This window comes from Leifsonia sp. HAY1-4F (assembly GCF_056755275.1).
Map to the genome: position 1 here is coordinate 1 of NZ_JBNDHX010000012.1, position 56312 is coordinate 56312.

General features: G+C 68.4%; 52 protein-coding genes, 4 tRNA genes and 1 pseudogene. 16 read left to right on the forward strand and 41 right to left on the reverse strand.

The window, feature by feature from the left end; all coding sequences use genetic code 11:
• Nucleotides 1-139: 139 nt before the first annotated feature.
• Nucleotides 140-1948 carry a flavin-containing monooxygenase gene (locus ACPYOG_RS04155; RefSeq protein WP_481292995.1) on the forward strand — a complete coding sequence of 603 codons (1809 nt, stop codon included), beginning with the start codon at nt 140-142 and terminating at the stop codon, nt 1946-1948.
• Here the strand turns inward: ACPYOG_RS04155 and ACPYOG_RS04160 are convergent.
• Together ACPYOG_RS04160 and ACPYOG_RS04165 are read right to left on the reverse strand one after the other, a co-directional pair.
• Complete coding sequence (locus tag ACPYOG_RS04160; RefSeq protein ID WP_481292996.1) at nt 1924-2574, reverse strand: response regulator transcription factor; 651 nt, start codon at nt 2572-2574, stop codon at nt 1924-1926. The genes ACPYOG_RS04155 and ACPYOG_RS04160 overlap by 25 nt on opposite strands.
• Nucleotides 2575-2579: 5 nt before the next feature.
• A complete protein-coding gene (locus ACPYOG_RS04165) occupies nt 2580-3746 on the reverse strand; it encodes a sensor histidine kinase (protein ID WP_481292997.1) in 1167 nt (388 codons plus the stop codon).
• A 588-nt stretch (nt 3747-4334) separates the two neighbouring features.
• Between ACPYOG_RS04165 and ACPYOG_RS04170 the strand changes: the two genes are divergently transcribed.
• A complete protein-coding gene (locus ACPYOG_RS04170) occupies nt 4335-7049 on the forward strand; it encodes an AAA family ATPase (RefSeq protein WP_481292998.1) in 2715 nt (904 codons plus the stop codon).
• Between the two features lie 14 nt (nt 7050-7063).
• Here ACPYOG_RS04170 and ACPYOG_RS04175 read toward each other — a convergent pair whose 3' ends face one another.
• Nucleotides 7064-7462: a hypothetical protein gene (locus tag ACPYOG_RS04175; protein WP_481292999.1), complete on the reverse strand. Its 399-nt coding sequence runs from the start codon at nt 7460-7462 to the stop codon at nt 7064-7066.
• A gap of 138 nt (nt 7463-7600) precedes the next feature.
• Between ACPYOG_RS04175 and ACPYOG_RS04180 the strand changes: the two genes are divergently transcribed.
• The gene (locus ACPYOG_RS04180; RefSeq protein WP_481293000.1) at nt 7601-8713 is read left to right on the forward strand and encodes a tyrosine-type recombinase/integrase; all 1113 of its coding nucleotides are present in this window, start codon (nt 7601-7603) and stop codon (nt 8711-8713) included.
• 73 nt (nt 8714-8786) lie between these two features.
• On the opposite strand, the gene ACPYOG_RS04185 is transcribed toward ACPYOG_RS04180, so the two are convergent.
• Nucleotides 8787-8876 (reverse strand) — tRNA-Ser (locus ACPYOG_RS04185).
• 133 nt (nt 8877-9009) lie between these two features.
• Here ACPYOG_RS04185 and ACPYOG_RS04190 point away from each other — a divergent pair.
• Nucleotides 9010-9813, forward strand: coding sequence for an SGNH/GDSL hydrolase family protein (locus ACPYOG_RS04190; protein ID WP_481293001.1), 804 nt, complete (start codon nt 9010-9012; stop codon nt 9811-9813).
• Here the strand turns inward: ACPYOG_RS04190 and ACPYOG_RS04195 are convergent.
• The gene (locus ACPYOG_RS04195) at nt 9803-10729 is read right to left on the reverse strand and encodes an alpha/beta fold hydrolase (RefSeq protein WP_481293002.1); all 927 of its coding nucleotides are present in this window, start codon (nt 10727-10729) and stop codon (nt 9803-9805) included. The two genes, ACPYOG_RS04190 and ACPYOG_RS04195, sit on opposite strands and share 11 nt — an antisense overlap.
• A 194-nt stretch (nt 10730-10923) precedes the next feature.
• On the opposite strand from ACPYOG_RS04195, the gene radA reads away from it, so the two are divergent.
• Entirely contained in the window at nt 10924-12285 is a 1362-nt protein-coding gene (radA, locus tag ACPYOG_RS04200) for a DNA repair protein RadA (RefSeq protein ID WP_481293003.1), read from the forward strand.
• Between the two features lie 70 nt (nt 12286-12355).
• Entirely contained in the window at nt 12356-12703 is a 348-nt protein-coding gene (locus tag ACPYOG_RS04205; RefSeq protein WP_481293004.1) for a YciI family protein, read from the forward strand.
• Here ACPYOG_RS04205 and ACPYOG_RS04210 read toward each other — a convergent pair.
• The 4 genes from ACPYOG_RS04210 to ACPYOG_RS04225 all read right to left on the reverse strand — a co-directional run bounded on the left by ACPYOG_RS04210 (nt 12690) and on the right by ACPYOG_RS04225 (nt 17160).
• Entirely contained in the window at nt 12690-13349 is a 660-nt protein-coding gene (locus ACPYOG_RS04210; RefSeq protein WP_481293005.1) for a hypothetical protein, read from the reverse strand. The two genes, ACPYOG_RS04205 and ACPYOG_RS04210, sit on opposite strands and share 14 nt — an antisense overlap.
• A 52-nt stretch (nt 13350-13401) precedes the next feature.
• Nucleotides 13402-13929 carry an amino-acid N-acetyltransferase gene (locus ACPYOG_RS04215; RefSeq protein WP_481293006.1) on the reverse strand — a complete coding sequence of 176 codons (528 nt, stop codon included), beginning with the start codon at nt 13927-13929 and terminating at the stop codon, nt 13402-13404.
• 138 nt (nt 13930-14067) lie between these two features.
• The gene (locus ACPYOG_RS04220; RefSeq protein WP_481293007.1) at nt 14068-16590 is read right to left on the reverse strand and encodes an ATP-dependent Clp protease ATP-binding subunit; all 2523 of its coding nucleotides are present in this window, start codon (nt 16588-16590) and stop codon (nt 14068-14070) included.
• Between the two features lie 147 nt (nt 16591-16737).
• A complete protein-coding gene (locus tag ACPYOG_RS04225) occupies nt 16738-17160 on the reverse strand; it encodes a hypothetical protein (RefSeq protein WP_481293008.1) in 423 nt (140 codons plus the stop codon).
• A gap of 57 nt (nt 17161-17217) precedes the next feature.
• Between ACPYOG_RS04225 and ACPYOG_RS04230 the strand changes: the two genes are divergently transcribed.
• The 4 genes from ACPYOG_RS04230 to ACPYOG_RS04245 all read left to right on the forward strand — a co-directional run bounded on the left by ACPYOG_RS04230 (nt 17218) and on the right by ACPYOG_RS04245 (nt 20640).
• The gene (locus ACPYOG_RS04230; RefSeq protein WP_481293009.1) at nt 17218-18192 is read left to right on the forward strand and encodes a pirin family protein; all 975 of its coding nucleotides are present in this window, start codon (nt 17218-17220) and stop codon (nt 18190-18192) included.
• Between the two features lie 144 nt (nt 18193-18336).
• Nucleotides 18337-19710, forward strand: a complete 1374-nt coding sequence (locus tag ACPYOG_RS04235) for a collagen-binding domain-containing protein (RefSeq protein ID WP_481293010.1) — start codon at nt 18337-18339, stop codon at nt 19708-19710.
• Between the two features lie 238 nt (nt 19711-19948).
• Nucleotides 19949-20230 carry a FitA-like ribbon-helix-helix domain-containing protein gene (locus ACPYOG_RS04240; RefSeq protein WP_481293011.1) on the forward strand — a complete coding sequence of 94 codons (282 nt, stop codon included), beginning with the start codon at nt 19949-19951 and terminating at the stop codon, nt 20228-20230.
• Nucleotides 20231-20241: 11 nt separating this feature from the next.
• Nucleotides 20242-20640 carry a type II toxin-antitoxin system VapC family toxin gene (locus ACPYOG_RS04245; RefSeq protein WP_481293042.1) on the forward strand — a complete coding sequence of 133 codons (399 nt, stop codon included), beginning with the start codon at nt 20242-20244 and terminating at the stop codon, nt 20638-20640.
• A gap of 61 nt (nt 20641-20701) precedes the next feature.
• Here the strand turns inward: ACPYOG_RS04245 and ACPYOG_RS04250 are convergent, their stop codons facing one another.
• From ACPYOG_RS04250 to tilS, 16 genes are all read right to left on the reverse strand, one after another.
• Entirely contained in the window at nt 20702-22516 is a 1815-nt protein-coding gene (locus ACPYOG_RS04250; protein ID WP_481293012.1) for an RICIN domain-containing protein, read from the reverse strand.
• Nucleotides 22517-22669: 153 nt separating this feature from the next.
• Nucleotides 22670-24133 carry a cardiolipin synthase gene (gene cls / locus ACPYOG_RS04255; RefSeq protein WP_481293013.1) on the reverse strand — a complete coding sequence of 488 codons (1464 nt, stop codon included), beginning with the start codon at nt 24131-24133 and terminating at the stop codon, nt 22670-22672.
• Nucleotides 24134-24223: 90 nt separating this feature from the next.
• On the reverse strand, nt 24224-24397 hold the full coding sequence (locus tag ACPYOG_RS04260) for a hypothetical protein (protein ID WP_170857583.1): 174 nt from the start codon (nt 24395-24397) through the stop codon (nt 24224-24226).
• 85 nt (nt 24398-24482) lie between these two features.
• A complete protein-coding gene (gene lysS / locus ACPYOG_RS04265) occupies nt 24483-26027 on the reverse strand; it encodes a lysine--tRNA ligase (protein ID WP_481293014.1) in 1545 nt (514 codons plus the stop codon).
• A gap of 68 nt (nt 26028-26095) precedes the next feature.
• Nucleotides 26096-26974, reverse strand: a complete 879-nt coding sequence (gene panC, locus ACPYOG_RS04270; protein WP_481293015.1) for a pantoate--beta-alanine ligase — start codon at nt 26972-26974, stop codon at nt 26096-26098.
• 31 nt (nt 26975-27005) lie between these two features.
• Entirely contained in the window at nt 27006-27839 is an 834-nt protein-coding gene (locus ACPYOG_RS04275) for a Rossmann-like and DUF2520 domain-containing protein (RefSeq protein ID WP_481293016.1), read from the reverse strand.
• Complete coding sequence (locus ACPYOG_RS04280) at nt 27839-29527, reverse strand: PH domain-containing protein (RefSeq protein WP_481293017.1); 1689 nt, start codon at nt 29525-29527, stop codon at nt 27839-27841. The genes ACPYOG_RS04275 and ACPYOG_RS04280 overlap by 1 nt, the downstream gene beginning before the upstream one ends.
• Nucleotides 29524-30009 (reverse strand): PH domain-containing protein, encoded by a 486-nt coding sequence (locus ACPYOG_RS04285; RefSeq protein ID WP_481293018.1) that lies wholly within the window; start codon nt 30007-30009, stop codon nt 29524-29526. Before ACPYOG_RS04285 ends, ACPYOG_RS04280 begins: the two co-directional genes overlap by 4 nt.
• On the reverse strand, nt 29993-30472 hold the full coding sequence (locus ACPYOG_RS04290; RefSeq protein WP_192628670.1) for a DUF3180 domain-containing protein: 480 nt from the start codon (nt 30470-30472) through the stop codon (nt 29993-29995). The genes ACPYOG_RS04285 and ACPYOG_RS04290 overlap by 17 nt, the downstream gene beginning before the upstream one ends.
• On the reverse strand, nt 30469-31011 hold the full coding sequence (gene folK / locus ACPYOG_RS04295) for a 2-amino-4-hydroxy-6-hydroxymethyldihydropteridine diphosphokinase (RefSeq protein WP_481293019.1): 543 nt from the start codon (nt 31009-31011) through the stop codon (nt 30469-30471). Before folK ends, ACPYOG_RS04290 begins: the two co-directional genes overlap by 4 nt.
• Nucleotides 31008-31391: a dihydroneopterin aldolase gene (gene folB / locus ACPYOG_RS04300; RefSeq protein WP_481293020.1), complete on the reverse strand. Its 384-nt coding sequence runs from the start codon at nt 31389-31391 to the stop codon at nt 31008-31010. Before folB ends, folK begins: the two co-directional genes overlap by 4 nt.
• Nucleotides 31384-32187, reverse strand: a complete 804-nt coding sequence (gene folP / locus ACPYOG_RS04305) for a dihydropteroate synthase (protein WP_481293021.1) — start codon at nt 32185-32187, stop codon at nt 31384-31386. The genes folB and folP overlap by 8 nt, the downstream gene beginning before the upstream one ends.
• Nucleotides 32184-32762 carry a GTP cyclohydrolase I FolE gene (gene folE, locus ACPYOG_RS04310; protein WP_481293022.1) on the reverse strand — a complete coding sequence of 193 codons (579 nt, stop codon included), beginning with the start codon at nt 32760-32762 and terminating at the stop codon, nt 32184-32186. The genes folP and folE overlap by 4 nt, the downstream gene beginning before the upstream one ends.
• Nucleotides 32763-32775: 13 nt before the next feature.
• Nucleotides 32776-34779 carry an ATP-dependent zinc metalloprotease FtsH gene (ftsH, locus tag ACPYOG_RS04315; RefSeq protein ID WP_481293023.1) on the reverse strand — a complete coding sequence of 668 codons (2004 nt, stop codon included), beginning with the start codon at nt 34777-34779 and terminating at the stop codon, nt 32776-32778.
• Nucleotides 34780-34858: 79 nt separating this feature from the next.
• Nucleotides 34859-35410, reverse strand: a complete 552-nt coding sequence (gene hpt, locus ACPYOG_RS04320) for a hypoxanthine phosphoribosyltransferase (protein ID WP_481293024.1) — start codon at nt 35408-35410, stop codon at nt 34859-34861.
• Between the two features lie 16 nt (nt 35411-35426).
• Nucleotides 35427-36500 (reverse strand): tRNA lysidine(34) synthetase TilS, encoded by a 1074-nt coding sequence (gene tilS / locus ACPYOG_RS04325; protein WP_481293025.1) that lies wholly within the window; start codon nt 36498-36500, stop codon nt 35427-35429.
• Between the two features lie 44 nt (nt 36501-36544).
• Between tilS and ACPYOG_RS04330 the strand changes: the two genes are divergently transcribed.
• Entirely contained in the window at nt 36545-37036 is a 492-nt protein-coding gene (locus ACPYOG_RS04330; RefSeq protein WP_481293026.1) for an inorganic diphosphatase, read from the forward strand.
• A 105-nt stretch (nt 37037-37141) separates the two neighbouring features.
• On the opposite strand, the gene ACPYOG_RS04335 is transcribed toward ACPYOG_RS04330, so the two are convergent.
• Both ACPYOG_RS04335 and ACPYOG_RS04340 read right to left on the reverse strand, forming a co-directional pair.
• Nucleotides 37142-38434: a C40 family peptidase gene (locus tag ACPYOG_RS04335; RefSeq protein ID WP_481293027.1), complete on the reverse strand. Its 1293-nt coding sequence runs from the start codon at nt 38432-38434 to the stop codon at nt 37142-37144.
• Nucleotides 38427-39611, reverse strand: coding sequence for a peptidoglycan DD-metalloendopeptidase family protein (locus ACPYOG_RS04340; protein WP_481293028.1), 1185 nt, complete (start codon nt 39609-39611; stop codon nt 38427-38429). Before ACPYOG_RS04340 ends, ACPYOG_RS04335 begins: the two co-directional genes overlap by 8 nt.
• Nucleotides 39612-40052: 441 nt before the next feature.
• On the opposite strand from ACPYOG_RS04340, the gene ACPYOG_RS04345 reads away from it, so the two are divergent.
• From ACPYOG_RS04345 to ACPYOG_RS04355, 3 genes are all read left to right on the forward strand, one after another.
• Nucleotides 40053-40125 (forward strand) — tRNA-Glu (locus ACPYOG_RS04345).
• 41 nt (nt 40126-40166) lie between these two features.
• Nucleotides 40167-40243 (forward strand) — tRNA-Asp (locus ACPYOG_RS04350).
• Between the two features lie 92 nt (nt 40244-40335).
• Nucleotides 40336-40408 (forward strand) — tRNA-Phe (locus tag ACPYOG_RS04355).
• 51 nt (nt 40409-40459) lie between these two features.
• Here the strand turns inward: ACPYOG_RS04355 and ACPYOG_RS04360 are convergent.
• The 7 genes and pseudogenes from ACPYOG_RS04360 to ACPYOG_RS04390 all read right to left on the reverse strand — a co-directional run.
• Nucleotides 40460-40583, reverse strand: a pseudogene (locus ACPYOG_RS04360) (tyrosine-type recombinase/integrase); the annotation flags it as partial.
• Nucleotides 40584-40961: 378 nt separating this feature from the next.
• Nucleotides 40962-42161: an alpha/beta hydrolase family protein gene (locus tag ACPYOG_RS04365; protein WP_481293043.1), complete on the reverse strand. Its 1200-nt coding sequence runs from the start codon at nt 42159-42161 to the stop codon at nt 40962-40964.
• A gap of 17 nt (nt 42162-42178) precedes the next feature.
• Nucleotides 42179-42814 carry an SDR family NAD(P)-dependent oxidoreductase gene (locus ACPYOG_RS04370; RefSeq protein ID WP_481293029.1) on the reverse strand — a complete coding sequence of 212 codons (636 nt, stop codon included), beginning with the start codon at nt 42812-42814 and terminating at the stop codon, nt 42179-42181.
• Entirely contained in the window at nt 42811-43800 is a 990-nt protein-coding gene (locus ACPYOG_RS04375; protein ID WP_481293030.1) for a fumarylacetoacetate hydrolase family protein, read from the reverse strand. Before ACPYOG_RS04375 ends, ACPYOG_RS04370 begins: the two co-directional genes overlap by 4 nt.
• Nucleotides 43797-44930 (reverse strand): FAD-dependent monooxygenase, encoded by a 1134-nt coding sequence (locus ACPYOG_RS04380; RefSeq protein WP_481293031.1) that lies wholly within the window; start codon nt 44928-44930, stop codon nt 43797-43799. Before ACPYOG_RS04380 ends, ACPYOG_RS04375 begins: the two co-directional genes overlap by 4 nt.
• A 68-nt stretch (nt 44931-44998) precedes the next feature.
• On the reverse strand, nt 44999-45997 hold the full coding sequence (locus ACPYOG_RS04385; RefSeq protein ID WP_481293032.1) for a cyclase family protein: 999 nt from the start codon (nt 45995-45997) through the stop codon (nt 44999-45001).
• Nucleotides 45998-45999: 2 nt separating this feature from the next.
• Nucleotides 46000-47019, reverse strand: coding sequence for a VOC family protein (locus tag ACPYOG_RS04390; protein WP_481293033.1), 1020 nt, complete (start codon nt 47017-47019; stop codon nt 46000-46002).
• 224 nt (nt 47020-47243) lie between these two features.
• Between ACPYOG_RS04390 and ACPYOG_RS04395 the strand changes: the two genes are divergently transcribed.
• Nucleotides 47244-48512, forward strand: a complete 1269-nt coding sequence (locus ACPYOG_RS04395; RefSeq protein WP_481293034.1) for an ROK family protein — start codon at nt 47244-47246, stop codon at nt 48510-48512.
• Complete coding sequence (locus tag ACPYOG_RS04400; protein WP_481293035.1) at nt 48509-49828, forward strand: restriction endonuclease subunit R; 1320 nt, start codon at nt 48509-48511, stop codon at nt 49826-49828. Before ACPYOG_RS04395 ends, ACPYOG_RS04400 begins: the two co-directional genes overlap by 4 nt.
• On the opposite strand, the gene ACPYOG_RS04405 is transcribed toward ACPYOG_RS04400, so the two are convergent.
• The 7 genes from ACPYOG_RS04405 to ACPYOG_RS04435 are packed head-to-tail and all read right to left on the reverse strand — an operon-like array spanning nt 49810 to nt 56286.
• Nucleotides 49810-50679, reverse strand: coding sequence for a ThuA domain-containing protein (locus tag ACPYOG_RS04405; protein WP_481293036.1), 870 nt, complete (start codon nt 50677-50679; stop codon nt 49810-49812). The genes ACPYOG_RS04400 and ACPYOG_RS04405 overlap by 19 nt on opposite strands.
• Nucleotides 50679-51686 (reverse strand): sugar phosphate isomerase/epimerase family protein, encoded by a 1008-nt coding sequence (locus ACPYOG_RS04410; RefSeq protein ID WP_481293037.1) that lies wholly within the window; start codon nt 51684-51686, stop codon nt 50679-50681. Before ACPYOG_RS04410 ends, ACPYOG_RS04405 begins: the two co-directional genes overlap by 1 nt.
• Nucleotides 51687-51718: 32 nt before the next feature.
• Complete coding sequence (locus ACPYOG_RS04415; protein ID WP_481293038.1) at nt 51719-52903, reverse strand: Gfo/Idh/MocA family protein; 1185 nt, start codon at nt 52901-52903, stop codon at nt 51719-51721.
• Nucleotides 52900-53316 (reverse strand): C-glycoside deglycosidase beta subunit domain-containing protein, encoded by a 417-nt coding sequence (locus tag ACPYOG_RS04420; protein WP_481293039.1) that lies wholly within the window; start codon nt 53314-53316, stop codon nt 52900-52902. Before ACPYOG_RS04420 ends, ACPYOG_RS04415 begins: the two co-directional genes overlap by 4 nt.
• Before the next feature lie 12 nt (nt 53317-53328).
• Complete coding sequence (locus tag ACPYOG_RS04425; RefSeq protein ID WP_481293040.1) at nt 53329-54108, reverse strand: nuclear transport factor 2 family protein; 780 nt, start codon at nt 54106-54108, stop codon at nt 53329-53331.
• A gap of 16 nt (nt 54109-54124) precedes the next feature.
• Entirely contained in the window at nt 54125-55180 is a 1056-nt protein-coding gene (locus tag ACPYOG_RS04430) for a sugar phosphate isomerase/epimerase family protein (RefSeq protein ID WP_481293041.1), read from the reverse strand.
• Nucleotides 55177-56286, reverse strand: coding sequence for a sugar phosphate isomerase/epimerase family protein (locus ACPYOG_RS04435; RefSeq protein WP_481293044.1), 1110 nt, complete (start codon nt 56284-56286; stop codon nt 55177-55179). Before ACPYOG_RS04435 ends, ACPYOG_RS04430 begins: the two co-directional genes overlap by 4 nt.
• Nucleotides 56287-56312 lie beyond the last annotated feature (26 nt).

Sequence of the window (56312 nt, forward strand, 5' to 3'; positions counted from 1 at the left end):
CTCGCCAGCAGCGCTGCTCTCTCGTCGTCGGCCACAAAGATCACGCTATCGGCCCCAGGCGACGCACGGTCATGTAATTAGCTTAACGCTAAGGTTTTGATTAGCCCAAAGCTAAGTTTCGTGCTGGAGAGGAACCACGATGACCACACCACAGACGATTGATCTGGACGCCCTGCGCGCGAAGTATGCGGCCGAACGGAACCGCCGGATCCGCCCCGACGGCGCGCGCCAATACCGTCGCGCGGCGGGCGCTTTCGGCTATTACGCCAAGGATCCTTACACCGAAGGGGTGGAACGCGCGCCGGTCGAAGACCGAGCCGAAGTGCTCGTCATCGGCGCCGGCTTCGGCGGGCTGCTCACCGCGGCAAACCTGCGGAAGGCCGGTGTCGACTCCATCCGGCTCATGGACGAGGCGGGTGATGTGGGCGGCACCTGGTACTGGAACCGCTACCCGGGCATCCATTGCGACATCGAGTCGTACGTCTACATGCCGCTCTTGGAGGAGGTCGGGACCGTTCCAAGCTGGCGGTATGCCCCCGGGGAGGAGATCCGCCAACATGCGGTGGCCATCGCCGAGAAGTTCGGCCTCTATTGCGACATCTTGTTCCAGACCCGTGCCACCTCGCTGGATTGGGACGAGGAGGCCGGCGAGTGGCTGGTGAGCACCGACCGTGGTGACCGTTTCCGTGCTCGCTTCGTGATCACCTCCTCCGGCACCCTGACCCAGCCGAAGCTTCCGGGTATCCCCGGCATCGAGGACTTCACCGGTCACACCTTCCACACCAGCCGGTGGGACTACGAGTACACCGGCGGCGACCAGAACGGCGGGCTCGCCGGCCTAGCCGACAAGCGCGTCGCCGTGATCGGCACCGGTGCCACCGGCCTCCAGGTCGTGCCGCACCTTGCCGCCGACGCTGGCCACTTGTTCGTGTTCCAGCGCACCCCGTCGACCGTGGACGTGCGCGACAACCACCCGACCGATCCCCGGTGGGCGGCATCCCTTCAACCCGGGTGGCAGCGGAAAAGGATGGAGAACTTCCTCGAAGTCCTGGCCGGCGAGCGCGTCGAGGAGTCGCTCGTGCAGGACGGCTGGACCCAGACCGTCCGGTTGCAGCGCAAGATGCTGTCTGGCGCCGTCGGTACCAGCATCCCAGAGGAGCAGCGCGAGCTGGAGGACGAACTGGCCGACGCCGCGACCATGAATCGGATCCGGCAACGCGTCGAGAGCATCGTCGAGAACACCGCGACCGCTGAGGCGCTCAAGCCGTGGTACCGCTACATGTGCAAACGTCCTGGCTTCAGCGACACCTACCTCCGGGCGTTCAACCGCCCCAATGTGACTCTGGTCGACACCGCCGACACGGGCGGCATCACCCGTATGACCATAACCGGCATCGTCGTCGGTGACACGGAGTTCGACGTCGACTGCGTTATCTTCGCAACCGGCTTCGAGACCGGTGTCTCCGGAGTTCTCTCGGGCACCCTCCCGGTGACGGGACGGGACGGTGTCCAGTTGCTTGAGGCCTGGGCCCGCGGCCCGCGTACTCTCCACGGCTTCTACAGCCATGGGTTCCCGAACCTCTTCCAGCTCGGCGCGCTGCAGAACGCGAACAGCGTCAACTTCGTCCACATCCTCACCGAACAAGCCGAGCACATCGCTGCCGTCATCGCCCGCGCATACGACGTGTGCGCGGCGCGCATCGAGCCCACCGCCCAGGCTGAAGAGGAGTGGGTGCAGACGGTGCACAGCACCTCCGCAGACATGCGGAGGTTCGCCGCGGAATGCACCCCTGGCTATTACAACGGCGAGGGCACTGCGTCAGCCACCGGAATGACCTTCAGCCCTGGTCCCGTGGTCTTTCACCGCATCCTGCGTGAGTGGCGCGCCGGTGACATGAGCGACGTTCTCGTCGGTGCCGACCTCTATTCACCGATCCCTGCACGGTGAGCGAACACAACGAGCTGTGCCCGATCCCGTGCACCAACCTTGGCCATCGCCCGGTTGGCGTGGGTCTTGACCGTGAACGGGGAGACGAACAAGTCGGCAGCGATCTCCTCGTTCGTGCGGCCCGAAGTGACTGCGACCACAACATCGTGCTCACGTGGGGTGAGGTGGGAGAACCGCTCCGCCAGCTGTGGATCGATGTCCCGCGCGCGCGGCTCGCTCATGCGTCCGATGAGGACGGCCGCAGCGGCAGCGGAGAGAGCACCCGCACCGCGGGCGACCTCGGCGATCCCGGCCGCGAGCTGGGCCGGACCCACGCTCTTACCTAAGAAACCATTCGCCCCCGCCCGGACTGCCGCGACCACGTTCTCATCGTGCTCGAATGTCGTCAGGACGATGACCTTGACCTGCGCGGGCGAGTATTGCTCGCGAATACGCCGGGTGGTCTCGACTCCGTCGATCCCCGGCATCCGGATGTCCATCAGAACGACATCGACTTCGTTTGAAGCGAGCGCGTCCAGGGCCAGAAATCCATCCCCGACGTCGGCGACGACCTCGAGTCCCGGCTGCGCCTGAAGTATCGTCCGCAGGCCGGCTCGAATCATTTCCTGGTCATCGACGATCAACACTCGGATCATGTGTCGTGTCCTTTCGCAATCGGCAACTCCGCGCGGACTCGGAATCGAGCCGGCTCGGCCTCGACCGTCAGTCCCCCGCCGATCGACTCGATGCGCTCGCGCATTCCTACGAGACCGAATCCCCGCCGAGCGGGTGGGTCCGCGTCCTGCGCGCAGTCATTCTCCACCTCGATACGGAGTACGCCGTTCGTTTCACGAAGCGACAGAGCGACGCTCCCCGTGCCGTGCTTCTCTGCGTTGGTGAGGGCTTCCTGGACGAACCGATAGGCAGCGACGTCGGAAGGCTGATCGAGTTTCACGTCGTCAGCCGATATCCGATCGTCGATTCTCATCCCCGCGTCGCGGAAGGCTGAAATCAGGGCGGGCAGACGAGTGATCCCGACCACCGGCTCGTCTGTTTGCCACCCCTCGTCTCCACGACGGAGGATCTCGAGAATCTGCTGGATCTCCTGGAGAACTCGTTGCACGCTTCCCCGTGCCGCATTGAGCGCACTCCGAGCGCCATCTAAATCCGAGCCGAGGCTGACCTCCGCGGCACCGAGGTTCATGCTGATGAGGGCCACCTCATGACCGACCGCATCGTGTAGATCGCGGGCGATGCGCAAACGCTCCTCGGCGACGCGTCGCTCCGCTTCGAGCTCGCGGGTTTCCACCGCGTCTGCCGCCTGCCGCCTGAGGGCATACCAATATGCTCGGTTCGCACGGAGAGCCGATCCGGCGGCGCCGGCCGCAACGCACAGCGTGGTCGCGACGAGCGCCGGAGCGGCGTCCCACGCACCTTCCCGATGCGCGAGCGAGAGGTATACAACAACGGCAGCGAAGGCCGTGGCTAGAAGCGGATTGACACCTCGGATCGTCACAGAGAACAGGGTGATCACAACGATCGACCACGCACCGACATCTTGTACGCCGACCAGGGAAGCCACCAGGGTAGCGGCCACGACGAGCACAAGGCCGACGACGGGGTACCTGCGCGCCAGCAGAGCGCCGGCCGCACTGAGGGTGATGCTCGCATAGCCGACTGCCGGTCCCCCCGTGAACGCCGACACGCCAGCCGATGTCGCCGCAGCTGCCAGGCTGACAATGAGGGCACCTCGCTCCAGCAGAGAAGCGCGCACGAACCAGGCGGGTCGAAACCAATCCGCGGGTGGCGTCGTCGTCATTGATCTATTCTCCGCGGACCGTGGGTCTTACGCCTACTGCGTTCGGATGAGGTAGGGCAGTTCAATCGGCCGACGACGGCGGCGGACCGTCTATCAACACCGGAGCGTAACCAACAATCCGACAAGAAGAGTCGTTGAAACGACGAGAAGCATGCGCCCCGTTATCCGCGCATCGACGATGAATCGGATCAGCATCCGCAGGGCACCCGCACAGGCGTTCAGCGTGGCTCAACTCGTGGTCGCCGTTCCGCTTTGCGTCGGGGGCACCCTCCTTCAGACAGCCGGAGCGTCGGCCGCGCCTATCGGACATCAGTACAAGGGCCCGGATTCAGGAACGAGCGGCGGAAAGGCGTGCCTGAGACGGACCAAAGGAGCAAGAGACGGAGGAGGGAGCACGGGGGAAGAAGCAAGAGAAGAAGGAGCGCGATACGGCAAGAGACGATGACCCAACGTGAAAACACATATGAGGAGTCGCAATCCAATTCGAAACGCAATAAACGTAATGCACGTAGGCACTCTTCGAGATGTGCGCGCCGAATGCGCGCCGGATGGAGCGCGTGACCGGAAGTTCTAAGTGTGAGAGGTGGAGTGGCGCGCTGGAAGCGCGGTCAGGCGGCCCAGGGGGTCAAGCAGGCGGTGCATTACGCCTTCGGCGGCGTCTGTGACGCGACCTTGACGGCCAAGACTGCCGAAGGTGCGCTGGCCGCGGCCGACTACGCGGACGCGGTGATGACCCGATACATCGTCGAGAATGGTGCCATCCGTGACGACCTGGTCACGCGTTCGCAGTTGAAGGATTGGGTCGATGGCGTCGACCCGCTGACCGGAGAGCGACGGGGTCGGAATCTTGAGTCGCCGGCCGCCGATCTGATCCTGGATGCGACCATCAACGCGCCGAAGTCGTTCTCGATTGCGGCGATGCTGGACCCGGAGTTGGCGGCCGCGTACGAGGATCTGCAGGACCGGCTCCGGGATCGGATCATCAAGCTGTGGCAGACCGAGCTCAACGCGCGCCGCGGGAAACAGGGCGCCATCCGTGAGAACCTCGCCCGCATCGAGGTCGCCGAGTTGCGGCACGAACGGTCCCGCTCGCTGGACCCGCACAAGCACCGGCACCTATGGCTGAACGTCAAGGTCCAAGGGCTCGACGGGAAATGGTCGAACGTCGACACCCGGGTTGCACTGCGGTTCCAGAACGTCGTCAATGCCGAGGGCGATCTCGCCTCCCGGACCGACCCCGCCTGGATCCGAGCTCTCGCTTCCAAAGGGTTCACCCTCAACGAAGACGGGGAAATCACCCAACTCCAGCACCTCGTTCGGCCGCTGTCAAAGCGGTCCGCACAGATCGAAGCCAACAAGGTCACCCGCACCGCCTGGTGGAAGCGACAGCACCCCGAGCAGGAGCCCTCCCACGATGTGCTGAACCAGATCGATCACTGGGCGTGGGCGGTTGGCCGGCCCAACAAGCCCGGTGCGCTGAACGAGGACGACTGGGCCGCGCTCGTCCGTGCAGAGCTCGTCACTGCTGACCCGACCCTCGGCATGCAGCGTTCTCCAGCGCAGCTGCCTTCTGTCGCCGTCCGGGATCTCGACCTCGAATTGCTAGCAGCGAAGGCCGTCGTCGACGCGGACGCCCGATCAACCGGCAACGGCGGTCGGTTCAGCGTCATGGACGTTCGGGCCGGCGCGCTCCGTGCGATCGCCGCAACCGGCGTTGTCGCCGACCGAGACGAACTCGCCGGCATCGCTGATGCGGTCGTTGCGCACTCGAATACCGTGACGCTGATCGCCGAACCGCACGCCCCGAAGCACGTCAAACACCTTATGGCGGTCTCGACCGCCACACTGAAGGCCACCCTCGCCCAAAAGGTCGAGGCGCTCTCCGCGCCCGGGCAGGTGCTCGACATCGAAGAGGTCGCCGCGATCGGCCGCGCGATCGAACCCGATCGCACACTGGATGACGGGCAGCTCGCCGGCGCGGCCGCGATCGCCGGCACGTCGCGCAACGTCGTCATCTCCGGCCCGGCCGGCACCGGCAAGACGACAATGCTCAAGGTCGCTGGCGCCGCTCTGCGGCGACGCGGCCACAACATGATCATTGTTGCGCCAACCAAGAAAGCTTCCGCTGTAGCCGGGCGCGAGACGATGAGCTCGTCGTCATCCCTCCACCAACTCCTCCATGACTACGGATGGCGGTGGGGGACTGCCGCGTCTGGAGCAACCGAGTGGAAGCGGCTCTCCATCGGCGAGAAGGACGCGGCGTCGGACGAGCCTTATCGAGGCCCACGGACGAGAATCAACCCCGCTGATCGCATCGTCGTGGACGAGGCCGGCATGCTGGATCTCGAGGCCGCGTCCGCACTACTCGATGTCATACATTCCACCCGTGCAAGTGTCGCCTTGATCGGGGATCAGCGACAGGCGTTACCAGTCGGGCACTCGGGCGCTATGGCACTTTTCTGGCGCCGTTCGCTCCGGCACGTGGAACTCACGACTACTCATCGTTTCGACGATCCGGATTGGGCGGATCTTGCGATGCGACTTAGAGAGCCGCGGAGCGAAGACGAAATGCGCGATGTGGCTGATGATCTGATTCGGACCAACCACGTCGTGATGACAACCAGCGACGTCACAGCGCGAGAGGCGATGGTCGAAGGATGGTTCGCCGCGGTACAACGCTGCGAGACGATATCACTGGTGACAGCTACTTATGAGGAAGCCCAGGAGATCAGCGAAGCCATCCAGAGCCGACGAATCGCCTCCGGGGGAATATCCACCGCGGTCGCTATGACCGGGCAACTAGGTCAAGCGATCTTCGTTGGGGACGTAGTCCAGACCCGACGCAACGACAGCTCTGCTGATGTTCAGAACCGCCAGAACTGGGTCGTGAAGACAATCCGCAAGGATCACGTGATCCTTGCGGCGAGCGCCGACACGACCGACCTGCGGAAGGTTAGCCTCGCTTACGCCGAATCCCACATCCACCTTGCATACGCGACGACCGTCTACGGAGTCCAAGGCGAGACGACGGACCGATCGCTCGTGGGACCTGGCGTCGATGCTGCTGGCTTGTATGTCGGTCTCACCCGCGGCAAGGCGCACAATGCAGCGGTCCTCGTGGCTCCGACAGCGAACTCTGCAAAGTTGCAACTGATCGAGATGATGCAACGCGAATCCGTGGAGGAGACCATGGAAAAGTCGCGTGCAGCTGCGCAGACCGAACTCCGACGGGCTGCGCAGTCCGCCACCGGAGCGATCGTCACTCCGAGCGATCGCCTGATGACTTCGGCTGACATGAAATGACCAGGCCTGTGGCTCTATCGGGCGAGACCAGTCGAATACAGCTCGCGCCCGAGCAGATTGCCTCCATCCAGAGTTCCACCCTGTGGGTCGAATCCGAAGATGGCGACTCCGAGTTCGTCGGCCCTGTCGACGGCCTGCGGGAGCACGCCGTACCGAGCGAAGATCAACCCGCGTCGTCCGTCGGCCACCGAAACCGACGCCGCTCTGTTCACCTTGGCGATGTCGAGATTCCCACGTTGATTGTCAACCCACGCCAAGTAGCGTCCACTGTAAAGGTCGCACGCCAGAACCGCGGCTCCAGAAGCCACGACGGTATCCACAGCGCCGAGGTAGATCATCCACTCGCGGCACAGGTCGATTGCTTCATCGTCGGAAGCACCCCAAGGCTTCGACTCCGGAGGCTGCAGTTGCACAAGACCAGTTTGCCCGAGACTGCCGACCGCGCCACTTGTGGTCCTTCTCGCGAGGAAGTGATGTCAGCACTAAGGCATAGCGTGGCTCCACTCGCCTCATCGGAGGGCAAAGTCTCGATCGGCGATTGGAGCTGAGGCATGGGAAGCATTCACGCCTACGAAACGGCCAACGGCAAGCGATACCGCGTCCAATACAGAACACCCGAGCGCGACCTCACGGGTAAACGCGGCTTCCGAACGAAACGAGATGCCGAGCTATTCCTGGCTTCCGTTGAAGTAGCGAAAGCTCGGGGCGAGTTCCTCGACGCTCGGGCCTCACGATCCACAATCAGCACCCTCGGCGCCGAATGGCTCGCCAACCAACACCATCTGAAGCCCTCATCGCTTAGGCCTGTCGAGATCGCGTGGCGGCTCCACGTCGAGCCGAAATGGGGAAGTCGCCCAGTGGGCGAAATCCGTCACTCGGAGGTACAGAACTGGATAACAGCGTTCACCAAAGGCGACGGCAAACCGCGCTCGGCGACAACCGTCCTTCGCGCCTACGGCGTCCTCGCGGGGATCCTCGATACCGCCGTCATGGATCGTCGGATTCCCTCGAATCCAGCGCGCGGCGTCAACCTGCCCCGAAAGCTCAAGGGGAAGCACAAGTACCTCAGCCATTCCCAGGTTGATCTCCTCGCCGAAAGCGCAAAGAAGCACCGGACCATGGTTCTGTTCCTCGCCTACACGGGCCTGCGATGGGGCGAAGCGACCGCCCTGCATGTGAGCGATGTGGATCTGAGTCGCCGGCGCGTCGATGTACACGAGAACGCGGTAGAGGTGTCGGGCACGATCCATGTCGGTACGCCCAAAACGGGCGAAGCTCGCAGCGTCCCGTTTCCGCCGTTCCTCGCACCCCTCCTTAGGGCACTCACCGAGAATAAGACCTCAACGCAATTAGTCTTTGGCGACGGGGACAACTACCTGCACCAACCAGATCGTCGCCGGGGTTGGTATGTCTCTGCGATCGCGCGATCACAGACCCTGGACAAGAACTTCCCACGTGTCACGATCCATGACCTGCGGCACACCGCCGCGAGCCTGGCAATCAGCGCCGGAGCCAACGTTAAGGCTGTGCAACGGATGCTTGGGCATTCGTCGGCAGCGATGACCCTCGACACCTATGCAGATCTATTCGACGACGACTTGGATGCTGTCGCCCTGGCTCTGGATACCGCGCGAGCGACGGCCACAGATGTAGTCAAAATGTAGTCAAACGCCTGAGCCCGGGAAAGCGAAAACCCCCGGATCCCTTGTAAACACTGGGATCGCGGGGGCTTGCACGTGGCGGTACCGGTGGGATTTGAACCCACGGTGGGCTTTCACCCACACAACTTTTCGAGAGTTGCACCTTCGGCCGCTCGGACACGGTACCGCCGACCATCGTACGCGATTCGGACCGACGTCTCCAATCGGCGGACGCCGTCGGCCGAGGTCGGCAAGTGGGCCGGCGCGCGGGCTGGGAGCGCTCTGCCGCACCGGCCCGCACCCGGGGTACTCTGCCGTGCATGAGAGCTCTCCGCCGCATCCTCTCCGCCGCGGCCGGCCTCGTCATCGGGGCCGCGGTCGCCCTCCTGGGATGGCAGCGCGTCCGCGCCAAGCAGGCGGCGGTCGCCGAAGGACGCGTGCGGCTCAACGAGACGTTGCCCGTCCATTCGAAGTGGTGGCGGGATGCGGCCAAGGATCCCGGCGAGCTGCTGTACGTGGCGATCGGCGACAGTGCGGCGCAAGGGATCGGGGCATCCGCCCCGAAGAACAGCTACGTCGGTGTGATCGCGGACCATCTGCGCGCGGTGACGGGGCGGTCGGTGCGCGTCGTCAATCTGTCGGTCTCCGGCGCGACGGTGGCGCTCGCGGTCGCGGACCAGCTGCCACGAATAGCGGCGCTGGAGCCGGACATCGTCACCGTGTCCATCGGGGCGAACGACATCGCGGCTTTCGATCCGGCACTCTTCCGGGAAGGGCTGCGGGCCGTCTTCGCGGCCGTCCCCGAACACGCCATCGTCGCCGACCTGCCCTACTTCTACCTGCCGCGGAACGAGCGGCTCGTCGCGGAGGGCAACCGCATCCTCCGTGAGGAAGCCGCCGCGCGCGGACTCGTCGTCGCGCCCCTCCACGCCACCATGCGGCGGCAGGGGCTGCGCGGCGCGCTCACGCAGTTCGCCGAGGACCTCTTCCACCCGAACGACCATGGCTACCGAGTGTGGGCGTCGGCATTCCTGCCCACGGTGACCGCCCGGGCACGGGAGCTGTATCCACGGGACGGCCACGCATCCGCCGGCCCCGCTGATCGCCGGACCGTCAGCGCGTGACCTCCGCCGGGGCGAGGTGGGTGAGGAGCCGGTCCCAGGCCGGCACGATCGCCAGGTGCCCGACGCCGGGCACCACTTCGAGCTCCGCATCGGGCAGAGCACGCTGATACCAGGAGCCGTGCGCCACGCCGGCGAGCGCATCCGCCTGGCCTGAGACGATGAGCGTCTTGGCCTTCACCTCCGCCGGGTCGAAGCCCCAGGGACGTGCGGTGTAGCTCAGGATGTCGGCGGCCACACCACGCGCACCCTGGCGGAACGCATCCATCAGCATGCGGCCGAGGCGGTCGCGGACGCCGCGACGCGCCAACGCTTGCTCATCCACCGCGCCGATTCCGATGAACTCGACGGGCACCTCGTCGGGCTGAGTGGCCGCCCGCACGGCATCCACCTGGCCCTGCAGCATCCCGCTCAGACGGTCGATCGCCTCGTCGGGGGCGAGTGCGCCCAGCTGGTCCGAGAGCGCCTGCAACTGCGGGTCGATCCACGGTACGGCGTCGTTCGGAGCGGGCGTTCCGACGATGGCGACCCGGTCGACGAGCTGCGGATGGCGCGCAGCGAATGCGAGGGCCACGCGACCTCCGGCGGACCACCCGACGATGCCGACCGTGCGGGGACGGCTGACGCCGATCACCGACTCCGCGAGGACGACGGAGCGCACGTACTCCGCGATGTCGTCCGCCGCCTGCGTGATGCTGGGCCACGTGCCGTGTGGCCAGGGATCGCTGGAGCCGTAACCCGGCCGGTCGAGCGAGACGACGTGCGCTCGGCTCGTGGTCGAGGCGTCCGGATCGGGGTCGAAGCCGGAGGCGCCGGGAGCCGGGTGGCAGAAGATCACGAGTCGCTCGGCGTCGGCGTCGCCGAAACCGGTGAGTCCGACGACGCGGCCGGAGCGGAGGGTGAAGGTGCGAGCAGCCATGCGGCCCATTGTGCACGCGGGTACCGACATTGGGGAGGTCTCCACGAGACCGCGCACGGCGGCGCCGCCGCCCCCGCGTGACCCGGAAGAAATGCTCACAGCATCGCGATCGCGGGAGATGTCCACAGGTCGCCGCGATCCTTCCGGCAATGACGGTGGCCGCCCGTAGTGTTGAGCCCGATCGAGGAGGTGCCGTGCCGAAGGCGTCTATCAACTACCGCTGCTCCGAATGCGGTTGGTCCACGGCCAAGTGGGTCGGCCGTTGTCCGGACTGCGAGGCCTGGGGAACGGTCGCCGAGACCGCGCAGCCGACGGGCGTGCTCCGGGCGATCAAGCCGGTGACGATCGCGGCCGGCCGGGAGGCACGCTCGATCACCGACATCCGGGCCGACAACGCTCACCGGCGGCCGAGCGGTATCGGGGAGTTCGACCGCGTGCTCGGCGGCGGGATCGTTCCGGGCGCGGCGATCCTGCTCAGCGGCGAGCCGGGGGTCGGCAAGTCGACGCTGTTGCTCGAGGTCGCCTCCCGAGCGGCACAGGCCAACAGGCGGGTGCTGTATGTGAGCGCCGAGGAGTCGGTGAGCCAGGTGAGGATGCGCGCCGAGCGCACCGACGCCGTCCACGACGAGCTGTTCCTGGCCTCCGAGACCGACCTGGCGACGATCATCGCGCAGATCGACGCGGTCGACCCGGCTCTCGTCATCGTGGACTCGGTCCAGACCGTGTCCAACGGATCCACGGACGGCATCGCCGGCGGACCCAGCCAGGTGCGCGAGGTGGCGAGCGCGCTCATCCGGATCGCGAAAGAACGGGACCTTCCGGTGGTGATCGTCGGCCATGTCACGAAGGACGGCTCGATCGCCGGTCCCCGCCTGCTGGAGCACCTTGTGGATGTGGTGTGCCAGTTCGAGGGCGACCGGCAGACCGCTCTGCGGTTCATCCGCGCTCTCAAGAACCGCTTCGGCCCCACCGACGAGGTCGGCTGCTTCGAGATGACCGGCGAGGGCATCGCCGAGGTTCCCGATCCGAGCGGGCTCTTCCTCAGCCGCAACACCACCCCCGTCTCCGGGACCTGCGTGACGGTCGCGATGGAAGGCCGGCGGCCGTTGCCCGTCGAGGTGCAGGCGCTCGTCGTGGCGACGACGGCGCCCAACCCGCGCCGGGTCACGAACGGTGTGGATGCGTCCCGCGTCGCGATGCTGCTGGCCGTCCTCGAACGGCGCGCCGGCATCCGGCTCGGCGACAAGGACGTCTACGTGTCGACGGTCGGAGGAGTCCGGCTGTCCGAGCCCGGTGCCGACCTCGCCATCGCGCTCGCGATCGCATCCGCGGCGAGCGACCGTCCCATCCCGCATACCCTCGCCGCCTTCGGCGAGATCAGCCTCGCCGGCGAGATCCGTCCCGTCGTCAGCGGAAAGCAGCGCACGGCGGAAGCCGCGCGTCTCGGCTTCGCCACACGCGTCGACGACCGCAGCGCATCGATCCGCGAAGCCCTCCGTCTGGCGTTCACCGCCGCATCGACGGACCGTGAACGCGAACTCGACGCAGCCTTCTGAGCAGTTCGTCGAATTCCGCCCCACCCGTCCGACGTCCTGGTGAGAACATCCATCGCCGGAAGGAACGACCATGCCGCAGTACGCCATCTTCATCTACTACGACACCACCGCCGACCACGACGCCGCCGAACTCGCCGAACACGACGAGCACTCGGCAGACCTGATCCGCTCCGGCGCCCTCACCGCCGCCTACGCCCTCACCTCGGCTGCGTCCGCCCGATCGATCCGCGGGAGCGGGATCACCGACGGACCGTACACCGAGAGCAAAGAGCTGGTCGGCGGCATCGGCATCATCGAAGCACCCGACCTGGATGCTGCGGTCGCCATCGCGCGCCGCAATCCCGCGACCCGGCACGGCTCAGGGGTCGAGGTGCGAGAGATCGAAGGCGCCTACACGCGCCGCGTCACTTCAGAATGAACTGCTTCGTCTGCGCGCTCTTGATCCCCGAGACCGTCGTCTCGAGGTGATACGAGGCGCCCGCCGCCGGGACCTGCTCGCGCTTCGCCTGGCACGTGGACGGGTCTGAGCGCGTCCGGTCCCAGGTGATCGGCACCTTCGACGAGATGGTCTTGGCCGGCTGGAGCAGCACCACCGCATCCACCTTTCCGGTCTGGCAGTCCGTCGACTTCCAGTAGACCTCGGCACCGCTCGTGATGGTGAACACCTGCTGCGCCGTCCCGGCGTCGATGGTGCAGGCTTTCGAACCCGTGTTGGTCAGCGCCACCGACAACTGCGGCAGCTCACCTGCCGCGTAGACGTCCTTGTCGGTGACCGCCTCCACCGTGATGTCGGCGGGCTTGCACGGCTGGCCGTCGGCAGAGGCGCTCGTGGTCGGGATAGTCGTCGCCGCGGCGTGCGGAGCGGCCGTCGCCGCCGCCGTCGGAGAGCTCGTACTGCCCGCACCAGAACGGTGGCTGGCGGGCTCGCCGCTCGAGGAACCGGGCCGGACGACGATGAGCACGATGACGACCACCACGGCGATCACACCGAGAAGGACGATGAGCCGGCGACGCCAGTAGACGCTGCTCGGCTGCGGGCCGACCGGGCGCTTGATCGTCGACATGCCCGCACTATAACGACGGCCCGGCGATGCGCCCGTCAGGCGCGCCCGGCCTTCAGCGAGTGCTCGCCAGGTGCTTCAGCATTCGCGTGTTCCCGAGGGTGTTGGGTTTCACCCGCGCGAGGTCGAGGAACTCCGCCACACCTTCGTCGTTCGAGCGCACCAGCTCCGCGTAGAGCTGAGGATCGACGGCTTCAGCACCCATGTCCTCGAACCCGTTCCGCGCGAAGAAGCCCACCTCGAAGGTCAGGCAGAACAGCCGGTCCAGGCCGAGCTCGCGGGCATCCTCCTCCAGCCGGGCCAGGAGGGCGTGACCGACGCCCCGCCCGAGCCAGTCCTCGGAGACGGCGAGAGTGCGCACCTCGCCCAAGTCCTTCCACATCACGTGCAGCGCTCCGCAGCCGATCAGGCGCCCCTCGGCGTCCTCCGCCACGCGGAACTCCTGCACCGCCTCGTAGAAGGTCACCGTCTCCTTGCCGAGGAGGATGCGTCGCTGCACGAGCGGCCCGACGAGTTCCTGGATGCCCTGGACGTCATCCGTCCGCGCCCGCCGGATACTGAACCCTGGTCCGCTGTCGCTCACCGTTCCACCCTACCGATCGCCGGCCCTCCCCCGGCGCGGCCCGGTCGCCGAGAGAGGCAGCGGCCCGCGTCCGGACGCCGACCCCACAGACGCCGAAAGGGCCGGCCTCCGAAGAGACCGGCCCGATCGAACGGTACGTCAGCTGTTGGCAGCGAGATCCGGTGACGCCGGACCGGTGCCGATCGCAGCCGTCGAGTTGATCCCGGCGCCGATCGGCTCCTGGCGGGCGGTCGTCGTGAAGACGAACTCGCCATCCGTGAAGTCCGCGTGGACGTGGTCGCCGGAGTTCAGCTCGCCGTGCAGGATCTTCTCGCTCAGCCGGTCCTCGATCTCGTGCTGGACCGCGCGGCGCAGCGGACGGGCGCCGAGTGTCGGGTCGAACCCGACATCGATCAGCCGCTCCTTGGCCGGGAGGGTCAGCTCGATGGTCATGTCGCGGTCGAGCAGGCGGGTCGAGAGGCGCTTGATGAACAGGTCGACGATCTGCAGCAGCTCCTTCTTGTCCAGCTGCGGGAACACGATGATCTCGTCGACGCGGTTCAGGAACTCGGGCTTGAAGTTCTTCTTGAGCTCCTCGTAGACCTTGCCGCGCATCCGGTCGTAGCCGGTCTGCGTGTCGCCCTCGATCTGGAACCCGACGGGGCCGCCGGAGATGTCCTTCGTGCCGAGGTTGGTGGTCATGATGATCACCGTGTTCTTGAAGTCGACGACGCGTCCCTGGCCATCCGTCAGGCGTCCCTCCTCCAGGATCTGGAGCAGCGAGTTGAAGATGTCCGGGTGCGCCTTCTCGATCTCGTCGAACAGCACGACGCTGAACGGCTTGCGGCGGACCTTCTCGGTGAGCTGGCCGCCCTCCTCGAAGCCGACGAACCCGGGAGGGGCACCGAACAGCCGCGAGACGGTGTGCTTCTCGCCGTACTCCGACATGTCGAGCGAGATCATCGCCGACTCGTCGTCGAACAGGAACTCCGCGAGCGCCTTGGCCAGCTCCGTCTTACCGACACCGGTCGGGCCGGCGAAGATGAACGAGCCGGAGGGACGCTTCGGGTCCTTCAGGCCGGCGCGGGTGCGGCGGATCGTCTTGGAGAGCGCCGAGATGGCTTCCTCCTGACCGATGACACGCTGGTGCAGGGCCTTCTCCATGTAGACGAGCCGTGCCGACTCCTCCTCGGTGAGCTTGAACACCGGGATGCCGGTCGCCTGTGCGAGCACCTCGGCGATCAGGCCCTCGTCGACCTCAGCCGTGGTCTTGACGTCGCCCGAACGCCACTGCTTCTCGAGGCGCAGCCGCTCGCCGAGGAGGTTCTTCTCCTCGTCGCGCAGGCTGGCGGCCTTCTCGAAGTCCTGGTCCTCGATCGCGGCTTCCTTCTGTGAGCGGACGGCGGCGATCTTGTCGTCGAACTCCCGCAGCTCCGGCGGAGCCGACAGGATCGACAGGCGCAGGCGGGCGCCGGCCTCGTCGATCAGGTCGATGGCCTTGTCCGGCAGGAACCGGTCCTGGATGTAGCGGTCGGCGAGGTTCGCCGCGGCGACGATGGCGCCGTCGGTGATGGACACCTTGTGGTGCGCCTCGTAGCGGTCGCGCAGCCCCTTCAGGATGTTGATCGCGTGAGGCAGGGACGGCTCCGCCACCTGGATGGGCTGGAACCGGCGCTCGAGCGCGGCATCCTTCTCGAAGTGCTTGCGGTACTCGTCGAGCGTGGTCGCGCCGATGGTCTGCAGCTCACCACGGGCCAGGAGCGGCTTGAGGATGCTGGCCGCGTCGATCGCGCCCTCGGCGGCACCCGCGCCGACGAGCGTGTGGATCTCGTCGATGAAGGTGATGATGTCGCCGCGGGTGCGGATCTCCTTGGTGACCTTCTTCAGGCGCTCCTCGAAGTCGCCGCGGTACCGGGATCCGGCGATAAGGGAGCCGAGGTCGAGCGTGTAGAGCTGCTTGTCCTTCAGCGTCTCCGGGACGTCGCCCCGGACGATCGCCTGGGCGAGCCCCTCGACGACGGCCGTCTTCCCGACGCCCGGCTCACCGATCAGCACGGGGTTGTTCTTGGAGCGGCGCGACAGGATCTGCATGACGCGCTCGATCTCCTTCTCGCGTCCGATCACCGGGTCGAGCTTGTTGTCGCGCGCGGCCTGCGTCAGGTTGCGACCGAACTGGTCGAGGATCTGGCTACCGGCCTGCGCGGTGGTCTGATCGTTGCCTCCGACCTGGACCTGCTCCTTGCCCTGATAGCCGGAGAGAAGCTGGATGACCTGCTGGCGCACCCGGTTGAGGTCGGCGCCCAGCTTCACGAGCACCTGGGCTGCGACGCCCTCGCCCTCGCGGATGAGGCCGAGCAGGATGTGCTCGGTGCCGATGTAGTTGTGGCCGAGCTGGAGGGCCTCCCGCAGGCTCAGCTCCAGCACCTTCTTGGCGCGCGGAGTGAACGGGATGTGCCCGGTCGGCTGCTGCTGGCCCTGACCGATGATGTCCTGGACCTGCTCGCGGACGGCGTCCAGCGAGATGCCGAGCGACTCGAGCGCCTTCGCGGCGACGCCCTCGCCCTCGTGGATCAGGCCGAGCAGGATGTGCTCCGTCCCGATGTAGTTGTGGTTGAGCATCTTGGCCTCTTCCTGGGCCAAGACGACGACCCGGCGGGCTCGGTCGGTGAATCTCTCGAACATGTCAACTCCTCGTTCGACACCGTTGCAGGTTCGGCGTCGATACATCGAGAGTAACCACCGGTTCCGGCTCGTGTGGGCCTGTTCGCCGTGGGCGTGACGTGTCGTTCCGGCCGACGCCGGGAGCGGGCTCAGCCGCAGCAGGCGGGCTCAGCCCTGGCGGGCGGGCAGCGTGAGCGTGGCGTCCGGCAGGACGACCGAAACCTGCGCGGTCTTCGTGATCCGGTCGGGCGTCGTGAACACCGTGGTGTGCGGCACGTAGTCGCGGGTGCAGATGCCGCCCGGCGCCGGGGCGGGCGTTGCGGTGATCCTGTCGTCCCCGGTCGCGGCGATGCTCGCGACCTTCGGTGGGCAGGAGGAGCTGCCGTAGAGGACGATGGCGACCTGCGCACCGTCCTTCAACCAGGCGGCCCAGGATGCGCCTCCCGCGCTGCTCGCCGGTGGCCGGACGCCCTTCGGCTCGCCCGCGTAGTCCGCGACCGGCTTGCCCGCCGCAGCGCTGCATCCGGCGAGCGCGAAGACGACGGCGAGGGCGGCCACGGCGGGCAGGAGTCGAGTCACGGTGCGGGGCACGGGACCATTCTAGGAAGCACCGCTCCGAGCCGGCCGGCCCACGCCTAGGATGCCGGTATGAGCAACCTGGAGCGCGATCCCGCAGAGCTGCTGGCGTCGTCCGCCGTGCTCACGGACACGCGTGTGGAGATCCTCGAACCGAGGGATGTCCCCCTCGGCGGACCCCGGGCGATGACCGTCCGCCGCACGCTCCCACAACGCCGCCGGTCGCTCATCGGCGGCTGGTGCTTCATCGACCATTACGGCCCGGACGACGTGTCGGTGACCGGCGGGATGCGCGTCCCGCCGCATCCCCACACCGGCCTGCAGACGGTCAGCTGGCTCTTCGAGGGCGAGATCGACCATCGCGACAGCGTCGGGAGTCACGCGCTGGTCCGGCCGGGCGAGCTCAATCTGATGGTCGCCGGGCGCGGGATCAGCCACTCGGAGGTCTCGACGGCGGAGACGACGCGATTGCACGGCGTCCAGCTCTGGGTCGCGCTGCCGTCCGCCTCCCGGGAGGTGGCGCCGTTCTTCGAGCACCACACCCCTGTCGCGGGCAGGATCGGCGCGGCGACCGTGAGGACGTTCGTCGGGTCGCTGGCCGGCAGCGGTACGGCTGCGACCGTGTTCTCGCCGCTCGTCGGGGCGGAGATCCTGGTTCCCGCAGGGACGACCACCGAGCTGCCGTTGGACGTGTCGTTCGAGCACGGCATCCTGGTCGACTCCGGCGATGTGACGGTGGAGGGGATGGACGTGCCGGTTTCGCACCTCGCCTACCTCTGTCCTGGGCGAGAGTCCGTCACCGTCCACGCCGGGTCCGCGGCGCGACTGGTGCTGCTCGGGGGTGAGCCTCTCCGCGAGCAGATCGTCATGTGGTGGAACTTCATCGGCCGCAGCCACGACGAGATCGTTGCGTCGCGTGCGGACTGGCAGAGCGAGGTGATCTCCGGCGCCGATCCGGCAGGGCGATTCGGCACGGTCGCCGGCTACGACGGGGCGCCGCTGCCCGCGCCCGAGCTGCCGACGGTGCGTCTCCGCCCTCGCGGCTGAAATATTTGCCAGAACTCGCGTCATAAATCGGCGATCTGTCCGTCTCTTTGTCGGAAGCGGGGCCCGAAGCCCCTTCCGGCCCAACCTCCCGGCGTTGTCGCGCGAGGCGGAGGCCCGACATCCACCCGAAGGAAATCCCGAACAATGGCGCACGCCTCCACCCGAAAGGGCCGCGCTCTCCGCGCGGCCGCCCTCACCCTGCCCGCCCTGGCCCTCACGCTGGGAGGCGGCCTGATCGCCGCGTCCCCGGCGCTCGCCACCACTTCGTCGACCGTGAACCCGCTGGCCGATTACACCGACTGGAACGTCGTCTCGTTCGGCGACACGACCATCCACGCCGAAAGCGAAGGCCCCGTTGCCACCGCGGGAACGCTGACCTTCACCGGCACCAACGTCTCCTTCAGCGCCGCGACTCCGACCGCCCTCCTGACCGGCGGACGCGTGGACTTCGCCGGCTCCAGCGGCACGCTTCGCATCAACAGCAGCGGCGCGATCCGGATCGGCGACCTCAGCAACGCGGACGCGCTGGACGTTGATCAGAACAACGCCATGGTCAACACCCAGGTGGTCGCCGCCGGTGCAGGCTACGGCAGCACCCCGGCGATCGCATCGAGCCACCGGCAGACGTCGCCCGTGGCCGCTCCGGGAGTGTTCGCGTCGACCTTCTCCCCGGCGAAGGCGGTCGCGGCGAGCGCTCAGGTCGCCGCCGCCGCAACGGCCGGCTGCGGCACGGGCCACATCATCGACCCGGCGATCGCGTACGGAAGCGCGAATGTTGACCTCACTCCCGGAGTGAACTTCTGGAACCTGACGGCCGCCCAGCTGTCGTCGATCTCCGCCATCACCTTCGGCGGTTCCGTGGCGCCGAGCCCGGACAACCCCCTCATCGTGAACGTCACCGGGTCCACCCCTGTCACGCTCTCACTGACCATGGCCGGCGCGCGAGACCCGCACGGCATCCTGTTCAACCTCGCGGACGTGACCTCGATCACCCAGGGCGGCGACTCCATCGACGGCTCGATCCTCGCCCCCGACGCCCAGTACACGAAGACCAGCGCCAACCTGCAGGGCACTGCGATCGTCGCTTCGGCCGAGCTCGGCGGGTCGGAGGAGCACTACTTCCCCTTCACCGGGCACATCGATACCTGCACGGAGGGTGGCACGGTGCCTTCCGAGCCGAGCACGGGGTCGGACACACCGAGCACGCCGACGAACCCGACGACACCGACGACCCCGAACACGCCCACCACACCGACGACCCCGACCACGCCGACGACCCCGACGACCCCCACCACGCCGGCCGGCTCCACGCTCCCGGCCTCGTCGACGACCACGCCGGCGCCCGCGACGACAGCTTCCGACACGACCCCCTTCGCGGCACTCGTGAACACCGGCGGCGCCGTAGCGACGTCGAGCCCGGCCTCAGCCTGGGCGATCATCGCAAGCGCCGGTGCGCTCCTGCTCGTCGCGACGATCCTGCTGGTGCTGCGTCGCCGCCTCCGCACTCGTCGCGCCTGACCTCGCGGGAGGTACCCCGTAGTCCGTGCGGCCATGCCCTGTTTTCAGGACATGGCCGTACCTCTGCGTCGTTGACCCCTGAGAACAGGACGCAGTCGTTATGCACAGTCAGCCGGCTGGATGATCTCTCCACAGATTCCCTTCGGTGTCGCGCCGAGACGGTGGAGCACCGGGAGAATGGACCCACCATGCATGCAAACCGCTAGGTTTTTCATGCACTCGACGCTAAGCTGGCGATATGGGAGTTACCGTGCAAGTACGAGATCTGGATCCGGCAGTCAATGACCGCCTCAAGGGGGCTGCGGCGGCCAAAGGGTTGTCCTACTCCGAATATCTGCGAAGGGAGTTGACCCGCATCGCAGAGAAGCTGCGCATCGAAGAACGCTGGCGCGAGGTGACGGCGGCGCACCGGGTGCAAGCCGAGGGCCAAGCGATGGCAGCCGTGTTCGATCGTCCTCGTCTCGACATCCCGCTGGATGAGGTCGTGCAGGGCATTCGAGAAGATCGGGACAGCCGATGATCGCGGCGGTGATGGACTGCAGCGCACTGGTCGAACTTCTGACGACGGACGCCATCACGGCGTTCGAGGAGGGCGGAGAACTGGCCGACAGCATCCTCGTGGCGCCCCACCTCCTCGATCCGGAATTCCTGAGCGCGATGCGTCGCCGCGCGATCCAGCACCCGGAGGAGGCCCAAGCGCTCGAGCAGGTGACGCTCGAGTTCTACCGCCTGGAGATCATGCGGATGGAACACGAACCTCTGTGGATGGAGGCGTGGCGCTGGCGAGACAACCTGAGCGCGTACGACGCGATGTACGTGGCGCTCGCTCACCTGCTGGACCTCCCACTGGTGACCGCCGACGAACGCCTCGCCCTGGCAGCTGACGGCTGGTGCGAAGTGCGGCGGGTCAGCGAGCTGCAAGCCGCCTGACTCGTAAGGAGGGCACGGCGGCGCCGGCACAGAGTTCGGGCCGGCGCCGCCGCACAGACAGCTACTTGGCGACGAGCTGCCAGTCCTGTGAGCCGGCCCCGTTGTCCGACGGCTGGAGGCTGAGCTTGGCTCCTGCGGTCGAACCGGTCAGATAGAGCGAGCGGTTCTGGACACTCTGGAAGTAGACGTATCCGTTGCTCTTCGTGACCATGGTGAACAACCCTGTAGCGGTGTTGTCCACCCATTGGCCGATCTGCTGCCCTTGGGTTGCGTTCCCCGTCCAGATCTCCGCCGCGCGGCCGCCCGACTTGTTCAGGAGGGTGACATTGCCATCCGACTTGGTCGTGACGTGCCACAGCTGGGTGTCGGGATTGGCTGCCGAGCCGGCCGCCTCCAGGCGAACGTCCGGAGAATCGGCGTTGCCGATGTTCGCGTCGGTCGTGTTGTTCGTCGTCCCGATCACCTGGCCCGTGAGCTTGTTCACGATCTGGTAGTAGGTGCCGGTCGAATGGCCGAAGTCGATGTCGGCGTTGATGATGGTCGAGGTCCCCTGGTTGGCGAGGATCACGACGCGACCGGTGGTGGCATCGTAGGTGAGGTTTCGGCTGTAGGCACCGGGCATGGTGGTCTGATACGCCGTCCAGGACGCCGTGCTGCTCCCGGACGCGTTCATCCAGACGTTTCCGCTCCCGGCCGCATTGAAGAGGATCCGACCGTCCGGAAGGCGGACCAGCACGGGGCTTCCGCCGGTGGCGAGCGCCCCGGTTCCCGTCGTGACAGGAAGGGTGGTGATGCCGGTCCCTGCGGCGCCTCCGACCGAGAAGAAGTGGAGCGGATCGCTGGCGACCTTGTAGCGGACGTTGTCTCCGCCACCCCAGTACTCGTAGGTCAGCATCCACTTGCCGTCCGAGGTCTGAACGACGTTGGCCATGCCCGGCCGGCCTCCACCGATCTCCGTCTTTCCGCCCGCCAGGGTGACGGTGGTGCCTGAGACGTCGACCACAGGCCCGCTCCAGCTCGCGCTCGTGCCGTCCCAGGTGCGGTGGGCGAGGATCTGACCATCGGAATCGGTGGCGGTCGCGTTGTTCGGGTCGACGGTGGGTACACCGGTGGTGGTGTTGTATCCCGTGAAGTCGTTCTCATCCGAGTAGTAGGCGACGAGCTGGCCGTTGTAGACCATGAGGTACGGCTCCCACGCCGGGTCCACCTGCTTGTAGGTGTTGGCCGCAGACACGTTGACACCGATCGCGCCGGCGCTCCCGCCCTGCCAGCTACCGCCGGTCACGATGTTCCGGAAGGTCCAGGATGCGCCGCTGTCGGTGCTCGAGTAGAGCGCGATCGCCAGGTCCTTGCGGTCGCCGTCGTTGGTCGGCGTCCAGTTAGCGTTCGCCGCCTTCTGCTCCAGGTAGTACTCGTCGTCGCCCGAGACGACGGCCGCCAGAACCAGCGTGCCGGCGGCGAGCGCGCCGACCTGCTGCGGAAGCACATACAGGTACGGGTTCGTCCAGGCGCTCGTGTACTTGGCGACGGACGGATCGCTCGAGAGATACGCGGGTGCCTGCACCTGCGAGAGGAGTTGCCACGTCGTGCCGTCGTCGTCGCTCTTGTACACCGGCAAGGTCTGCCCGACCGCGCTCCCCGAGGCCGGGACGGTGGACTGCTCGAACGAGGCGACGAGCCGCCCGCTGGTGAGCTGCGCCGCCTTCGGATAGATGGCGCAATTGCCACGGCCCTTCAGGCAGGCCTGGTTCGACGGCAACTGATAGATGGTGCCGGGCGTGGGGCTGTACCCCTGTGCCGATACGGCGGTGGCGGCGACGATGGCCAGCGCGACGATCGCGCTGGCGATGGACCGGCGTGCGGTCTCTCTCTTCATAACCTCTCCTTTGGGGTCACTCACCGGCCGGGAGGTGCTTCCTTGCTCCGAAGGCCGAACTGTTCTCGATAACAGTATGAGATTTCCGTTCATTGTTACCGATAAAACTACGGATAGCAAGGTGAGAGCCTGCGAAGAGAGCGAACGGACCGGCTACTGGAGGGCCGAGGTCAACCGTGCCAGGTTGTCGAGGACGGTCGAGCGCAGCGGCTGCTTCATCCATTCGTCGAGGGTGAGCTCGCGGCTCTCCATCCGGTAGCCGTCCTCGACCTTCCGCATCTCCTCGACGAAGGAGTGTCCGCGCACCATGAGCGAGACCTCCATGTTGAGCTGGAAGGAGCGCATGTCCATGTTGCTCGAACCGATCACGGCGACGTCGTCGTCGATCGTGAAGTGCTTGGCGTGCAGGATGTAGGGCGCCTTGTACATCCAGATCCGCACGCCGGCGCGCAGCAACGCCTCGTAGTACGAACGCTGCGCATGGTAGACGAGGGCCTGGTCGCCGATCTCCGAGACGAACAGGTCGACGGAGATCCCGCGCTGCACGGCCGAGGTGATCGCCATCAGCATCGACTCGTCGGGGACGAAGTACGGCGACGTGATGACGATGCGCGTCTGCGCGTAGTACAGCAGGGCGAGGAAGAGGCGGAGGTTGTTCTCACCGGCGAATCCGGGCCCGGACGGCACGACCTGCGCATCCAGGTCCGCAGGCTCGATCTCATCGGTGATCGGCTCGGTCTCACGACGGAGCAGCTCGTCGGTCTCGCTGTACCAGTCCGTGATGAAGATGGCGTTGAGGCCGGCGACGATCGGTCCCTCCAGCCGGACGATCAGCTCCTTCCACTTCAGGCCGCGCCGGCGGTTCGCCCGCTTGTTGTAGCTGCGATCGATGATGTTCTGCGAGCCCATGAAGGCGACGCGCCCATCCACGATGAGCAGCTTCCGGTGGTTGCGCAGGTCGGGCCGCTGATACCTCCCTCGGAAGGGCTGGATCGGCAGCATCAGACGCCACTTCGCGCCCATCGCCGTGAGCCGCTTGATGGTGCGCCGGTAATCCGGCGTGCGCAGGGAGGCGATGTGATCCAGCAGCACGCGAACGGTCACGCCACGCTGGACGGCCTGCTCCAGGGCGTCGAAGAGCGGAGCGGTCGTCGCATCCAGCGTGAGGATGTAGAACTCGACATGCACGTATCGGCGAGCGCCCCGGATCTCGTTCGCCATCGCATCGAGAGACCCTTGGTAGTCGCCGTTCAAAGACGCCCGGTTGCCGCCGACCAGGGGCATCGCGCCGAGCTTGCGATTGAGCTCGACCACACCCTCCAGCCACGGCGGCCACGGATGGTCGCGGCGAACGCGCTCAATTCCCTCGGTGCTGTCGATGATGAAGCGGTTGATCTCGTCCTGCTTCTTCCGCCGGCTCTTCGGGAGCTTGTAGCTGCCGATGAGCAGGAAGAACAGGATGCCGAAGTACGGGATGAGGAAGATCGCCAGCAACCAGGCGGTCGCCGAGGTGGGCTTGCGGTTGCGCGGGACGATGATGATCGCGAGCACGCGGATCACGAAGTCGACGAGCAGGGCGACGACGATGGAGAACGAGACCCAGAAGCCCGTGTCCATGCACGCATCCCCTCGCCTGCCGCAGCGGAACGCGGGTGCGTCCCCCGGCATTACCGTAGCGGACCGGCGCTCCGGCGTCTGGACATGCGGTCAGGACTTGGGCGAGAGACCTCGACGGGCGCGTTCCTCGGCCTCCAGGCGGGTGTAGGCCCGCCGCTCGTCGCGGTCGGCGCGCACGATCGCGCGCATGATGGCCCAGAACAGCAGGCCGACCAGCACGGTCGGTGCAAGCGCCCAGAGGATACCGCCGATGACGTCGTTCATAGCGCCTCCATGCTAACTCCGCTGCCTGTGAAACCCGCCGGGTGCAGCGGCGACGCGGCGCCGCCCACCGCCGGTCCTCGCGGCACTACTTCACCAGCGGGAACAGGATGGTCTCGCGGATGCCGAGGCCGGTGAGGGCCATCAACAGGCGGTCGATGCCCATCCCCATGCCGCCGGTCGGTGGCATCCCGAACTCGAGGGCGCGCAGGAACTCCTCGTCCAGCCGCATGGCCTCGTTGTCGCCTGCCGCGGCGAGCTTGGCCTGCTCGATGAACCGCTCGCGCTGGACGACCGGATCGACGAGCTCCGAGTAGCCGGTCGCGAGCTCGAAGCCGCGCGTGTAGAGGTCCCACTTCTCGACGACGCCTTCGCGCGAGCGGTGGGCGCGCACCAATGGGCTGGTGTCGACCGGGAAGTCCATCACGAAGGTCGGACGCACGAGGTCGGTCTTGACGTGGTGCTCCCACAGTTCCTCGACGTATTTGCCGGGCAGTGGATGCTCGATCTCGATGCCGGCGACGGCCGCCAGTTCGCGAAGGCGCTCGATCGGCGTCTCGGGCGTGATCTCCTCGCCGACCGCGTCCGACAGGCTGTCGTACATCCGGATGCGGTCCCACTGGCCGCCGAGGTCGTACTCGGTGCCGTCGGCCCAGGTGACGACGTGCGAACCGGAGACCGCGACCGCCGCATCCTGGATCAGCGTCTGCGTGAGATCGGCGATCGAGGTGTAGTCGCCGTAGGCCTGGTAGGCCTCGAGCATGGCGAACTCGGGCGAGTGAGTGGAGTCGGCGCCTTCGTTGCGGAAGTTGCGGTTGATCTCGAACACCCGGTCGATTCCGCCGACCACCGCGCGCTTGAGGTACAGCTCCGGTGCGATCCGCAGGTACAGGTCGGTGTCGAAGGCGTTCGAGTGCGTGACGAACGGACGAGCGGAGGCGCCGCCGTGCATGACCTGCAGCATCGGCGTCTCGACCTCGACGAAGTCGCGCTCGGCGAAGGTGCTGCGGAGGCTGGCGACGGTCTTGGCACGGTCGAGCACGGTCGCACGCGCCTGATCGCGGGCGATGAGGTCGAGGTACCGGGCGCGGACGCGGGTCTCCTCGCTCAGCTCGCTGTGGAGGTTCGGCAGCGGAAGCAGCGCCTTGGCGGCGATCGTCCACTCCCGGGCCATCACCGACAGCTCGCCGCGACGGCTGGAGACGACCTCTCCGGAGACGAAGACGTGGTCGCCCAGGTCGACCAGCTCCTTCCAGGCGCTCAGCGACTCCTCGCCCACCTCGGCGAGCGAGACCATCACCTGGATGCGGGAGCCGTCGCCTGCCTGCAGCACGGCGAAGCACAGCTTCCCGGTGTTGCGCAGGTGCACCACGCGGCCGGCGATGCCGACGGCCTCGCCGGATCCCTCGTCGGGCTGCAGGTGCTCCCACTTCGCGCGGACGGCCGGGATCGTCGTGGTGACCGGAACCTGCACGGGATAGGCCCCGCCGCCGGCGTTCTCGGCCTCCGCGAGCAGACGCTCGCGCTTGCCGAGCCGGACCGCCTTCTGCTCGCTGACCTCGTCCTCGCTCAGCTGGTCGTCGCTGAGCTGGTCGTCGCCGGGTGCGGCCGCGGTGGTCTGCGCGTCGGTCATCGGTGTCTTTCCGTTCGGGGTGGCGTTCGGGTGGCCTTCACAGGGTGGTGCCGGTGCAGCTTCCGCGGTCACGTCGTGAGGCGCTGGTTGTCGATCAGCCGGGTGGTGCCGACCCGAGCGGCGATCAGCATCAGAGCGGGACCGTGGTGATCAGGCGACGCTTCGCGGAAGGTTTCCGGGTCGACGATCGCGAGATAGTCCAGCTTAACCGCTGGCTCCGCCTCGACGCGCGCCCGGGCGGCCTCGAGCGCCGCCGCGACCCCGTGCCCGGCTGCAGCAGAGCCCGCGGCGAGCGCCTGCGAGAGCGTCACCGCTGCCGCGCGGTCCTCGGCGACGAGGTAACGGTTGCGGCTGGAACGGGCCAGGCCGTCCGGCTCGCGCACCGTATCCACCAGGACGATCGACACGGGCAGGTCGAGATCCTCGACCATCCGGCCGATCACGTGCGCCTGCTGCGCATCCTTCTGGCCGAAGACGGCGACATCGGGCTGCACGATGTTGAAGAGCTTGCACACCACGGTCAGGACGCCGTCGAAGTGTCCCGGACGGGAGGCTCCCTCGAAGCGCGTGCCCGATTCCCCTGCCGTGACTCGCGTCTCGGAGGGCCCCTTCGGGTACATCTCGGCGGCCGTCGGCGCGAAGACGATGTCGGCGAGATCCTGCAGCGCGGCGACATCGGCGGCGAGCGTGCGCGGGTAGCGGTCCAGGTCCTCCCCCGGCCCGAACTGCAGCGGATTGACGAAGATCGACACCACGACGAGACCGCCCAGATCGCGTGCCTGCGACACGAGGCGCAGGTGGCCCTCGTGGAGCGCGCCCATCGTCGGAACGAGCACCACGCGACCGGTCGGGGCATCCGCAGGGCCATCCTGCCCGGCCTTCCGCCGCGCCTCGGCGACGCGTGCCCTCAACGCGGCGATGGTGGTGATGATCTCTGGCATGCGCATCCCTTCGGCCCTGGAATCGGCCGCGTCCAGGCTACTCGCCGCGCAGGAACCAGCCGCGCCCGTCATCGCCGGGGTCGCCCGGGCCGCCGCCGTCCGGTCCGGCGCCCGGCGCCTCGTCCTGCAGCGCGTCGATCACGTCCTCCAGCTCCAGCCGCGTCGGCGCGCCCGCCCGGGTGAGGGCGTTGTCCACCGTGGAGCGGATGAGCGAGCTGAGGAAGGATCCCGGGTTCTCCACCCCGATGCCCTTCAGCAACCCCGTCGACTGCTCGACGATCGAGCGCGAGAACGCCGTGGCCGTCGCGATGGCCTCCGCATAGGCCGGGCGATCGGCCTCGTCCACGACGACCGGCTCGCCGCCCATCTCCACGACCAGTGCCTGCGCGATCGGGAGGACGGCCGCCGGGGCCGTCACGGCGAAGTAGCTCTCGGCGAGGCGGGCGAGGTCGAGGCTCGTTCCCGTGAACTCCAGCGCCGGATGCACCGCGAGCGGGATGGCACCGGCGGCGGCCGCGGGACGGAGCACGTCGATCCCGAAGCCGGGCGCTGTGTGCAGGACGATCTGTCCGGGCTGCCACGTGCCGGTGGCGGCAAGGCCCGCGACAAGCGCGGGCAGCTCCGCGTCCGGCACCGCGAGGATGACCAGCTCGCTGCGCTCCACCACCGTCGGGACGTCGAGGATCGGCACTCCGGGCAGCATCCCCTCGGCCCGTTCGCGGCTCGTCTCGGAGACGGCGGAGACGCCGACGACCGCGTGGCCGGCTCCGGCGAGCGCGAGTCCGAGGATCGGACCGACCCGGCCTGCGCCGACGATCCCGAGCCCCAGCCGGCCGGAGCGCTGCGACGGCGGACGGGCGGACGGCTGCATCAGGATTCCTCCTCGGTTCGGGTGTCCGCCTGAGGCGGGCGGGGCACGTCAGGCGGCGCGGCGGCGGTCGGTGCAGCGGCGGTCGGTGCGACGGCGCGGCCCCACCGGTGACTCGCGTCCGCGACGGCCGCAGCCACCGCGCGCGCCGATACCGCCTCGAACAGCCGCACCCCGGTCGGCGCGTCGATCGCGGCCAGCCGGGGATGCACGGGACCGGAGACCGTGTGGAAGCGCGCCTTCGCGAGCGCGAGCAGCGCATCCACGGGGCCTTGATAGAGCTCGAGGCTCTGCAGGCGCGCCAGCGGGACGATCGCGAGGCTCCGCCAGACGACGCCGCGACGCAGCAGGATCGCGTCGCCAACCAACCGGTAGCCCGTGCGCTGCCAGGACAGCGGCCGGATCCAGGCCGCCCGACGCGGGCTGCCGGTGAACGAGTCCCGGCCGCTGGACACCATCGCGGTCTCGATCAGCTCGCGGTGCTCGTCCGTCGCGAAGCCCGGCAGCACCAACGAGAGCACGCGCGAGACGTCGGCCGCGTCGCCGACCGGCAGCATCGTCGTGTTCGGCTGGCCCGCCGCGCCCTTCTCGCGGGAGTGACCGGCCGTGTCGATGCGGATCTGCCACCATCCGAACGGCCGCCACAGCAGCGGCTGAAGCACCTCGACGGCATGGATGCGGCCGGGCGGCAGCGTCTCGTTGCTGGTGCTCAGCAGGCCGAATCCGACGCGCACGCCATCCGGTGTCCCCGCGATCGAGTAGCGCAGGGACTTGGTGAAGCGGTTGAGGTAGAAGCTCGCCGTGCCGAGGAGGCCCGGGAGCACCACGATGAGCAGCCAGAGCGCGCCGCTCGCGGCTCCCCAGACCAGGAAGGCGACGACGACCAGCACGAACACGGTGAAGCCGCTCAGCAGGAGGGACCCCAGCAGACGGAACGGCGGGATCTTGACCACCGACGCAGGCGGGGCTGCGTTCGGGTCCAGCTCCGGGGCGAGGAACTCGTTCACCCGGCGGCCGACGAGGTCCGTCACTGCGCCTGTACGCGATGCTCCGGCAGCGCCGGCGTCACGACCGCCGGCCGGCCCGTCCGCGGCGGCCGCCTCCGCCGCCTGCACACCCGACGCGAGCCGCAGTACATCCGCACGGAGCCCGTCCGCCAGCGACGAGCCGAGGTACGCGAGCTGCACGTTCGCGTCGTGCCCGGCGACGGACACGTCGAGCTTCGCCGCCCCGAAGATCCGCGCCAGCACCGGGCGCACGACGTTGATGCCCTGGATGCGGTCGAGCCGCGCCTTGCGCTGGGTCCGGAACAGGATGCCGCTGCGCACCTCCACCGCGTCGCCGGTGATCCGGAAGGTGTGCATCCGCCACGAGAGGTAGAACGCGCCGAAGCAGAGCAGCAGCACTACGGCGACACCGAGAAGCGCCCAACCCTCCCAGCCGTGGTTGTAGATCGCGTCCAGGGGGTCGCCACCATAGTCGGGGGCGCCGACGAAGAAGCCGATCAGCCGCTCCCGCAGATTGGAGAGCACGAATCCGAACAGGGCGATGAAGACGATGCCGCCGCGAAGCAAGGGCGTCGCGGGATGCAGCCGGTGCCACTCGCCGTCCGTGTACCGCTCGGCCGCGCGCTGGGCCGGCGACAGCGGCGCGCCGGCGCCTGCCTGCGCCCGGCCCTCCGGCGCGCTCACAGTCCCGCCCGCCTGCTCTCCGCCAGCTCGACGAGCCGGTCGCGCAGCTCGGCGGCGTCCGGCTCCGGCAGCCCGGGCACCATCACCCCGGTGGATGCTGCTGCCGTGACGAATTTGAGATCGGCCAGCCCGAGCATCCGGCTGACGGGGCCGCGGTTGATGTCGATCAGCTGCATCCGGCCGTAGGGGACGGACACGAATCGCTGGAACATGATCCCGCGCCGGAACAGCAGGTCATCGTCGCGCAGCCGGTAGCCGATCGAGCGCGCACGGCGCGGGGCGATGATGAGCGCGACGATGGTGGTCACCACCACGACGGCCAACAGCAGCCAGCCGAGGCTCCAGCGGCCGACCAGCCACAGGAACAGGGAGCCGGCCGACAGCACCAGCCCGGAGATCACGGTACTGGCGATGACGACGAGCACGTATTTCGGCGAGACCCGGCGCCACTCGCCGACGTTCAGGTCAATCCGATCGGGCATGCACATTCTCCGTACGGTCGTCGTCATCGCCGGGAGGCAAGGTGCAGAACAGCTCGGCCACGAGACCCGCCACGAGCAGGATCACAGCACCGGCGGTGGCCAGCGCGGCGAGGAGGATCGCGTTGCCGGCGGGCAGCACATCGCGCGTCAGGAGATACGAGACGACGCCGACGCCCATCCCGGTCAGCAGGCCACCGCTCAGTCCGCAGGCCTTGGCGAGGACGACGATCCGGGTCGCCTGGAACGGATCGATGCGACGGATGGTGTGCCCCCGCACGGCGCGGCGGATCGGTATCGCGAACGCGATCACGATGATCGCGACGGCGACGAGCGTGATCGGCAGCGTGAGCGGCGGGATGAACACCGCCACCCCCATCGAGGAGGCCGCCAGCTCCGCGAGGAAGCCGATGACGAGCCCGGCGACGCCGAGACCGATCAGGGAGCTGGCACGGGTGCGCTTCACGAGCGGTCCTCCCACAGCTGCACGGGATCGCCGGCACGCGCCGCCAGCTCGGCGACCGGACCGAACCCGGCGAGGTGCGCCTCCGGATCCACGTCGAGCCAGGGGACGAGGACGAACGCGCGCTCGTGAGCGCGTGGATGCGGCAGCACGATGCGGGGATCGTCGTCGGAGACGAGCCCGTCGTAGTCCACGATGTCGATGTCGATCGTCCGGTCGCCCCAGCGCTCCGCGCGGACCCGGCCGAGCCGATCCTCGACGGCGTTCACCGCGGCCAGCAGGTCGAGCGGCTCCAGCAGGGTGCGGACGAGCGCGACAGCGTTCAGGTAGGAGGGCGCGGCGTCGTCGATGCCGTCCGGCTTCAGCGCCGGCGTCTCGTACAGTCGCGAGATCGCCCGCACGTCGATGCCCGGATCCTCCCCCAGCGCGTCGACGGCGGCATGGATGGTGGCGGCGCGGTCGCCGAGGTTGCTCCCGAACGCGAGCACGGCGGGCACCCCGACCCGCATGCGGACAGGCTTGCCGAGGGGCGCGGCGCTCACGCTCGGCTCCTCACGATGCGCACCGCGACATCCCCGAAAGGCACGGTGATCGGCGCTTGCGGCTTGTGGACGGTGACCTCGACCGTGTCCACCGGCTCATGCGCCAGCACGGTCGCTGCCACGCGCTCCGCGACCGTCTCGATGAGGTCGACCGGGTCGCGCTCGACCGCGGCCACCACCTCCTCCGCCAGCTCGCCGTAGTGGACGGTGGAGCCGAGGTCGTCGCCGGCAGCGGCGACGGACAGGTCGAGCCAGGCCGTCACATCGACGACGAAGTCCTGGCCGTCGGCCCGCTCGAAGTCGAAGACGCCGTGGTTCGCGCGCACGCGGAGGCCGGTCAGCACGATCGAGTCGGTCGGTCGCGAGTGGATGCTACTCATCGCGTCCAGCTTCCCACGCCCGCACGACGTCGAGGGCCATCCGGGTCGACGGCACGTCGTGGACGCGGACCGCCCACGCCCCCGCCTGGGCGGCGAGGGCCGAGATCACCGCCGTCGGCGCGTCGCGGTCCTCGGCGGGCGCGCCCTCCGGCAGCAGGGCGCCCAGGAACCGCTTGCGCGACGCCCCGATCAGCACGGGGTATCCGAGGGTCTCGATCTCGTGCAGTCCGGCAAGGACCTGCCAATTGTGCCGCCCGTTCTTGGAGAAGCCGAGTCCCGGATCCAGGATCAGCTTGGCCGGGTCGACACCGCGCCGCAGCAGCTCGGTGACCCGGGCCGACAGCTCGGCTCGCACCTCGGGGACGGTGTGCTGGTACACGGCACGGGAGTCGGCGGCGTCGAGGCGCCCGCGCCAGTGCATCACGACGTACTGCGCTTCAGTCTCGAGCACGACCTCCGGCATCCGCTCATCCGCCAGGCCGCCGGAGACATCGTTGATGACGGCGGCGCCCGCCTCCACCGCTGCGCGCGCGGTGGACGCGTTGAGCGTGTCGGCGCTGACCGTGACACCGTGCGCGACGAGCTCGCGGATCACCGGGATGACGCGCTTCCGCTCCTCCTCGGGATCGACCCGCAGCGCGCCGGGCCGGGTGGACTCGCCGCCCACGTCGACGAGGTCGGCGCCCTGCGCCACCAGCTCCAGGCCGTGCTCGATCGCGGCATCGGGCTCCAGCCAGAGTCCGCCATCGCTGAACGAGTCCGGCGTCACATTGAGGACGCCCATGATGAGGGTCACTCGGCGCCTCGTCCGATCAGGGCCACCAGTTCGGCCCGGGCGGCCGGCTCGGTGTACGCGCCCCGCGCCGCGACGGTCACGGTGGTGCTGGCTGTCTGGCGGGCGCCGCGCGTGGTCACGCAGGTGTGCGCCGCATCGAGCACCACGAGGACTCCGCGTGCGTCGGCGCCGCGCTCGATCGTGTCAGCGATCTGCTCGGTCAGGCGCTCCTGCACCTGGGGGCGCGCCGCGAGCGTCTCGATCACCTGAGGGATGCGGCCGAGCCCGATGACCCTGTCGCCAGGAAGATACGCGACATGCGCGACTCCCAGGAACGGCAGCAGGTGGTGCTCGCAGACCGACCGGAACCGAATGTCGCGCAGCAGCACGGTCTCGGCCGTCCGCCCGTCCTCCAGCGGCACCGGCTCGCCCAGGTCGTCCGCGGCGTCGTGGCCCACGCCGGCGAAGAACTCGGCGTAGGCGTCCGCCACGCGTGCGGGCGTGCTCTGAAGTCCCGGACGCGACGGATCCTCGCCGATGGCGGCGAGGATCTCGGCGACGGCCGCTTCGATGCGCGGACGATCGAAACCGGTCATGTCCGCGGCGGCTCTAGGCGGTCGCCGGGCGCGGCTTGATCGCCGGCGAGCGCTTGGGCTTGGCGGCCGGCGGCTCGGAGTCGACTCCGCCATCCACCGCACCCGCATCGATCGGAGCCTTCGGGAACGGGATGGGCGGCAGGTCCGAGATCGGGCGCTTGTCGCTGGAGAGCCACTGCGGGCGCTCCGGCAGCTTCTTCACGTCGACGAAGATCTCCGCGATCTGGTTGTGGTCGAGCGTCTCGTGCTCGAGGAGGGATGCGGCCAGACGGTCGAGCACGGCCCGGTTGTCGTTCAGCACCTCCCACGCCTCGTCATGCGCCTTCTCGATGAGGGCGCGCACCTCGGCGTCGACACGCTCGGCGATCCGCTCGGAGTAGTCGCGCTGGTGGCCCATGTCACGGCCGAGGAACATCTCGCCGTTCGCCTGACCGAGCTTGACCGAGCCGATGTCGGCGCTCATGCCGTACTCGGTGACCATCTTCCGGGCGATGGACGTCGCCTTCTCGATGTCGTTCGAGGCGCCGGTGGTGGGGTCGTGGAACACGATCTCCTCGGCGACGCGACCGCCCATGGCGTACGCGAGCTGATCGAGCAGCTCGTTCCGGGTGATCGAGTACTTGTCCTCGAGCGGCATCACCATCGTGTAGCCGAGGGCGCGGCCGCGCGGCAGGATGGTGATCTTCGTCACGGGGTCGGTGTGGCGCATCGCCGCGGCGGCGAGGGCGTGCCCGCCCTCGTGGTACGCGGTGATGAGCTTCTCCTGGTCCTTCATCACGCGGGTGCGCTTCTGGGGGCCCGCGATCACACGGTCCACGGCCTCGTCGAGCGCGCGGTTGTCGATCAGCTGCGCGTTGGAGCGCGCGGTGAGCAGCGCGGCCTCGTTGAGGACGTTCGCCAGGTCGGCTCCGGTGAAGCCCGGCGTCTTGCGGGCCAGCACCTCGAGGTCGACGGAGGCCGCAAGCGGCTTGCCGCGGCCGTGCACCTCGAGGATCTTCTTGCGGCCGAGGAGGTCGGGCGCATCCACGCCGATCTGACGGTCGAAGCGGCCGGGACGCAGCAGCGCCGGGTCGAGGATGTCCGGACGGTTGGTCGCCGCGATCAGGATGACGTTGGTCTTCGGGTCGAAGCCGTCCATCTCCACGAGGAGCTGGTTCAGCGTCTGCTCGCGCTCGTCGTGGCCACCGCCGAGGCCGGCGCCGCGGTGACGGCCCACCGCGTCGATCTCGTCGATGAAGATGATGGCCGGCGAGTTCTCCTTGGCCTGCTGGAACAGGTCGCGGACGCGGCTCGCGCCGACGCCGACGAACATCTCGACGAAGTCGGAACCCGAGATGGAGTAGAACGGCACACCCGCCTCACCCGCGACGGCGCGGGCCAGCAGGGTCTTGCCCGTTCCCGGAGGGCCGTACAGCAGCACGCCCTTGGGGATGCGGGCGCCGACCGCCTGGAACTTGGCCGGCTCCTTCAGGAAGTCCTTGATCTCCTGCAGCTCCTCGATGGCCTCGTCGGACCCGGCGACGTCGTCGAAGGTGACCTTCGGCGTCTCTTTCGTAACGAGCTTCGCCCGCGACTTGCCGAACTGCATGACCTTGTTGCCGCCGCCCTGCATGCCGGAGATCATGATCCAGAAGAACACGCCGATCAGCAGCGCCGGGATGAGGAAGCCGAGGATGTTGACGAACCAGTTCGGCTGCGGCACCTCGTCGTCGTAGCCCTTGGGAAGGTTCGCGTCGTCGATCGCCTTGACGACATCCTGACCGCGCGGGGTCACGTAGTAGAACTGCACCTGGTTGCCGAGGGTGCCGTCCGGCTCCTTCAGCGTGAGGTCGACGCGGTTCTCACCGTCGACGATCTTCGCGGTCGACACCTTGTCTTGCGAGAGGAGTTCCAGGCCCTGCTGGGTGGTGACGCTCTTGAAGCCGGACATCGTGATCAGGCTCGAGGCCACCCACACGAGGACGATCGCAAGCGCGACGTACAGGATGGGGCCGCGGAAGATCTTCTTGACGTTCATGGTGCGACCACAGTACCGCCTGGGCGCTGGGGGTCGGCTGCGTGTTCGCTCTGGGCGGTCTGCGTGCGGCCAGTGGGCCTCAGCTGTAGACCGCGGGGGCCAGGATGCCCACTCCGCGGAGGGTCCGGTAGCGCTCGTCGTAGTCGAGGCCGTAGCCGACGACGAACTGATTCGGGATGTCGAACCCGACGTACTTCACGTCGATCTCGACGCGCGCCGCCTCCGGCTTCCGCAGCAGCGTGAAGATCTCGATCGACGCAGGTCCCCGGCTGCGCAGATTCGAGAGCAGCCACGAGAGCGTGAGGCCCGAATCGATGATGTCCTCGACGATGAGCACGGTCCTGCCGCTCAGGTCGGTGTCCAGGTCCTTCAGGATGCGGACGACTCCGCTGGACTGCGTCCCGCTGCCGTAGGAGCTGACGGCCATCCAGTCCATCGTGACCGGGATGCGCAGCTCGCGCGACAGGTCCGCCATCACCATCACGGCGCCCTTGAGCACGCCGATCAGGAGCACGTCCGTGCCCGCGTAATCGCGCTCCACCTCTCGGGCCAGCTCAGCGATGCGGGAGCGGATCTGCTCCTCGGTGATCAGAATCTCGGTCAGGTCGTCGTGGGCGTCCGTGAGGTCCATGGGGGAGGCGCTGTCCTTACGTGGTGGGGTGGAACGTGAGCAGCCCGTTCTGCCTGACAACTCTAACGCCTGGCAGATCGACGGGTCCCTGGCCGTGCCAGTCGGTGATCAGTGCCGCGACGGCGAGCGTGTGGGTGCGCGACAGGGAGACGCCGAACTCGGCGGAGACGACGAGACGGATGATGCGCTGGCGGAGCGCTGCGGGGTCTGCTGCGAGTCCGCGGACGTCCAGGGCGACCGCTCCGTCCTCCGTCTGGCTGACCAGTTCCTGCGCCCATTCGAGGGCGAGCCCGTCGAGCGCTTCGTCGTCCTCGCGCAGCTGCTCGGCCGTGCGTGCGAGCGCCTCGGCGACGCCGGGACCGAGCTCGCGCTCCAGGACCGGGAGGACCACGGATCGCGCGCGCACGCGCGTGTAAGAGGGGTCGTCGTTGTGCGGGTCCTCCCACGGTTCGAGGCGGCTGTCGGCGCAGAACGCGCGCGTCTGCTCCCGGCGGAGGCCGAGGAAGGGGCGGAGCAGGCGGCCGGTGTCCGGCAGCATCCCCTGCAGGCTGGACGGGCCGGAGCCGCGGGCGAGGCCGAGCAGCACCGTCTCGGCCTGGTCGTCCAGCGTGTGGGCGAGCAGGATGCGCGCTGCGCCGGTCTCGGCGAGCGCGCGGTCGAAGGCGGCGTGCCGGGCGGCGCGCGCCGCGGCCTCGGGACCGCCGTGCACGTCGACCCGGACGCGCTCCACCAGGACCGGGTCGAGCCTGAGGCCGGCGGCCTGTTCGGCGGCACGCTTCGCGACCGCGTCGGACCCCGATTGGAGGCCGTGGTCGACGATCACCGCGCCGGCGCGGTAGCCACTCCTCGGCGACTCGAACGCCGTGGCGGCGGCCAGGGCGAGAGAGTCCGCTCCCCCGCTCAGGCCGACGAGGACCAGGGCACCCGGCGCGAGCGGTGCGGGACGCGCAGGACCGTGGTCATCGTGCGGGTCCACGGGCGGGAGCGCGGCAGCAGTTGCGAGCGCCGTGCGGACCGCGCGACGCGCATCCGCAATGGGCGGGGTGAGCCGTGGACGGCGCTGCTCGGGCGGGGAACCGTGAGGGGGCACCTAGTAACGTTAGTGCGGAATCCCGACCACAAAGGAGCACCGGCATGGCCGAATACGACGTCGTCATCGAGATCCCCAGGGGGAGCCGCAACAAGTACGAGGTGGACCACGAGACCGGTCGCGTGTACCTCGACCGCGTCCTGTTCACGAGTTTCGTGTACCCGACCGACTACGGCTTCTTCGAGAACACCCTCGGCGACGACGGGGACCCGCTGGACGTGCTCGTCCTGCTCGAGTACCCGGTGTTCCCGGGCGTCGGCGTCAAGGTCCGCCCGGTCGGGGTGCTCAACATGAGCGACGAGGCCGGCGGCGACGCCAAGATCATCGCCGTCCAGTACAAGGACCCGCGCTGGCAGCACATCCAGGACGTCGACGACATCCCGGAGCAGACCCGCAAGGAGATCGAGCACTTCTTCGCCCGCTACAAGGACCTCGAGCCGGGCAAGTTCGTCAACATCGAGGGCTGGGGCGACGCCGCCGAAGCCGAGGGCCTCATCCAGAAGGCCATCGCGAAGCTGGCCGACGAGGGTCACTGACGCGGGCTGCGTGCGCGCAGTTTCGTGACGAATGTCGCCCTCAGCGCTGCTGGCGGCGACATTCGTCACGAATCGGCAGGGATGATGCCGGCGATCAGGCCGGCGTCAGGCGCTGGGGCGCGCGACCATGCCCCAGGGAGAGCCCCAGACCGACTGGGTCTTGACCACGTCGCCCTCGGTGGGCGCAGCGATCATGCGGCCGTTGCCGATGTAGATGCCGACGTGGTAGAAGTCGCCGGGAGCATCGCCCCAGAAGATCAGGTCTCCCGGCTGCTTGGCACCGTAGGGCACCAGCTGGCCCCGGTTCGCCGCCGTGAAGTACTGGTCGTTCACCGAGTGCGAGCCGATGTAGACGCCGGCGTAGGCGTACGACTTCATCGTGAGCCCTGAGCAGTCGTAGCCGACCGGACCCTCTCCGCCGAAGATGTACGGCTTGCCGAGCTGGGCGTACGCGTACGAGAGCGCCGTGTCGACGATGTTGCCGTTCGGAGCAGCGGGCGCGGCGCCCCCGCCTCCCCCACCCGACGGCGCGGAGCCGCCGGAGGATGCCGGCGGAGGTGCCGCCGCGGCCGCTGCTGCAGCGGCTGCCGCCGCTTCGGCAGCTTTGCGCGCCGCCTCTTGCTGAGCCTTGATCTGCTCACCCTGGAGGTAGGCGGCCTCGGTCTGCGCCGACGTGTTCTTGAGCGTTGCGAGCTGGGCGACGAGCTCGGTGGACTTCTGCTGCTGGGTCGCGAGGGCCGCCTGCGCCTGCCCCTGGGCATCCTGAGCCGCTTTGAGCGCCTTGTCGGCCGCCGCCGATAGAGTCTCACGCTCGGTCTTGGCGACCTTCGCCTGGGCCGTCAGGGCGTCCGCCGTGTTCTTGTCCTTGGTCGCCTGGTCGTACACGGCCTTGGACTGCTCCGTCAGCTTGCTCATCGTGCCGAGCTGGAACAGCAGCTTGTCGGCGGCCGAGCCGGAGCCGCCACCCTTCAGCATGAGGTCGGTGGTGACGTCTCCCCCGCCCGACTTGGCGAGATGCGACGCCAGGAGCCCGGCACGCATCTTGGAGGTCTTCGCCTTCTCGGCGGCGGCGCCGGCCTGCTTCTGGAGGTCGTCCGCCTTCGCCGACGCGGCCGCGAGCGCGTTCTTGGCCTGGAAGTACGCCTCGGCTGCCTTCTCGGAGGCGATGCGGGCAGCATCCACGTTCGACTGCAGGTTGCCGATGAGCGTGGTGATGTTATCGATCATCGCCTGCTGGTTGGCGACGTTGTTCTTCGCCTGCTGCACGTCGTTCCACGACGGGTAGTCGACCGCCTGCGCAGGAGCGACGATGCCGATGGATGCGGTGACCGCTCCCATGACGCCCGCACCGATGGCGAGGCCCGGGCGGACGCGGGTCTTCTCGTTCTCGTTAGCCAAGGGGAGCCTGCCTGTCTCTCATGAACGGAATGCCGTCGATCTTGACGCCGTTGATGCGCACCTCGAAATGGAGGTGGCACCCGGTGGAGGCGCCGGTCGTCCCGACGTGCGCGATCGGCTGGCCCGCGCCGACGTGCTGGCCGATGCCGACCATGATGCCGCCGTCGCGGATGTGGGCGTAGCCGGTGTCGATGCCGCCGCCGTTGTCGAGGAGCACGAAGTTGCCGTAGCTGCCGTTCGGGCCGGCGTAGATGACCGTGCCGTCGTGGGCCGCATAGATGGGCGAGTTGCACGAGGCGCCGATGTCGATGCCGAGGTGGTACGTGCTTCCGACGCCGCCGCCCGGCGACGGCCGGGGTCCGAAGCCGTCGGTGATCGGCCCGGTGGCGGGAACCGCCCAGCCCTGCGGGCCGACCGTTCCGCCGGGGAGCCCGCCGGAGCCGCGAGCCGCAGCCGCTGCCGCAGCGGCGGCCACGCCCGCCTCGTAGCCGGCCACCGTCTTCGCGGTGCTGTCCTTGAGCGCGGCGAGCTGCGCCTGCATCACGACGATCTGCTTCTGCTGCTCGGCGAGCTTGTCCTGCGCCGCCTTCGCGGCCTGGATCGCTGCTTGCATGGCAGCTTCAGCAGCCACCCGCAGTCGGTCGCGCTCGGCCTTGGCGACGTCCGCCTGGGCTGACAGCCCCTTCGCCGTGTTCTGTGCGGTCGTCGCCTCGGTGTAGACCTTGTCGGACTGCTCCACGAGCTTCGACATGCTGCCGAGATTCGCCAGGAGCTTGTCGGGACTGGTCGAGGTGGCGTTGTTACCGCTCAGGAACAGGTTCGCGCTCAGATTGCTGCCACCTGTGCGATACAGCTGAGCGGCCAGCCTGCCCGCCTGAGCGGTCGCATCGTCGGCCTTCTTCTTGCTGGCCGCCGCCTGGGACTCCAGGTCGGCAGCCTTGATCGTCGCGTCGTCGAGAGCCGCCTGGGCGGCCTCCAGCTCTTGACCGCGCTTCACCGCTGCGGCCTGGGTGTCCGCGACCTCCTGCTTGACCTGAGCGATGAGGCCGTTGATGCGGTCCACCTGCGCACTGGCAGCCGCCTCGTTGGCCTTCGCGTTCTGGACGTCCTGCCAGGAGGGATAATTGTCGGCGTAGGCGGGAGCGGCCACGGCGCCGACCGTCGTCACGAGGGCCACTGCCGCGATCGCCAGGGCACCGCGGAGGGTCAGGCGCCGAGAACCACCCCGGGTCGTTCGAAGGTCCGCTCGACTGCTCGTATGGCGTCTCATGGTGTTCTCGGCCCGCTCGCTTCCGCATCCACAGGGGTCACGCTGGTCACACGGGCCCCTTCGTCAACAGGGCTTACTGTACCAACGTGCCTTCTGAGCACCCCTTCGGGGTGGCCAGAATTGCGTCGAGGCGGCGTGCGAACCGGGCGATCGGGGGATCGCCTTCCCCGCACACTATGCGTACGCATCCCGGCCATTGCGGATTTCCGCGGGGCGTTGCGCGAACCGAACGTGCCTGCGCGAGGCCCGACCCGCCCGGGATCCGGACCCGATTGGCATTCCCGGCAGCTCTTCCGTATGCTTGTGCGTCGGTGGTCATCGGAGAGCGAAAGCAATTCGGGACGATCCGGCCCCATCGTTTAGCGGCCTAGGACGCCGCCCTTTCACGGCGGTAGCACGGGTTCGAATCCCGTTGGGGTCACGTCCAACGGCGTCCACTACAATTCAAAAGCAACACACTAAGGCCCTGTAGCGCAGTTGGTTAGCGTGCCGCCCTGTCACGGCGGAGGTCGCGGGTTCAAGTCCCGTCAGGGTCGCCACGGCGAGAAGCCCTTCCACACGGAAGGGCTTCCGTCTATGGCAGCGGTTCGCCGCCGCCAGCCGCTCCGGCGGCACGTCGCCTCGGCGGCACGGCTCTGTAGCTCAGTTGGTAGAGCGTTCGACTGAAAATCGAAAGGTCACCGGATCGATGCCGGTCGGAGCCACTGAAGAAAACCCCCGGTTCCAAGCGGAATCCGGGGGTTTCTTGTTTGCTCGTCGAGGGTCATCGCTGCTGACGCGTGGCCGAGCATCCGTTGCGCGGACTTGGACGTTCGCACCGGCCGACACGGCGAGCGATGCGGCCGTGTGTCTGAGGTCGTGGGGAGTCAGCCGCGGAAAAGTATCGTCGTTCTCCATGCACCGGGCGACGTCCGCGTTGAAGACGCGGTTGCGGAAACCAGGAACAGCCGGCCGTCCGCCAGGGTGGACGCCACGAAACTGCGCATCGGGGTGATCTTGGTATCCGTCGGCGCCGACGATGAAGTCGCAATCGATCCGCTCGCCCGAGGCGGTGGTGACGTACGGGACGTCCGAGTCGATGGCGTGCGGAGCGACGCCCTCCACCTCGAAGCGGACGTCGGAGCCGAGCCGGTCGTGGTCGGCGGCCGAGCACGTACTCCCGGCTCTTCTGCTCGGTGCAGGATGTGGCCGAGGAGGAGCCCCGCTGGACCCGCTCCGATGATGGTGACCTGGGTGCGCATTGTTCTCCGGTTCCGGTCAGCGGGCGTCGGCGCGCACAGCGGGCGCCGCGCCTGCGGCGGACCGCTCGAGGGCGGCGAAGGTCTCCGCGACCCAGTCGGCGATGATTCCGGCGACGTACGGCATGTTGTCGATGGAGATGTGCTCGGTGCCGCCCTCCGGGTCGTCGAAGATCCGCAGCTCGCGCCGGGGGCTGTTCACCGCATGCTCGTACGTCGCATGGGCATAGCGCACGGGGATCTGCCGATCGCCCGCGCCGTGCGTGATCAGCAGCGGCACGGTGATCTTCTCGGCGACACCGTTCAGGTGCATGCCGCGGGTCTTCTCGATGAACTCGTCCATGTCGCTCACCCCCCACACCCAGAAGACGTGGTCCCAGTAGTGCGGCACGGGGTTCTCACCCTCGCGGTTCCGGCGCGCCTCCTGCACCGCCGCCCAGTCGTGGTTGGCCCCCCACGCCACCGCGAGGGCGAGGCGCTTCTCGAAGGCCGCCGCCCGCGGAGCGTAATAGCCGCCGAGCGACCAGCCGACGACGCCGATCCGGTCGGGGTCCGCGCCGAGCTCCTCGGCGTTCGCCTCGATCCAGTCGATGATCGCCGCCGCCCATACCTCCGTGTCGTAGCGAGCCGTCAGACCCCGCAGCCGCAGCGCCTCCCCCGATCCCGGAGTGTCGATCATGAGGGTCGAGATGCCGCGCTCGGCCAGCATCTTCGGGAACCCGGAGTAGAACATCATCTCCTTGGTGGAGTCGAGGCCGTTCCACTGGATGATGACGGGATGCGGCCCGTCGCCCGGAGCGCGGTAGAAGTAGCCGGGCAGCGACGAGTCGCCGTAGGACACCTCCACCCGCGTGAGCGGGATGTCGCTGAGCTCCACGTGCTTCAGCAGCAGGTCGATCGACTTCTGGTAGGCGGCGTTGCGTCCCTCCCACCGCGGCGACTGCAGGCGCTCGGCCTGGGAGGTGTACAGCGACGCCCGGTAGTAAGTCTCACCCGCGCCGATCCGCCGGCCCGCGGCCTCGTCGGCCTGCGCCTTCGCGACCAGGCGGTCGGCGACGGCTTCCCACGAGGCGTAGAGCTCGGCCGTGCCGGCATCGTCGCCGTTCTGCGACGCGAGCAGCACCGGCTTGCACGCCCGGTCCACCTCGTCGATGAAGCCGCCGTTGTTGAGGGTGGCGACCACGGCCAGGCTCCAGACGTAATTGGTCGGGAAGTACATGAACACGAGGGGACTCCTTACTCACTGCGAAACGTGCTGCGCGCCGGCCGCGATGCGGTCGGCGAGGTGCTTGGCCCCGGCGGAGGAGGCGAATCCCCCGTCGACGGGGAGATCGGCGCCGGAGAGGTACCGGGATGCGTCCGCCACCAGGAAGACGGCGAGCCCGGCGACATCGTCGGCTTGGAGGCCGTGTACGCCGCCGTGTAGTGACCGGTGAGCCCGGCGACCGAGCCGACGTTCACGATCGACGAGCCGTCGCCCATGACCGGCGCGAGGGCGCGCATCCCGAGCATCGGACCGGTCAGGTTGACCGCGAGCACCCGGTCCCAGTCGGCGCGTTCGGTCTGGCCGATGCCGGCGCGGTGGGTGACGCCGGCGTTGTTGATCAGGCCGTGCAGCGGGGTTCCGCCCAGCGCCCGCGTGAGCTCGCCGGCGAGCCGCGCCCACGACTCCTCGTCCGTCACGTCGAGGTGGCGGAAAGCGATGCGGTCGTCCAGAGCGCCGTCGGCATCGACGACATCTGTTGCGATCACCCGGGCGCCGAACTCCGCGAGCATCCGCGCCTCGGCGGCGCCCTGACTGCGGGCGGCGCCGGTCACGACGATGGTCGCGCCGCCGACCCGGGCGAATGCGTCAAGGAAGGTGGAGCTCATTGCACGACCCGCTCCACGCGGCTGCGGTCGCGCGAACGCTCGCGCGCCGCCGGAAGCTCGGGTGCCGTGACGGAGGCGCCGACCGGTCCCACCAGCTCGCCGATGCCCTCCACCACCATCCGCACCGTGTCGCCGTTGGTCAGCGGGGGCGGTGTGAGCTCGCCGCGGCGGCCCCACAGCTCGGCCAGGCAGCCGCCGTTGCCGGTCGTTCCGGAGCCGAGCACGTCGCCGGGAACGACCCGCGAGTTGCGCGAGGCGTAGGCGACCAGCTCCGGGAACGGCCAGGCCATGTTCGACACGAGGTCGTACCCGACGCGCTCGTCGTTGACGTATACCTCCGCGCGGATCGCGAGGAAGCCGTCGTCGTCGAGGTACGGCTCGAACTCGTCGGCGGTCACGATCCAGGGGCCGAGGCTCATACCGAAGTCCTTGCCCTTCGCGGGACCCAGCCGCACCTTCATCTCGCGCGACTGCAGGTCGCGGGCCGACCAGTCGTTCATGATCGTGTAGCCGAAGATCACCTCTGCCGCGTCGTCGGCGGACAGGTTCGCGCCGTCGATCCCGGGCGCACCGCCGACGACAGCGGCGACCTCCAGCTCGAAGTCGAGCCGCGCGCTGACGGGAGGGCGGAGCTGTTCGCCGGGGCCGAGCACCGTGTGCGGGTTGGTGAAGTAGAACGTCGGCGCCTGGTACCACTCGGGCACGACTTCGCTCTTACCGTCCACCGAGGCGCTGACTCCCTCGACGTGCTCCTCGAAGGCGACGAAGTCGCGGATCGACGCGGGGACGACCGGCGCGAGCAGCCGCACGTCGGCGAGCGCGGTCCCGTCGGCGTCACTCACGCGGGCGAACAGCGCATGCGCCTCCGTCAGTCCACGCGTGAGCACGTCGCTCGCGGTCAGGATATCCGGAAAGGGGACGACGCGATCCCCGATCACGAACCCCTCCGCAACGCCGTCGCCGACCGACCAGCGCGCGATCCTCATGCCGGCTCCGCCATCCTGTGCGAGATGCCGAAGATGAGCCCGGCGGCGTCGGCCTCCCTGTTGTGGTCGATCTGCCACTGGCCGAGCTGCACGGAGGCGTCCACCACGGCCTGCGCGCGCGGGACGCGGCGCGCGTGGAATTCGTCCCAGAGAGCGTCGTCCACCGTGTCGGCGGCGAGCAGCAACTCAGTCAGGACGACCGCGTCCTCCAGCGCCTGCGCCGCGCCCTGAGCGATCGTGGGCGGGCAGGTGTGGGCGGCATCGCCGATCACGACCGCGTGCCCGCGGTTCCAGGGGGCCGGCACGATGTGCTGCGTGAACCAGGTGTAGTTGACCTGCGCGCCCGCCTGCAGGTCGGCGCGGATGTCGTTCCACGGACCGCCGTAGGCCTCCGACTCGGTGAGCATGAGGGCGACAGCCTCCTCGTCGGTGAGTCCCACCCGATCCTGCGCGGGCTCGACGAGGAACGCGTACATCGTGTCCTCTCCGGTGGGGGTATAGCCCGCGATGTACACCGGGCCGCCGTAGTACAGCTCGCTGTGCTCGACCGACGCCGGGCGCGAGACGAACGACCGCCAGATGCCCATGCCGGTCGGCTGCGGCTTGGTCGTGATGCCGATCAGCTCGCGGACGACGGAGTTGAGCCCGTCAGCGCCGACCAGGAGGTCGTAGCTGCCCACGGGCGAGCCGTCCACCTCCACCGCGACACCGTCGGCGGTCTCTGCGACGCCCGTGACCTTCGTGCCGAACCGGACGTTCGCGCCCGCTGCGACCGCGTGGTCGAGCAGGATGCGCGCCAAGTCCGGGCGGTACATTCCGCCGGTCGCCGGGAAGTCGGGACCGCCCGTCTTCACCTCGGGCAGCTCGGCGACCACCGGCGCGTCCGGGCCCGGCGCCCGCAGCGTCAGCCCTTCGAAGAAGTAGCCCTTCGCCTGCACGTCGTCCCAGACGCCGAGCGCGGCGAATGCGCGCAGCGCGTTCCCCTGCAGGGTGATGCCCGAGCCGAGCGCGCTCAGCTCGGGTTTCGACTCGAAGACGTCGACCTCGACACCGGCCTTGGCGAGCTGGATGGCGGTGGCAAGCCCTGCGACGCCGCTTCCGGCGATCGCGACCTTCGTGACGGCGGTCATAAAAGAACCTCTCTGTTCTTCTGGATGCTCTGCTGTGCTTCCGGATGCTCCGCTGGGCGGAGACCCCGCTACAGCAGCGCGATGGGGTTGATCGGCGACCCGACGGCCGCCGTGATCGGCAGCGGCGGGGCCGAGAGGAGGAAATCGTATCTCCCCAGCCGTGCGCACTCCGTCGCGAGTTCCTCCAGGTCCCACATCTCGCCGATGGTGAGCCCGATGTTCGGGATGACGACCTGGTGCAGCGGCTGGAACGCCGGCACGTCGAACTCGTTCGGCCGCACCTCGAACCCCCACGTGTCGGTCGCGATCGCGGCGATCCCGGTGTCGTGCAGCCAGCCGGCGGTGGTCAGCGAGAGGCCGGGGGCCGGTCCTCCGGCGTACTCGCCCCAGCCGTCGCGGCGCACGCAGGCAAGCTGGCCGGTGCGCACGAGGACGATGTCGCCGGTGCCCACCGCGCTCGTCGCGCCCTGCGCGTCCATGCACGAGCGGAGGTCGGCGGCCGTAATGGCGTACCCGTCCTCCAGCTCGCCGGACCCGGGGCGCAGGTGCCGCCCGAGATCGAGCAGCACCCCCCGCGAGACGATCGCGGAGGCCGCATGCTCGATGCCGGTGACCAGGTCGCCGTCGCTCGTGACGACGTCGCCCGCTCGCCGCCCGTTCCAGGCGTAGCCGTGGTCGAAGATGTGACCCAGTCCGTCCCACTGCGTCGAGCACTGCAGCGGCATCGCGATCACGTCGTCGGCGCCGCCGAGCCCGTGCGGGAAGCCCTGGGTGCCGCGCTCGGCGTCCGTGCCGGTGTCGAGCATGGTGTGGACCGGGTTGGTGCGTCGGCGCCAACCCTTCTGCGGGCCGTTCATGTCGAACGACTGGGCCAGGGAGATCGTCAGGCCTTCACGGACGAGGGCGGCGGCCTCCGTCCGCTTGGCGGCGTCGATGAGGTTGAGCGTGCCGAGCACGTCGTCCTCGCCCCACCGACCCCAGTTGCGGTAGGCCTCCGCCCTTGACGCGATCTCCGCCTCCGGATCCTGACGGTTCAGGTCGGCCGGGTTGTCGCTCGGTGCCGCCATCGTCAGCCGCGACCCTGGACGGCGTACGGGTTGAGCAGCGCCTCCTTGATCTCGTCCGGCACGCCCTCCTCGGTCGCGCTCGGTCCGTCGGCGGCCGGGAACGACTCGGTCATCGACATCGGCATGGCGCCGTTGCGGTAGAAGTTGTTCGACCCCAGCGACGGCTTCCACGTGTTGGGCTGCCAGTCGGGCACGTAGTTCCTGTATCCGCCGGTGTTCAGCTCGATGCGCAGCGACGACGGCTCCCGGTAGTAGAGGAACGTCTGCTCGCCGATCCCGTGGATGGAGGGGCCGTACTCGATCGGGACGCCGTCCTCCAGCAGGGTGTCGGCCGCGATGAGGAGCTCCTCGTAGGTGTCGACCCAGAACGCGTAGTGGTTGACGCGTCCGGCGCGGGTCGAGCCGTCGAGGACGACGCCGAGGTCGTGCGACTTCTCGTTCGTGGTGAGCACCGAGAAAACCGAGATGGGCGCCTCATCGAGCACCGTCCGGGCCATGATGCGGAAGCCGAGCACCTCGTTGTACCAGGCGGCGAACCCGTCGACGTCGCTGGTCGCGATCGTGACGTGGTCGAGCTGGCGCGGGGCGCCTGCGACCTTGCTGCGCTTCTCCGGACGGTCCGGGTAGATGGACGCGACGTGGCCGGGAGCCTGGTGGCGGGTGACGTCCCAGTGCAGGGTCATCGAGTGGCCCCAGGGACCGGTGAAGCGGTAGGCGCGGCCGATGGCGGGCACATCGTCGAGCCATTCGCCCTCGATGCCGGCGGCTTCGACGCGCTTGGCCGCCTCCTCGAGCGCCTCGGCGCTCGAGGTGCGCCAGGCCATGGTCGCGAGCGTCGGCTCGGAGCCCGGCGAGACGACGACCGAGTACGCGTAGTAGTCACCCCAGCAGCGGAGGTACACGGCTCCGTCGACGCGATCCACGACGGTCAGACCGACCTGTTCCTCGTAGAACTTCACGGACGCCTCGACATCCGGGGACGTGATCTCCACGTAAGACAAGTGGGAGAGAAGCTTGATCATCCTTGATCCTTTCCAGACGGGCCGAATGTGATGCCCGGTTTCTACTTTCAAGGCAGCGTCCAGATCAGGGAACCGCGTATCGGCTATGCCGGAGATCAATGAGACTGATTTCCTTGGTCAGCATCGTTCTTTCTTCCGTCTTACAGCAGCACAAGATTCAGCGATTTCGACGCAACTGGCCTTCGTTTTGCCTTTTCAACGCTGTCGTTGTGTCAGAATCAAGCATGGCTAGGGATTCCGCACTCAGGTTCGGCGCTCAGACCGACGAAGCCATGAGCCTTCTGCGCGTGATCAATCTCGTGCGCACCGGGGAGGCCGGCACACGGCCCGAGATCGGCAGGCTCACGGGGCTCGGCCGTGGCGTCGTCGCCCAGCGCGTCGAGGCCGCGATCGAGATGGGCTTCCTGGAGGACGGCGAGTACGGCCCCTCCTCCGGCGGCCGCGCACCCCGCACGCTCCGCTTCCGCGCCGACCAGGCCATGATCGTCGTCTGCGCTCTCGGCGCCCTCCACATCCGGGTGGGCCTCGCCACCCTCGACGGCGAGGTCATCGCAGACGGACACCGCGCGTGGGACATCGGCCGCGGACCTGCCGAGACGATCGACACCGCGCTCGCGATGCTCGACGAGCTCCTCGCATCCCACCCGGAACGCCCCGTGTGGGCGGTCGCGGTCGGTGTTCCAGGTCCCGTCGACTTCGAGACGGGGTCCCCGGTGGCGCCGCCCATCATGCCGGGCTGGAACGGCTTCGACGTGCGCCGCCGCTTCGAGCAGCGCTTCGACGCGCCGGTCTGGGTGGACAACGACGTGAACTTGCTGGCGCTCACCGAGAGGGCTCATCGCCGCGACGACAACGTCGACCTGATCTACTGCAAGGTCGGCAGCGGCATCGGCGCGGGCCTGCTCTCGCGCGGCCGCATCCACCGCGGCGTCAACGGGGCCGCCGGCGACATCGGGCACGTGAGGGTCCGCGACTCGACGACGCCCTGCCGGTGCGGCAAGCTGGGCTGCCTGGAGGCGGAGGCATCCGGCTGGGCCATCGTGCGGGATGCCGAGCGGGCGCTCCAGGAGGGCGCCACCGGCGTTCTCGCGAACGTGGTCGCCCGCGGGGAGCCGATCACCCCGGAGTCCGTGTCCATCGCCGCCCAGGACGGGGACGCGCTCGCCATCTCGCTCGTGCAGCGCTCGGCCCGGCTGATCGGCGAGTCGATCGCCGCACTCGTGAACATGTTCAATCCGGGCGTGATCGTGGTCGGTGGCGCTCTGTCGGCGGCCGGCGAGCTCTTCCTGGCGGAGGTTCGTCAGCGCGTCTACGAGCTCTCGCTGCCGCTGGCGACCCGCGACCTGTCGATCGTGCGGTCGGTGGGCGACGAGCGGGAGCCGCTGCGAGGCGGCGCCGAACTGGCGATCGAGGAACTGTTCGAGGTGACCTTCCCCCGGTGGTTCGCGGACGGCCGCCCGAGCATCGAGGGGATCAAAGCGGCGGCGGCATGATGCCGATCCTTGGCGACGACGCCCTGGTCGCCACCGCCGACGGGTTCGACGTCCGTCTGCACTTGCCGTGGATCCGATCCCTGCCGCTGTCGAGCGTTTCGGGAGTGCGGGTCCACCTCGACGGTGAAGAGTGCTCCGTCGAGGTGCCGGACGGCGACGGCTGGTGGTTCGTACAGGACCGGCTCGCGCTGCGGGTCCGCCGCCCGCTCGCGTCCGGGGTGCACACGATCCGGGCGTCCTTCCGGTTGCTGATCCCGTATCTGCCGGGCGGACCGGACGCACCGCTGGAGCTCGACTTCGAAGCCGAGCAACGCATGGAGGCCGTCGGCGCGACGCCATGGACCCTCGCGGCGAGCGCTTTCAACTGGACCCCGGAGGTGATCCGCGCCGATCGCCCGTCGACCGACATCGCGGTCGGGATCGTGACCTCAGGAGTGTCGTCCGTCGTCGAGCTCGAGCCCGGGCAGCTGTGGCGATCGTTCCCGTCCACCTCCGCGGGGGAAGCAGAGGAGCTGCGCGAGCGGTTCGAAGCCGCTGGTGGCCGGGTCAGCGTCGTCGGAGTAAGCCTCGATGACTGGCTGAGCCCCACGCGTAGGCGTGACGATGACGAGCGGCTCGAATTCCTCCTGCCGCAGTTGCGCACGGCACACGATCTCGGCGCAGCGGGCGTGCGGCTGCCGATCGGGCAGGCCGGACCCGCGCTACTGAGCAGACTGCAGCCCGTGCTGCACGACCTGGACCTGACCCTCTACGAGGAGCTGCAGGGCCAGCAGGCGCCCGACACGACGCCGGGCGCGCGGGCCATCGACGACGTCGCTTCTCTCGACGACTCGCGGATCCGGCTGCTCGTCGACACCAGCATGTTCATGCCGGCGCTGCCGGTGACGTATCTCGCGGCGCTGGCGCCGAGCATCCCAGAGCCGCTGCTGCAGCGGCTGACGGACGCCTGGCTGGAGCCGGAGACGATGGAAGCGGTGTTGACCCACCTCCGCTCGGGCGCGGTTCCTCCCTCCGCTCACGCGCTCTACATGAACCTGCTCGTGCGGTTCGGCCGGCCGCCGGCCGACGTCGTACGCGGCATCCTGCCGCTGGTCGGCGCGTTCCACCTCAAGTTCTGGGACCTCGACGACGCCGACGACCGTGTCTCGCAGCCACTCCGCGACCTCGGCGCGCTACTGCATGCCGCCGCACCCGGCTTCGCCGGTACGCTGTGCAGCGAGTGGGGAGGGCACGAGTGGCTCGACGCCAGCCCCACGGGACAGACGCGGGCGCACCTGTCCCTGGTCGGGGCCGCCCTTCAGCCCTCGCGGTTGTAATACGGCCAGGGCAGGAACCGGCGCTCGCCGCGACGGTCGGGACCGCTGAGTTCGACCTCACCGGTGGCGGCCCACTCGACGCCGCGCGGGAACATCCGGATGAACTCGATGCGGCGGAACGTATCGATGTCGTGGCCGATGGTGATGGTGAACGAGCGGCCCGCTCCATATTCGTTGATCCACGCGATCGGCTGGTCGGTGTTCATCCCGGGAAGGGCCGCGACGCCCTCCGGCGGGATCGCGACAGGGTAGTGCGACATGGGCCACACCGGTGCGTACTCGTACGACTCGAGGTCGTCGAAGGTCGTGAGCAGCACCTGGGCACCGTCCAGGATCTCCACGCCGGTGAGGATGTCGTCACCGGTCACCGTCCAGCGTGCGCTGATGCCCTCGGTGATCGGGTGCCGCGGCTCAACGGTGTCCAATTGCGCTTCGCCCCATGGCCGGGGCCGGAGCCCTCCTGCCACCGTCAGCCGGGAACCGCGCATGACGTTGTACTCGTCCGGATAGCCCCAGTCGTCTTCCTGCGCGGCCGAGCCGTGGAACCAGACGATCCCCTTGCCGTCGCCGTGGACGAACTTCAGCAGAGCCGCATCCGTCTCTGCGCCGAAGCCGGTCGCCTTCTCGTGGTAGCCGTCCCGGCCCTCGAACACGACGATGACCACGTCGTACTTGTCGATGATCCTAGGCCCGAGCCGCCGCGGGTCCTCCACGACCCGCACGCGGAAGCGGCCGGTGTCCTCCAGCAGTGTCGTGATCCACTGGTTGTGCAGGCGGAAGCTGCGGTGCTCGTTGTCGTGTTCGCGGGTCATGTGGCCCGACAGGATGAGCACGTCCAGTGGATCGGGCATCAGTCTGCTTTCGTCGAGAAGGCGGAGTCGAACGCGGCGTCGGGCGGGGTGATCGAGTTGAGCTCGCGCACGAAGGCGATGGCTTCCGGAGTGCCCTGGAGGCGGTCCATCCCGGCGTCCTCCCACTCGACGGAGGTCGGGCCGGTGTAGCCGATGAAGTTCAGCGCCCGGAAGATCGGCTCCCACGGCACCTCGCCGTGCGCGGTGGAGACGAAGGTCCAGCCTCGTCGCGGGTTCGCCCACGGCAGGTGGGAGCCGAGCACGCCGTTGCGGCCGTCGAGGTTGGTGATCGACTCCTTCACGTGCACGTGGAAGATGTGGTCGGCGAAGTCGAGGACGAACGCCACCGGGTCCAGCTGCTGCCACACGAAGTGCGACGGGTCGAAGTTGATCCCGAAGCTCTTGCGATGGCCGATCGCTTCCAGCGTGGCCTTCGCGGTCCAGTAGTCGTAGGCAATCTCGGACGGGTGCACCTCCAGCGCGAACCGCACGCCGACCTCCTCGAAGACGTCGAGGATCGGGTGGAAGCGGTCGGCGAAATCCTGGTAGCCCGCGGCGATCCACTCGTCGGAGGCGGGCGGGAACATGGCGACGGCCTTCCAGATCGACGAGCCGGTGAAGCCGGTCACCGTCTTCACGCCCAGTGCTGCGGCCATCCGGGCAGTCAGCTTCAGCTCCTCGGCGGCGCGCTGCCGCACCCCTTCCGGGTCGCCGTCACCCCACACCCGATCGTTCAGGATGTCGCGGTGGCGCCGATCGATCGGGTCGTCGCAGACCGCCTGGCCGGCGAGGTGGTTGGAGATCGTCCACACCGTCAGGCCGTTGCGCTCGAGGATGTCGCGGCGCGACTGCACGTACGCGGCGTCATCCCACCGGGACACATCGAGGTGGTCGCCCCAGGAGGCGATCTCGAGGCCGTCGTAGCCCCACTCCCCGGCGAGCCGCGCCACCTCCTCGAAGGGCAGGTCGGCCCACTGGCCGGTGAACAGGGTGATCGGTCGCGTCATCGTTCTGACTCCTCTTCAGTATGCGGAGACCTTCAGTGTGCGGAAACCGGGTCGCTCGCGGCGACGCGGACCCAAGCCGAATCGTTCGCCGAGCTCTCCTCGACGGCGGCGAGCGCGCGCTGCACGCTCAGGCCATCGGCGAAAGTGGGATGCGGCTGGGTGCCTTCGGCGATGGCGGTCACCAGGTCGACGACCTGGTGACTGAAGCCGTGCTCGTAGCCGAGCAGGTGGCCAGCGGGCCACCAGGCGGAGACATAGGGGTGCGTCGGCTCGGTGACGAGGATCTTCGCGAAGCCCTGGAGCTCCTCCGGCGCAGTGCGGTCGTAGAACTGCAGCGTGTTGAGGTCCTCCAGGTCGAAGCGCAACGCGCCCGCGGTGCCCGAGACCTCGATCGACAGCGCGTTCTTGCGCCCGGTCGCGAACCGTGTGGCCTCGAACGAGGCCAGCGCACCGCTGGACAGCCGGCCCGTGAAGATCGCGACGTCGTCGACCGTGACCTCGCCGTAGCCCTCGCCTGCGCTGCCCGAGAGTCCGGATCCCGTCGCCTGCAGGGGTCGCTGCTTCACGATGGTGTCGAGCACACCGGTCACGGCGTCGACCGTCTGACCGGTGACGAACTGGGTCATGTCCAGGATGTGGGCGCCGATGTCCCCGAGCGCTCCGGAGCCGGCGTGCTCCTTCTGGAGTCGCCAGGCCAGCGGCATCTCCGGGTCGACCAGCCAGTCCTGACGATAGGCGGCGCGGACCTGCTGCACCTCGCCGATCGTGCCCTGTGCGATCAGGTCGCGGAGCAGCGTGACCGCCGGCACTCGGCGATAGGTGAAGCCCACCATGGCGACGACCCCGCGCTCGGCAGCACGGGCGGCGGCCTCCGCCATCGCCTCGGCTTCCGCGACGGAGTTGGCGAGGGGCTTCTCACAGAGGACGTGCTTGCCCGCCTCGAGAGCGGCGATCGCGATCTCGGCGTGGGAGTCGCCGGGAGTGACGATGTCGACCAGGTCGATGTCGTCACGAGCGATCACCTCCCGCCAGTCGGTCGCCGATTCGGCCCAGCCCCACTGCTCGGCGGCCTGGGCGACAGCATCCGCGTTCCGTCCGACCACGACGGCCATTTCCACCTTCTCGGGCAGAGAGAACATGGCCGGTGCTTGGCGCCAGCCCACCGAGTGGGCCGACCCCATGAACCCGTAGCCGATCATCGCCACCCGCAGGGTCATGCCAGCACCAGCTCCCGCTCGACGGGGACGCGGTTGGTCACGTAGCGGCCGGGGCCGCCGTCGACGCCCGGCATGATCTGCATGTACAGCAGGCGCATGGTGAGCACGACCTCCACGGTGAGCCTCTCCCCCGCTTCCGGCGCGTGGCCCAGCGGGATCACGACGTCGGGTCGGTCGGCGACGAACCACAGCGTCTCGGACTGGTCAGGCAGCTCTTCGATGCGGTAGCTGCGACCGTTCAGCTCGAAGCGGAGGTCGTCACGCGGGATCGGGACCCCGTTGACGCCCGCCGCGACATCGTCGACGGCGGACAGCCAGAGGCTGCGGTACCAGGGCAGCTGCACGGAGACGGCGATGCCGTCGGCGGTGCGCCGGACGTCCTGCTCGGCGAAGAGCGAATTGTGGGTTGCCATGATCCGAATCCCTTACTTGAACGTGTCGGCGAACGTGTCGTGCGGCACAGGAGGCTCGGGTTCGAGCTTCTGCGCCGTCGACGGGCTGTACGGATGGTTGTCGCTCGGCACCGGCTCGTCCGCCGGCGGCATGAACACGGGCTTGCCGTCGTCGCCGAAGTACATCAGGTCGAGGTCGAAGGCGTCCTGGTTCTTCTCGCCGAACCTCACCCAGTTCTCCTCGAACGGCGCCCGGGCCAGCTCGTAGCAGCGGAACTTCCAGATCTTCCACTCGCCGTCCTGACGCAGGAAGTCGATGGCGTACTTGCACCAGACCCAGTGCGCCCAGACCTTCTTGCCCTGCACCTCTCCGGGCGAGTACATGTAGTCGGGGCTGTTCTTGGCGACCTCGGGATCGGTGAGACCCGACTCGGTGCCTGCCATCAGCCACACGCCCTTCGCGGTCTCGCCGTCGCCGGCCACCTCGATCACCGGGGTGGTGGTCGCGTGCAGGATCAGCTTGCCGACGGGCGACGGGCGGTCGCGGTGGTACCGGGTGACGCTCTCCCACGTGGTGTATTGGCCGGCGTTCGTGTAGCGGGCGCGAATGCCCTCGGTGCCCTCCTTGACCCAGAGCGGGATGATCTGCTCGTCCTGAAACGCGTTGTGGAGGTACATGTAGCGGCTGAACAGGTTCTCGATGTCCCCGCGATCTGCCGCACGGCGGGCGAGGGAACGGGTCTGGGCGAGCTCCTCGCGCAGCGCGGCCAGCTCCTCCCGGAGGGCGGTGGACTCGGCGATGGTGTCTGACATGGTGTGCGCTCGTCGATCAGGCCGGGACGCCGGCGACGGCGTCTTCGATGGTGCGGCGTATGAGCGCGTGCTGCTTCTTGACGAGGTCGATCGGGTCGGCCTCCCCCAGGTCGGAGAAGGCGTGGCCCTCCCATTCGCTGGAGAGGTACCCGCGGTAGCCGCCCTCGACGAACTGGCGCACGATGCGCGGGATGTCCATCGCCGGCTCCTGTCCGTCGGCGTCGATGTCATAGAACTTCGCGTGCACGTGGAAGATCTGCGGCATGATGTCGAGCCACTCCTCCGGCGGCACCAGGCCGTGCATGTTGAACGCGAGCCTGGTGAACGGACCGAATCGAGCAGGGTCGACGCCTTCGCCGGTGAGGTAGTCCTCGAACTTCTGGTTGCGGACGTGCATGGGCGTCGGCTCGTGCCAGATCTCGTCCATGACCGGGAAGTGCTTCTCGTCGAGGCCCATCTTCGCCAGCTGCGACAGCAGCGTCGGCGACAGGCTGTGCATGGTGGAGGAGAAGTCGGCGGTGAAACCGAGCCGGTCGCTGCCGAGTTCCTCGTACAGCTCGCGGATCCCCAGCACCTTCGGGTCGTTCGGCCCCTGCGGCGCGTGGATCTCGTAGCCGAGCCGCTGGTCGTACTTCTCCGCGAGCGGCAGGAGGCTGCGCAGCAGCTCCCGGCCGGCGGAGCGGATGACGACCCGCTTGAACCCGAGGGTGTGCGCGGTCTTCAGCTGGCGGGCGAGGAAGTCGTGCTCCTCGTCCGGCGTCATGTCGCGGTCCTTGCGGCGCCCCATGTCGAGGTTGGTGCCGACGGCACTCGGCTCGAGGCCGTACTTCTCGAGCGAGTCGAACCAGAGCTTCTCGAACTCGGCGTCGACGTCGGGGTAGGTGCGCAACAGCTGGGCGATGTTGAACTCCACGCCCGGACCGATGCCGTTCTCGGCGACGGAGGCGATGAGAGTCTCCGGCGTGTAGACGCCGGCCGCGAACTCGCTCGTCATCGAGTAGAGGGTGGTGCCGAGCTCGATGCCGGTACCGGCGATGCCGCCTCCGGCTTCGGCGTTGTCGTTGCGGGTCATCGGCTCGCTCCTTCGATGCTGGGCAGCCATTCGGACAGCTGGATACGCGCCTCCGCCGCGTCGGTGACCATCCGGCTGCCGGCGTTCTGCGCCGCCGACCGCTGGACGGCCTGCTCGTCGCGGATGATGTCGAATGGCGACTGCCAGTAGTTCCAGTGCCAGCCCTCGTACTCGCTCGAGATCGCACCGTTGTAGCCGTTCTCCACGAGCAGCGCGATGAGGTCGCGCACCGGCACGGACGGCTCCTCGCGGGTGTCGTCGATGCCGAAGAACTTGCCGTGCACGTGCTTGATCCACGGCATGATCTCCAGCCAGTCGTCCACGCGCGCCGGGCCGAACAGGCCGGTGCCGTTGATGGCGAAGTCGATGCCGAGGTCGGGCCGGCCGTTCTGGGCGGCAAGGCCGATGAAACGACCGAAGCGCTGGCCGTGGTCAGCCTGGTCCGCCGGCGGCCCCGCTTGGTAGAACTCATTCCAGAGGTCGACGACCTGGCCGAGCAACTCGTCCGTGGCGCCGCGACGGCGGTAGGCCTCCAGCAGGGACGGCGCGAAGCCCACGGTCGTCGCGCCCCAGTCGGCGGTGAAGCCCAGGAACGGCGAGCCGACCTCCTCGAAGCGATCCCGCAGCGCGAGGATGCGCGGGTGCGACGCGTACTGGTCGGCGTGCACCTCCAGCGCCAGCGTGACGCCGTACTGCTCGGCGATCGGCGCCAGCGCTGCCATCGAGTCGGGAGTGATCGAGATCTGCACGCGGGCGATCGGGAAGCCGAGCTTCGCGGCCGCCTCGATCTGGCGGCGCATGTACTCGATGAGCTCGTCCTGGTTCAGCAGCCGGTCGCGGTGGATGCCGATGTCGGCATTGATCGCGAGCGACGTCGGAACCAGCCCGACCTCGGCGATCAGGTCGCGGAACCAGCCGGCGTAGCCGTCGTCGATGGCGGGGAACCCGCGGAAGCTGGAGAAGCCGATGATCTCCAGCCCCGGGCCGTAGCCGTCGGCGGCGACCTTGCGGATGAGGCCCTCGAGGTCGTACTCGCGGGCGTGGAATACGCGCGTGAAGCTGTACAGCGTCACGCCCTGGATCGGGGATCCGAGGTTGCCGGTCATGCCGTCGCTGCCTTCATGGTCTTGGT

Bases quoted from the DNA above. Each gene is read 5' to 3' on its own strand.
- ACPYOG_RS04425 (WP_481293040.1), bottom strand. From the start codon at position 54,108: ATGTCAGACACCATCGCCGAGTCCACCGCCCTCCGGGAGGAGCTGGCC.
- ACPYOG_RS04275 (WP_481293016.1), bottom strand. From the start codon at position 27,839: ATGCAGCCGTCCGCCCGTCCGCCGTCGCAGCGCTCCGGCCGGCTGGGG.
- ACPYOG_RS04205 (WP_481293004.1), top strand. From the start codon at position 12,356: ATGCCGCAGTACGCCATCTTCATCTACTACGACACCACCGCCGACCAC.
- ACPYOG_RS04245 (WP_481293042.1), top strand. From the start codon at position 20,242: ATGGACTGCAGCGCACTGGTCGAACTTCTGACGACGGACGCCATCACG.
- ACPYOG_RS04420 (WP_481293039.1), bottom strand. From the start codon at position 53,316: ATGGCAACCCACAATTCGCTCTTCGCCGAGCAGGACGTCCGGCGCACC.
- ACPYOG_RS04435 (WP_481293044.1), bottom strand. From the start codon at position 56,286: ATGACCGGCAACCTCGGATCCCCGATCCAGGGCGTGACGCTGTACAGC.
- ACPYOG_RS04330 (WP_481293026.1), top strand. From the start codon at position 36,545: ATGGCCGAATACGACGTCGTCATCGAGATCCCCAGGGGGAGCCGCAAC.
- ACPYOG_RS04375 (WP_481293030.1), bottom strand. From the start codon at position 43,800: ATGAGGATCGCGCGCTGGTCGGTCGGCGACGGCGTTGCGGAGGGGTTC.
- ACPYOG_RS04365 (WP_481293043.1), bottom strand. From the start codon at position 42,161: ATGTACTTCCCGACCAATTACGTCTGGAGCCTGGCCGTGGTCGCCACC.
- ACPYOG_RS04190 (WP_481293001.1), top strand. From the start codon at position 9,010: ATGAGAGCTCTCCGCCGCATCCTCTCCGCCGCGGCCGGCCTCGTCATC.
- ACPYOG_RS04180 (WP_481293000.1), top strand. From the start codon at position 7,601: ATGGGAAGCATTCACGCCTACGAAACGGCCAACGGCAAGCGATACCGC.
- ACPYOG_RS04370 (WP_481293029.1), bottom strand. From the start codon at position 42,814: ATGAGCTCCACCTTCCTTGACGCATTCGCCCGGGTCGGCGGCGCGACC.
- ACPYOG_RS04395 (WP_481293034.1), top strand. From the start codon at position 47,244: ATGGCTAGGGATTCCGCACTCAGGTTCGGCGCTCAGACCGACGAAGCC.
- ACPYOG_RS04220 (WP_481293007.1), bottom strand. From the start codon at position 16,590: ATGTTCGAGAGATTCACCGACCGAGCCCGCCGGGTCGTCGTCTTGGCC.
- ACPYOG_RS04240 (WP_481293011.1), top strand. From the start codon at position 19,949: ATGGGAGTTACCGTGCAAGTACGAGATCTGGATCCGGCAGTCAATGAC.
- folE (WP_481293022.1), bottom strand. From the start codon at position 32,762: ATGACCGGTTTCGATCGTCCGCGCATCGAAGCGGCCGTCGCCGAGATC.
- ACPYOG_RS04385 (WP_481293032.1), bottom strand. From the start codon at position 45,997: ATGGCGGCACCGAGCGACAACCCGGCCGACCTGAACCGTCAGGATCCG.
- folB (WP_481293020.1), bottom strand. From the start codon at position 31,391: ATGAGTAGCATCCACTCGCGACCGACCGACTCGATCGTGCTGACCGGC.
- ACPYOG_RS04415 (WP_481293038.1), bottom strand. From the start codon at position 52,903: ATGACCCTGCGGGTGGCGATGATCGGCTACGGGTTCATGGGGTCGGCC.
- cls (WP_481293013.1), bottom strand. From the start codon at position 24,133: ATGGACACGGGCTTCTGGGTCTCGTTCTCCATCGTCGTCGCCCTGCTC.
- panC (WP_481293015.1), bottom strand. From the start codon at position 26,974: ATGCGCATGCCAGAGATCATCACCACCATCGCCGCGTTGAGGGCACGC.
- ACPYOG_RS04260 (WP_170857583.1), bottom strand. From the start codon at position 24,397: ATGAACGACGTCATCGGCGGTATCCTCTGGGCGCTTGCACCGACCGTG.
- hpt (WP_481293024.1), bottom strand. From the start codon at position 35,410: ATGGACCTCACGGACGCCCACGACGACCTGACCGAGATTCTGATCACC.
- ACPYOG_RS04235 (WP_481293010.1), top strand. From the start codon at position 18,337: ATGGCGCACGCCTCCACCCGAAAGGGCCGCGCTCTCCGCGCGGCCGCC.
- ACPYOG_RS04230 (WP_481293009.1), top strand. From the start codon at position 17,218: ATGAGCAACCTGGAGCGCGATCCCGCAGAGCTGCTGGCGTCGTCCGCC.
- ACPYOG_RS04390 (WP_481293033.1), bottom strand. From the start codon at position 47,019: ATGATCAAGCTTCTCTCCCACTTGTCTTACGTGGAGATCACGTCCCCG.
- ACPYOG_RS04155 (WP_481292995.1), top strand. From the start codon at position 140: ATGACCACACCACAGACGATTGATCTGGACGCCCTGCGCGCGAAGTAT.
- ACPYOG_RS04210 (WP_481293005.1), bottom strand. From the start codon at position 13,349: ATGTCGACGATCAAGCGCCCGGTCGGCCCGCAGCCGAGCAGCGTCTAC.
- ACPYOG_RS04165 (WP_481292997.1), bottom strand. From the start codon at position 3,746: ATGACGACGACGCCACCCGCGGATTGGTTTCGACCCGCCTGGTTCGTG.
- ACPYOG_RS04405 (WP_481293036.1), bottom strand. From the start codon at position 50,679: ATGCCCGATCCACTGGACGTGCTCATCCTGTCGGGCCACATGACCCGC.
- lysS (WP_481293014.1), bottom strand. From the start codon at position 26,027: ATGACCGACGCGCAGACCACCGCGGCCGCACCCGGCGACGACCAGCTC.
- ftsH (WP_481293023.1), bottom strand. From the start codon at position 34,779: ATGAACGTCAAGAAGATCTTCCGCGGCCCCATCCTGTACGTCGCGCTT.
- ACPYOG_RS04195 (WP_481293002.1), bottom strand. From the start codon at position 10,729: ATGGCTGCTCGCACCTTCACCCTCCGCTCCGGCCGCGTCGTCGGACTC.
- ACPYOG_RS04430 (WP_481293041.1), bottom strand. From the start codon at position 55,180: ATGACCCGCAACGACAACGCCGAAGCCGGAGGCGGCATCGCCGGTACC.
- ACPYOG_RS04380 (WP_481293031.1), bottom strand. From the start codon at position 44,930: ATGACCGCCGTCACGAAGGTCGCGATCGCCGGAAGCGGCGTCGCAGGG.
- ACPYOG_RS04410 (WP_481293037.1), bottom strand. From the start codon at position 51,686: ATGACGCGACCGATCACCCTGTTCACCGGCCAGTGGGCCGACCTGCCC.
- ACPYOG_RS04285 (WP_481293018.1), bottom strand. From the start codon at position 30,009: ATGCCCGATCGGATTGACCTGAACGTCGGCGAGTGGCGCCGGGTCTCG.
- ACPYOG_RS04250 (WP_481293012.1), bottom strand. From the start codon at position 22,516: ATGAAGAGAGAGACCGCACGCCGGTCCATCGCCAGCGCGATCGTCGCG.
- ACPYOG_RS04400 (WP_481293035.1), top strand. From the start codon at position 48,509: ATGATGCCGATCCTTGGCGACGACGCCCTGGTCGCCACCGCCGACGGG.